Below are 57,671 nucleotides of genomic sequence, written 5' to 3' on the forward strand. Positions count from 1 at the left end.
CGGTGACACCCAGATGCACAGAGCCGGCTTTCAGCTCCTTGGCGATCTCGGAAGCGGACAGGAAGGCGATCTCGACATTGTCGATGCCCTTGAGGTGGCCGCGATAGTTGCGCAATCCGCCGGGGCGGGCCACGTCAAGACCGGCGCGGGCGAAGAAGGCGTTGGTGTTTTCCTGCAGGCGGCCCTTGGAGGGGATGGCGATGATCAGAGGGGTCTTGCTCATTGGCTCACTCCTTAGGCCCGGGCTTCTGTTTGCGTGAGACGATCGAGCCAGACGACAAAACCGATCGCCGGAACCGCTTCGACCGCATTGCCTCGTCTGGCGCGAGAGGCCAGAATGCCCAGCAGGCGATCATAGCGCCCCCCACCGGCAACCGGCTTGTCTTCACCAGCGAAATGCAGTTCGTAATTGAAGCCCGAGTAATAGTCGAGGCGACGGCCGAAATCGGCCTTGAACTGTAGTTCGGTGCCTTCCGGCACAGCAGCCTTGATCGCCTTGATGCGCTCGGCAAAGCCAACAAGGGCATCGCCCAGAATGGCGCCGACCTCATCATCGAAGGCGGCCAGATGCTCAAGACTATCATCAAGCGAACCCGAAATGGACAGATAGCGGGCGATAATCGCAATCTTGTCGGCGTCCCATCCGGCCATGGCAGCCAGCTCGGCCTTTTCCATGTAGCGTTCGGCAATGTCGCCAACAGAGCGCCCACCGACGGCTGAAAGTCCTGCGATATCGAGCATTTCCTCGACCGCCTCGCGGACATCTTCAGGGGCCTTGCCTTCGAGGATACGGGCGAGACCGGCGGAAGCACCGTGGGTCTCGGAGCCGCCCTGCTTCAGGCGGCGCAACATGCGGTCGAGTACACGGCGATCGCCGAAGGCCCCTTCAAGGCGACGCTGCCAAACGGCAGGCGTGCCCAGCCCGTTGAGCAGGGCCGAGAACAGGCCAAGATCACCGATGGTCACGATCGGGCGCTTGCCCGAGAGGCTTTCCACCATGGCAACAGCGCTGGCGACACTGGCAGCATCAAACTCGAAGCCGCCGAGCGGATCGATCTGCTCGATGCCAGCCTGATGGAACTCGCCGGGTTCATCATCTGCCCGCTGCCGGAAGACCGGGCCAAGGCAGGCATAGGTTGCCTTGCGCGTTGCTTCGCCGTGGCGCAGATGGTGAAGACATACCGGAATGGTGAACTCGGGCCGGAGGGCCATCGCCTCGCCGTTGGCACCGGGCGCAACATAGAGACGACGACGGATATCCTCGCCGATGAGATCGACAAACAGATCCGCGGAATAGAGGATCGGCAGATCGATCACTCTGGCACCTGCCGCATCAAACTGACGGGAAAGCGTGTCCCGCATGGTTTCGGTCAGATGAGTCATGGCTATCTCCTCTCGCCTTTCCGGCTGAGCGGTTATTTCGTCGCAGCGCGCACCGTTTCCCGGTCCGCAGCCTGATCAGCGAGCATCTTCTTGACGGTATCGACCATCTCGGCCAATGGCACTTCGACCTGAGCCGGACGGCTCTCTCGCCAGGTGGCGTTGTCCTCGATTTCGGCGGACAGGCGCTTGCCCTCCTCCAGATCCTTGATCTGGACGATGCCTCTTGCCTTTTCGTCCGAGCCCTGAATGATGGCCAGCGGGCAGCCGCGCTTGTCGGCATATTTGAGCTGGTTGCCAAACTTCTTCCAGTTACCCTGATAAAGCTCGGCACGGACACCAGCAGCGCGCAGATCCTGCACCATCTTCATGTAATGGCCGAGGCTATCGACATCGCCATCCATGACGGTGACCAGAACCGGCGCGACCATGCTTTCATTGCCCAGCTTGCCAAGGTTCTTCAAAGCCGTCATCAGGCGGGAAACGCCGATGGAGAAGCCGGTTGCCGGAACATCACGACCGACAAAGCGCTTGACCAGACCGTCATACCGACCGCCGCCACCGACGGAGCCGAACTGGACGACTTCGCCCTTCTCGTTGGTGACATCAAACAACAGCTCGGCCTCATAGACAGGCCCGGTGTAATATTCGAGGCCGCGAACGACGGACGGGTCGATCTTGATGCGATCCTCGCCATAGCCACAGGCGTCGAAAATGGCCTGCATGGTGGCGAGCTCGCGGGTGCCATCATTATCCATTTCGAGCGTGCCGTCGGTGAAGGCGATTACCTTCTCGACATTCTCGGGGCTGAGACCGGCGCCCTTGGTGAAGTCGCCGCTCTCGTCCTTGCGGCCTTCGCCGAGCAGCAAGCGGACGCCATCGGGTCCGAACTTGTCCAGCTTGTCGACAGCGCGCAGCACCGTGAGACGGGACTCTGCGTGCTCGTCACCACCAAAACCGATCTCTGCCATCACGCCATCGAGAACCTTGCGGTTGTTGACGCGGATGACATAGTTGCCGCGCTCGATGCCGAGGGCTTCCATGGTGTCGGCCATCATCATGCAGGCTTCGGCGTCGGTCTGGACGCCCGGAGCGCCGACGGTATCGGCATCGAACTGCATGAACTGGCGGAAGCGGCCCGGCCCCGGCTTTTCGTTGCGATAGACATAACCGACGCGATAGGTGCGATAGGGCAGCTGGATCTCGTTGATATTCTCCGCCACGTGGCGGGCCATCGGCGCCGTCAGGTCATAGCGCAGGCTCATCCACTGCTCGTCATCATCCTGAACGGAGAAGACACCGGCATTGGGGCGATCGGTATCGGGCAGGAACTTGCCCAGACAATCGGTATATTCAAAGGTCGGCGTCTCAATCGGGTCAAAGCCATGATGCTCATAGACAGCCTTGATTTTAGCGATCATGTCATCGGCGCTGCGGATGTCATCCGCAGTCCGGTCCACAAATCCGCGCGGCAGGCGGGCCTTGAGCTTGTTGGGCTTTTTATCTTTTGCCATGATTGGACGTCACTTTGATTAGAATGGATGTTGAAACAGGCGCGGCTCTTATGCACGCCTTGCGCGCTTTTCCTAGCCCATCCAGGGGAAGGCGGCAAGAGAAGAGCGCAGAATCGGGGGAAGTTGGGTGCGAAACTTCACGTAAATGACATCAAAATCGGCACACGTCTGCGCGGTGCCTGCCGATCGCTGCCAGAATCCGCATTAACTCTGGACATAACACCGATAAGGCAGACATTAGCCCCGTTCAAAACCGGCCCGTCCCGTAAGTTGCACACCGAAAAGAGCAGGCAACAAAAAGGGCGGCCAGCCAAAAGGCAAGCGGGCCGCCCTTCTGAGAATTGTCAGAAGGCTCGTCGGTGGGTATGCGCAGGAGGAGCTCAGCCTTCTCTTGCTTCCTTGCTGACGGAAATGATCTGAGTGTGGGGATAGGGAATATCGATGCCGTTGGCGTCGAAGGCATATTTGACATTCTTCAGCAGATCGCACTTGAGCTGCCACCAGTCGGACGGCTTGCACCAGACGCGCAGGGTTATGTCCACCGAGGAATCCCCGAGATTGGTCACCCCGACCCACGGGGCCGGATCGCCCAGGCTACGCTCGTCGGCGTTGACGACATCCAGAATGACGCTCATGGCCTTGTCCGGATCATTGGCGTAGTCGATGCCGAACACCAGTTCCGCCCTGCGGGTGGTGGTGTTGGTATAGTTGATGATTATCGAACCCCAGGCCTTGGAGTTGGGCATGACAATCCTGATATTGTCAGGGGCTGACAGCTCGGTGACGAACAGGTCGATGGACTTGACCGTGCCCGAGGTCCCCGCGATATCGACGAAATCTCCCAGCTTGTAGGGGCGGAAGATGATCAGCATGACGCCGGAGGCCAAGTCACTGAGGGTTCCTTGCAGCGCAAGACCAATGGCCAGAGAGGCAGCACCCAGAACGGCGACAAGACTGGTAACCTGAAAACCGAACAGCTGCAGCACCGCGATGCCGACGAAAGCCAGAATGAGCCATTTGACCACAGAGGCTGCAAAATTGCCCAGCGTGTCGTCAATTCTGGGATGGTTGACAATACGGCTGCGGATGAAGTTGGCCACCAGACCGGAGACAAAGAAGCCAAGCACGAGGAATATGATCGCCTTGGCAACATTGATGATGATCGGCGTATAGGCCCCGACTTGCGCAGTAAGTTCTTCCATTTTGTCCTCTCGGAAAACATCTGGTTCTTAGATAAATGCTGATGCTGCCGCCGGAAAAATCCGTTACCTTCCCTCTCAGGGGATCGGATTGGCTGAATGAAAACAACACATTGACCACGCGGCAAAAGCAAACATATATCTTTTTACGTATATACCGCCAAATGGCAACCACCTTGGCCCCAGAAAGGCCCGAGCCATGTTTGCGTTGGAAAACCCAGCCACAACAGCAGTTGCACATGTCATGCCGCAAGGCACAGCACGAGCCCCGGCACCAGCTTTCTCATAACAAGACGCCCGAGCGGCTGAATGGTTCCAAAATCAATCGTGCTGATTGCGCACCAAGCCATGCCCGTTCACAGGCGCTGACGCAAGGCAGCTCCCGACAGGCTCTCAGGGGCGCTCAAACTGCTGCCGCAACTGTTCGATTTCCGCCCGGCAACAGCAGCCTTCCAGATGATCATTGACCAGCCCCATCGCCTGCATGAAGGCATAGACCGTTGTTGGCCCGACAAAGGACCAGCCGCGTTTCTTGAGATCCTTTGAAATCTGAACCGACCGCTCCGTCTTGCCCAGTTGCCGCAGATCTTCAAAGCCAAAACGAGCTGGCCGTTCATCCGGCCCCGGCTCATGGGCCCAGAAATAGGCAGCAAGCGAGCCGAACTCGGCCCGCATCTCCTTGGCCCTTGCGGCATTGTTGATGGTGCTCTCGATCTTCTTGCGGTGACGCACGATGCCTTCGTCGCCAAGACAGCGTTCAATATCGGCCTCGGTGAATGCGGCAACCTTGTCGATGTCGAAGTTGGCAAAGGCGGCGCGGAAGTTCTCGCGTTTTCTCAGGATGGTGTACCAGCTGAGGCCCGACTGGAAGCCTTCAAGGCAGATCTTCTCAAACAGGGTGCGGTCATCCTTGACTGGTCGGCCCCATTCCCTGTCGTGATAGGCCAGATAATCCGGCTTGCCGCCATGCCACCAGCAGCGGACCTTGCCGTCCTCCCCGATCAGCAAGCCGTCTCTTGGCTCAGGATCAGGCCCACCTTCAGGCAGGCCATCAGCTTTGGCATCTGTTGTCATGTCTGTCATCGGTCTGCCTCCGGTCAATATGTTCCACATTTGTTCCTTACACAGTATCGTCGAGCGAGTCAAAGCAAAAGCCCGCCGCATCAATCGATGCAGACGGGCTTTGAAATCGGATGATCGTATGACAATGCTCAGTCGAACAGGGCGTCGATATCGTCCTGGCTGGCCACGCCTTCTTCGTTGGCAAGAGCCGGACCATTGAGCAAAGCGGCGTCGCCGGTCTTTTCCAGCGGGTTGACGACTTCCATCTCCTGAAACTGCTCGATGCCGCCCCAGATGTCCATCATCGCGACAATACGCTCCTCGATGAAGCGCAGGACATTGACCACCTTGGTGATGCGCTGTCCGGTCAGATCCTGAAAGTTACAGGCTTCGAACACGGAAACGACGGCGTCCTGAATTTCGTGTGTCCACTGGTCTTCCTCACCGGTGAGAACCTTGGACAGTTTGGTAGAGTTGCCGTCAATGATCTCGGCGGCTTCAAGGATCTGCTCGGTTGCCTGCTCGGTGCCGAAGACAATGGCGTCGAGTTCGTCGGTGACCCGGTTCATTTCGGCAGAATGCAGGCCGTTGACATGCAGCGTTGCGATTTCGCGCTTGGTTTCGGCAATGGCTTCGTAGATCTGGTCCATTTCCGCCTTGATCTTGACCGCTTCGCTCAGCTCTGAACGGAAGGTTTCGACCAGACTTGTGTTGAGCTCCTGAGCCGGTTCAACCAGACGACGCAAGGCCGCCAGTTCGTCCATGATCTGCTTGTGCTGATCGTTTGAGAGCGCGCTACTCACTGCCTGGGATTTCAGCGGAGCTGCATCACCCAAGATCTGTTCAATCCGAAATGGTTTCATTGCCAGCGCCATTCCAACTATACTCCCAAACTCAATTACTCTTATTATTTAAAAAGCCGGATAGCATGACAATCTATCATCGAAATGCGGTCCGAAGGCACCAAGTCGAACAGACTTATTGCGGTCACGATAGCCATCCTTCGTTAAAATTGGGTTTTTGAATGCAATTTATTTAAAGACTTTTTTCTTTAGGAACTTAGACAAATAATCATCGTAAAAATTAGGTTCATTTACTTATTCTTTTGAGAGCAGGAAATAAGATGCTTTACCTTTAGAAGAACAGGCGCACGGTTTGCACAAGGCGCATCCTTCAGGATGGTTCAGACCGTTGCCGCCGCAGCCCCGCAAAGCGCGGCAAAACGTTTTTCGGGGTGAAGCTATGAATTGACGTTGCCCGCGCAAATGGCCATTGTAAAACGACATCGGCCACGGGGGCACAGAAGGTGCTTATTGGCGATTGTCCTGCGCGTGCAGTGCCATATCGGTTTGATCATCTGTCCGGGGTGGAGTGGACACACTAAATGCTGATTTGTAGTGACTCTGTACCGTCTGCCTCGCGCAGATCGGCTGTTGTTCCCTTTGCCGGGCGGCACCGACGCGCCCTATTGTCAAGGCTTACCGGACTGTTATGCCTGTTGCTGGCTTTCCTCGTTCAGCCAGCCTCGGCCTCGCGTCTTGATGACGACGAAGTGGCCAACGGATTTTACAAGACAGTATTCGGTGCCGAAATCGAAGCCCTCAGTTGGGGGACACAATCCAAGCGGGTCAAGAAATATGTCACCCCGGTCAAGGTCTGGATCGAGAACAGGGCCAGACGAAACCGGCTGAAGACTGTCCGCAGCTTCGTCGAAAGCCTGCCCACCAGCATCCCGGGGCTGCAGGTACGGATGGCCAACAACAGCAAGGATGCCAATTTCCATATCTATGTGGTTGATCGGGATGATTATGTGCGCACCGTGCAGGAAGAGGTCTACAACGACCAGACCATGGACGTGCCGGGCCAGTGCATCGTCCGCGTCCTGTCGCGTCGATCCGGTATCTTGCGCTCGGATGCGGTGATTGTCTCCGATCAGGGGCACTCGATCTTCCGGCGCTGCATGGTCGAAGAGATCCTGCAGGGGCTGGGGCCTGTCAATGACGACAAGAGCCTTGTGCATTCCGTGTTCAATGACGAGACGACCTTTGACTATTTCACCCAGTTCGATCGCCTGATCCTCAACATGCTTTACAGCCCGGACCTGAAACCGGGCATGACACTCAAGCAGGTCAAGCCATTGACAGCCGGTCTGTTGCGCCATGCGCGACAGGCAACCGGCCTTTATTGATCCCCTGCCCGATTATCGATCAGCGCCTGCCCAGACCTGTGAAGGCCAGAGTCTTAACCTGACTCTGGACATACTGCGCCTGAGTGGTCCCCTTTGCCTCCGGCCTGCGGCCTCAGACTGCTGTTACTCCAGCCCTCCAGTCTGGCAAAATGCGCCATTATCGACCGCAAAGGAGACGTACGGAGGACATCATCAAAGCCTGAGCGGACAATTTACCCTTTTGTTAAGTATAAATCTCCTGTGCTCACGCTTTCTTAACGCTGATTCCAATTGGCTCGACAATCAAGTTTTCATTAACCTTTCCGATTGGTTTCATGGCTAGAATTTGAATGAAATACAGAAGCAACTGTTAAGTATATTTCGCCAAGGGGATTTCGCTTCTGTTTCACCTGTGGCCGGTGGCCATTTGTATCGTCGATTTCGTGTTGTGAGTTCTATCGATGAAGCATCTGCTTATTTCCGCCTGTACTGTTGCCTTGGGGCTCTCTGGCCTTGCGCATCCGGTTTCAGCCAATTCGATACGCTATGCTCCGCCACCGCCGGTGATGTTGAGCCCGGACCAGATCCAGCCCTGGGTCATGCAGTTGCGCCCCGGGCGCATGGTGGCGCGTCCGGTAGACGAACGCCCGCTGATGAACAGGGTCGCCTCTGTTCCGGCCCAGCCGACCTATGAAGCATCGAAAAAAGTTGCAGCAACCCGCGTGCGCGGTGTCGATCCTGCCTTCCTGCCAACCGTGATCACCTATAACGGCACGGAAAAGCCCGGCACGATCATCATCAACACCAACGAGCGTTATCTGTATCTTGTCAACAATGACGGAACCGCACGGCGGTACGGCGTTGGTGTTGGGCGCCCCGGTTTTGAATGGGCCGGCACCCACAGGGTTTCGCGCAAGGCCGAATGGCCGCGCTGGACACCGCCTGCTGAAATGCGCGCCCGTCAGCCGGGCCTGCCCGAATCCATGGAAGGCGGTCCGCGCAACCCGCTTGGTGCCCGCGCCCTCTATCTGGGCTCAACCCTTTATCGCATTCATGGCTCCAACGAGCCATGGTCCATCGGCCATGCCGTCAGCTCCGGCTGCATCCGCATGCGCAACGAAGACGTGATCGACCTTTACGAGCGGGTGCCTGTCGGCGCATCGGTGAAGGTCATCTGATTGACTCTGACTGGCAGCTGTACATTGGGAGGGACTTGACTGCTGCCACTCCACTTCGGTTTTTGACTTGAGAGTGATCCGGGATCGGATCCAACTGGGGCTATCTTCGAGATAGCCCTTTTTCTTTTCAGCTCTGCAAATGGGGCAGCAAAAGCTGGCACCCCCGCATACGAGCCAATCCGCCATGCGTTTGCTCAGGAGAGCTAGACGAAGGCCACAGACCGCAGACGTTTTTCGTGATACATGCGCGCATCGGCCAAGGTCATCAGCGAGGCGTAGGTCCCGTCTCCCTCGAACAGATGGACGATACCGAAGCTGAGGCCGACATCCTTGAAGCCTTCCTTGTCCAGCGTCCGCTCCACCTTGTTGATGTGAAAACGCAGCTCATCGGCATCCAGAGCGCCCGCCCGCGGGAAGACCTGTACCAGCTCGTCGCCACCAAAACGGAAGACGCGGCTGTTCTTGTCGATCTTCTGAAGACTGTCTGCCACCAGCCGCAAGGCGCGGTCACCCTCGCCGTGCCCCAGCGAGTCATTGACGCGCTTGAAGCCATCCATATCAATCAGCATGACAACCGAGTTGCGCATGGCGTGAATATCAAACAGGGTCTGGACGTCGGCCTCTTGCAGCTCGCGCTGCATTTCCTCCAGACACTCCTGCAGAAAGCTCTCAAGCGCCCGCCGGTTTCCGTGACCGGTCACTACATCGGTGTTGGCATCGGCGACAGCCTTGCGCACACGCTGCTGGGCGGAACTGACTTCGAAATACGGGCCATAGAGCACAGCCAGTTCCTTGAGCAGGGTTACCCTGTGGCTCATGTGGTGCGGTTCTTCCTCATCCGCCAGCAGGGCATAACCAACGCAGTCCTTGCGATGATTGCGCAGGCTCATGCCGACCACGTGACCGATACCCTGCGCCCGCAACTCGCTGGCGTTGACAAAGTGATCCTCAAGGCGGGACGTCAACAGCACATCATGGCTGCATGGCTTGCTGTCAGGTTGCGCCACCAGATTGGGAAAGCGGTTGGCTTCCAGATGGTCGCCATCGAAAGCCAGATCGAAAGTAACGCCGGGCAGCTCCGGATCCACCACGCCGATGGCAATCCAGCGTGAGTTCACATGCTCGCGCAGCACTTTCATGGCAGCAGAGGCAGCAGGCATGCCATCGCGAATCGCGTCGGCAAACTGGGACCGCAGAGACTTGATGCGTAGTCCCAGACGATTATCAAACTTGACGAGGACAAGCTTGTTCTGTCCGTAGGTGTGGCACTTGAAATGCCATCCTTCCAGTTGGGAACGGGAGACGAGTTTCGCTTCGCGGCTTTTCTGGCAAGCACATTCATCCACACCGATAAAGCTCATCAATCGGTTTTCCAGATGTTCCGGTAACCGCTCCATCGCCTTGTTTCGGTAAAGTTCTCTGCCAGTCGGATCGATGATCAGAATGCCGTCATTCAAGTCATCGTAGATCGGAAAAAGATCCCCCGCAGGCACAGTCGAACCAATGTCCATTCTAACTGTCCCATTCCAATACCCAAAATCACCTATAGCCCACAGATGATAAAATCTCCTTAAGAGGCTCTTTTCATTATATTACTTCTTTCGAAAGCAGTGGGTTTCAAAGGTTATGCTTAATGATAAGCTAATATCAAGGCTCGCGCTTCGCGTGTCTTCCGCAATCCGGAGCAGTGAGCCAGACACCAGGTACCAAGCGGCCACGGCATGCCCCATCCGGCGTTGAGACCCGCGCGGTAACAGGATTTTTAGAATCGCTACAATCCGTCACTTGCCAAATGTCGGCAGACCTGCAACGATCGGCCCGCGAGATCGTTCATATCTGGCAAGGCAGGATTTGCCGAGTCGGGCCGCCATCTGGAACGCATGTGTCGAATGGACCGGTTGATCAAACTGCCTTGTAGGATATTTTGCTTTTATAGACCAACAGCCATGCATGGACCTGCCAAGGATGCTGGCTGACAATACAAGAAAGGGACCGCGAGTATGAAACGTTTGGTTGCTGTTGCCAGCGTGTTTTTCCTTGCCTCCACCCTCGGAGCATTCGCTGAAGGCGATGCGGCAAAGGGTGAGAAGGTTTTCAAGAAGTGCAAGGCCTGCCATCAGGTCGGTGAAGGTGCAGAGAACAAGGTTGGCCCGTTGCTCACCGGCGTCGTCGGCCGCACAATCGGCACGGTTCCCGATTTCAAATATTCCGAAGGCTATGTTGCGCTGGGCGAACAGGGTGTCTCCTGGGACGAGGAAAAGCTGATGGCCTATCTTCTCGATCCTAAGGACTTCCTCAAAGGCGCTGGCGTCGAGTCCAAATCCAAGATGACTTTCAAGCTGAAAAAGGACGATGAGCGCGCAGACGTCATCGCCTATCTGAAGACCTTCTCCGCGCAGTAAGGCTCTTGCTATGTGGCGCATTGCGCAGCATCAAGGCGAGACGAAGGCCGGAGTTGAGCGCAGGTCACGAATTCGAACCAAGGAAGATCCCGGCCCCGCGCCGGGATTTCTGTTTGATGAGGCTGTCCTGTCGTGATGATGGTACCACAGCTGTTGCAGCCGTTGAGCTACACGGAACGGATCGTCAGCCGGGCCAGAAGTTTTGGCAGATCGCTCCAGATCCATGATTTCTCGCGATAGGCGATGCGCCCGTGATGGATTTCCACCCGCTTGCCAACTTCCTGTGCGCCGAGTTTGAGGTAGAACCGCTCCGCCCTCCGGTTGCCTCCGATCATCCAGGCCCCGACAGACTTGTAGCCCCGTCCCAGCAGCGCCTCGATGAGCGAGGAGAGCAGCATCTGCCCGTGGCCCTTTCGCTGCTCGCCAGGATGGACATACAGGGCATAAAGCTCGCCGTCAGCCTCGATTTCCCGGTCGGGGCGATCGCCGAGCCGCATCGGGCCCGCCAACCCGTAGCCGATCAGCTCTTCTCCCCTCCAAAGCAGATGGGCCAGAAGCCCGGCGTTGCCGTCCATCAGCCAGTCGCGCCAGTGCGGGGTTTCGTCGGCAGCATCAAGGCCCTCAAGGCTCGCCTCGGGCATCAGCCCCTTGTAGGCCTCGCGCCAGCAGATCACCTTGAGCGCCGCGATGGCCGCAGCATCCTCCGGTCCGGCGGCTCTGAGGGCAACCGTAGACACGGCATCGGACAAATCTGGCATGACTTTCTCTCTTGATCTGAAGTGACCGACCGACGGCGAGGACAGAGAAAGCCGAGGTGCCGTTCGCAGCTCCTCAGCTTCCCTGCCTCCTCCATTGACCTTTGCATCTCCTGCGCGCTGCCCACGATGGGAGAAACGCTGCCTGACGCCTGTTAGCGTTCAATGGTCTGTTGCAGATGGGATAATAATCCGCCCCTCTCAATGTCACCGAAACCGGGACGCAGAGGCATACTCACTCAACAATTACAGAAGGAAGCCACAGAACCAGCTGTGGCATGATGATGATTGCGATCAGGCCAACGATCTGCAACACCAGAAACAATCCCATACTTGCGGGACCATCTTTTATCTTTCCGGTCCATGACACAAGCTCTTTTTGCGCCACTTCGCCATTCTGCCGATTGAAGGTGACCAGGGCACAAAGCAGCGCCGTCGAGGCAAGGGCTGCAAGCCAGAGCCGCACGGGCAGGGAAAAAGGCACGGATATCAGCGCATTGGCACTTTCTGCCCCAGATCCTTCCGGGGTAGCCGCAGGCCAGAAAGCGGCCAGCCTTGCCCCAAAGTCGCAATGTGCAAAAACCGGCATGCAAAGGGGCAGAATGATCAGCGCCATGATCAGCCAGTCAAACAGCATGCCGAACCCGACGAGGCCGACCAGCAGGGCCAACAGCATCAGCAACGGAGACACAGGTGCGGTGCTCTCCCTGATAATGAGGAGGAGAGTGTCGATGGTCTGCGCGCCACCGAGAGCCAGAAACACCTTGTTGAAGATCAGCGCCATGATGATCATCGTATAAAGGCTGGCGGTGGCGAGGGTCGACCGGTTGAGGATTGTCATCAGCATGCCCGGTGACAGCCTGAGCTGGCATGCCGTCAGGCCAATCGCCAGCAGACAGAGAATGGCGAAAGTTGCCAGCAGAGACAATTTCCAGACCAGCAGCAGCACCGCGCCAAGAGCGAACGCCAACGGCAGGCCAAGGCAGACCATCATCTTCCCCCAGGGACGGTCAGGGGCTGACCGTGCTGAACTGAACCGGCCAGCGTCTGACGCGGGACTTTCCCCCTGCTTGAGCCCTAGCCGCCGACGCTTGTGAGCGGCCCCCCAGAGGGGAACCAGCCAGTTGGCAAGATAAAGACCGATAAGCGCCGCAGCAGGCAGCGTCAGGGCCATGGCGAGATAGTCGGGTGGCACCGCAAACTGATAGGCGACAAGGTGCATGAGAATGAGCACTGGCAGCAGCAGTGCCATGGCTGTGGAGCGCTGGCGGTTCGGCTCTCGCCTGCCTCTTGCCATGTCCTCCCGCATCATGGTGTCCCGTCGGGCAGAGCGAACGCTGGACGTCGTGCCTTCATCAGGCTCGGAGGGATAGACACTGGCGCCGAAGGTGGCTTTCACAGCCCTTGATGCGCTGACCATCTGGCCACTGGCGACCAGCAGTTCGGCAAAAAGCACGATCAGCGGCAGGGCGAGCAGTATCGGGTTGAGGATGATCTCCGAGAGGATGTCATCGGGCAACGCAGCAAACAGGGTGCCATCCATCAGGCCGGAGCCAGCCCCGGCAACCGCAAAAGCCAGCGCCACCGCGCCGGTGATGAAAGCGAACGGGTAGCCGGTCAGCATGATCAGCAGCAATGCCGCCAGCATCAGAAACGGGGCCCCTTGGCGCCAGACGGTCAGGGCGATGTCGAACCAGTCGGTCATGCGTCAACGGGCTCCTCGGGATTGGAAAGGCTCGGATCGATGTGGGTTCCGGCGCGCTTCTTGAGATAGGGCGGCCCATAGAGATAGACCAGCGAGCGCAGGATCATCGCCACAGCAGCAGCCCCCAGCAACAGGAAAGCAACCGCAAGCGTGACGGCCAGCAGCCAGCCCGGCACGGGGCCGAGAAGGATCAGGTCCGAGACGCCGGGGCCGGAAGCGGCTGGAGGCCAGTCAGACCATCGCCCAGCAACCTGCCGCCAGCCCAGCGCCACAAGCGCCCAACTCGTCGGCAGAAGCAGCAGCAGCCCACCAAGGCATTCGACCCATGCCTGCCCCTTCGGCCCCATGCGTCCACGCAGACCGACATAACGATGCTGAACGTCACGCATGTAGGCCGCAGCGATGCTGCCAAGCACCAGAAGTGCCACAAGCCAGCCGGTCGTATCGGGCGGGGTCGACGAGAAAGAGGACGGGTCGCTGCGCCAATACAGCAGGGAAAGGTCTGGCAGGATGGTCCCCCTGCAGGCGGCAAAAAGGCAATAGACCGGCAACAGAATGAGCGGAATATAGAGCAATCCGGTGAGGCGCGAGACCAGACAAAGAAGGCGACCAAGATCCTCGCTCGCCTCAAGGGCGCTCAGCCGTACACCGCCGCTTTGCCTGCGACAGCCAAGGACAAACAACAAAGCAACCACCCCTGCCGAAGCGACGGACACCAGCACCGATATAAGGAAAGAAACGGGCGTGAAGGCCGCGTTGGGCGCAAGGGTGGAAAGCGTGCGCATATCGACGCCGAACAGCCCCAACAGATGGCCCAGCCCCTGCGGCAGACAGACAAAAGCCAGCGCAAGCAGAGAGAAGACGGCAAGCAGTAGCACCGGGCGGGCCCGCCACCAACTCGCCAGCAGACCGAGCACAGCCATGCCCAGAAGGACAGGACCGACCAGGGACGGCTCCGCAAAAAAAGCATAGATCGCCGCAGCGCAGCCTAGAATGGCAACAGCAGAACCTTTCATGCACAGTCCCCTCTTTTGTGCAACTCAAGTCGGCAACGGCCCGCAAAGCACGCGATGCATCCTTCGTTTTACACTGCGTTGTCCTTTATGCAAACCGCTGGCTTTCATCATCCCCGATGATCCAGCCGTCATATCTGCCGCCGTTTCCATGCAGTATAGTCATGGGTTGACCCAACAGACCAGTCATCGAGAGGTGTTCATTCAGACTCTGTTAACGCCGATTGTAAACCGGTCAATCCGTCCCATTGGCCCCATCGGCCAAAGTCCTTGCCGTCACCGCTGCAATCTGGCAGCAAAAGCCACATGGCAGAGAGCGGGGGAAAGGGTGCGAATTGGGGGATAGCTGATTTCCGAGCCCTTGCACATCGGGGCAATAGACGCCAGACTGCCGCCAGACCATCCTTTCATCGAGAGCTTTTAAACGGTCGGGCACGGGACTTTGTAGCCCCGGAGACATGGCAGTGCCACAGGGACCGATAACAGTCGTGCCCCCCGGGCCGAAGGCTCTGCCCCGGCCAACCGAACGCATTGAAAGCGCCAGCGCCTGAAGAAGACCGAGACCAATGGACCAGATTGAAATGAATTTCGCCTCCCCTACCCCCAAGGACACGAAAGGCAAGCGGGTCGGCCTGTTCGTCACCTGTCTTGTGGACCTGTTCCGCCCGACGGTCGGCTTTGCTGCGGTCAAGCTGCTGGAAGACGCAGGCTTCGAGCTGGAAGTGCCACGGGACCAGACCTGCTGCGGCCAGCCCGCCTACAACTCGGGCGACAAGGACGATGCCAAGGCGCTGGCCAAGCAGGTGATCAAGGCCTTCGAGGGTTATGACTATATCGTCGCCCCGTCCGGCTCCTGCACCGGCATGATCCGCAAGCACTATCCATCGCTGCTCGCTGACGAGCCGGAATGGGCTGATCGTGCCGTGGCGGTCGCAGGCAAGACCTACGAGCTGGTGAGCTTTCTGGTCGATATCGCCGGTATCGAAAAGGTTTCTTCCCATTTCACCGGAACGGTCACCTATCACGACAGCTGCTCGGGCCTGAGGGAGCTCGGCATCAAGGACCAACCGCGCAAGCTGCTGGCTTCGGTCCCCGGCGTTGACCTCAAGGAAATGAAGGACAGCGATGTGTGCTGCGGCTTTGGCGGCACCTTCAGCGTCAAATATCCCGACATCTCGAATGCCATCGTCAGCAAGAAGACCAAGACCATCACCGATGCCGGGGCCGGAACGCTGCTGGCGGGCGACATGGGATGTCTGATGAACATGGCCGGCAAGCTCAAGCGCGACGGATCGGCCATTCAGGTGCGCCACATCGCCGAAGTGCTGGCCGACATGGCGGATGGCCCTGCCATCGGCGAGAAATCCGGACGCTAGGAGGGGAGCAGCATGGAAATCACATCACCCGATTTCAAGAAGAATGCCAGCGAGGCACTGGCCGACACCACCCTGCAGCGGGCCCTCAAGAATGTGGAGCTTGGCTTCATCGGCAAACGGCAGGATGCGGTCGATGCCCTGCCGGAATTCGAGGCCCTGCGCGATCTCGGACGGGACATCAAGACCCACTGCCTCAAGCATCTTGATGTCTATCTCGACGAATATGAAAAGAAGGTGACCGCCAGCGGTGGCCATGTCCATTGGGCCGAGACGGCTCAGGATGCCTGCGAGATCGTGCGCGATATCTGCCGGTCGGTTGGTGCGCGGACGATGACCAAGGGCAAGTCGATGATCTCGGAAGAAATGCAGCTCAATGCATTTCTCGAAAAGGACGGCATGGAGGTCACCGAGACCGACCTTGGCGAATATATCATCCAGTTGCGCGGCGAACATCCGAGCCACATCATCGCCCCGGCCGTGCATGTGACCAAGGAGCAGGTCGAAGCCGACTTCCGCCGCGCCCACACCCAGCTTGACCCAAACCGCAACCTTGATGATCCGGTCTCGCTGCTTGGCGAGGCCCGGGCCGTGTTGCGCGAGAAATATTTCGCCGCCGACGTCGGTATCACCGGGGCGAACTTCCTTGTCGCCGAAAGCGGCTCGTCGGTCATCGTCACCAACGAGGGCAATGGCGACCTAACCCAGACCCTCAGCCGGGTGCACATCGTGCTGGCCTCGATCGAGAAGGTCATCCCGACGCTCAACGACCTCGACGTCTTTCTCAGGCTACTGGCCCGTTCCGCCACCGGGCAGGAACAGAGCGTCTATACCACCATTTCCACCGGCCCCCGCCGGGCAGAGGATCCGGACGGACCGGAGCAGTATCATGTGGTGCTGCTGGACAATGGCCGCTCGGAAATGCTGGGCACGGACTTCGAGGAAATGCTGCGCTGCATCCGCTGTGGCGCCTGCATCAACCACTGTCCGGTCTACCACGCGGTTGGTGGCCACAGCTATGGCTGGGTCTATCCCGGCCCGATGGGGTCGGTGCTGACGCCATCGCTGATCGGGGTCGACAAGGCAGGCCATCTGCCCAATGCCTCGACGCTGTGCGGGCGCTGTGAGAGCGTCTGCCCGATGCGCATCCCGCTGCCCAAGATGCTGCGACACTGGCGCGAGCGGGAATATGAGCGCCATCTCAATCCCACCCCGCAACGCTGGGGCCTCAAGGGCTGGGCCTATTTTGCCCGTCGCCCGCGCCTCTATCACCAAACCATGCGCTTTGGCATGCGGCTGATGAAATATCTTGCGCCACAGACCGCGCTCATGCGCCGGTTGCCTGCGGCTGGCGGCTGGACCAAGCATCGCGAGTTCCCGGCCCCTGAAGGCAAGACCTTCCAGCAGCTTTGGGCCGAACGGCAGGCCAGCAACGGACAGACCAAAGGAGATGCGGCATGAGCAAGCCACACGACAACAAGGCCGCCAAATCCGCCATTCTCGGCAAGATCCGGCGCTCGCTTTCCGCAGTCGGTGCCGTTGCAGACCCGAACCGCGAAACTGCCCGAGCGGAAGTGCTGGAGCGGCTTGCGTCAAAGCCTCTGGGCATTGTGCCCAAACGGGGCGAGGTTGGGGCCTATGAGAAGGTCGCCATGTTCATGGACTATGCCGAGCGGGTCTCCTCGACCACGGCGCGCATTGCCTCCTATGACGAGCTGCCCGGTGCCATTGCGGACTATCTGCGCGCCCACAATCTGCCACAGTCGATCATCACCGGCTCAGACCCTCGGCTTGCGGCAGTCAACTGGCAGAGCGAACCGCAACTGGAGCGCAAGATCGGCCCTTCGGACGGCTCGGACCTTGTCGGGGTGAACCATGCCCTTGGTGGCGTGGCGGAAACCGGCACGGCGGTTCTGGCCTCCGGTCCGGACAACCCCACGACCATCAATTTCCTGCCGGAGAACCACATCATCGTTGTCCATGCCGACGACATTGCCGGCAATTATGAGAGCATCCATGATCGCTTGCGGGATCTTGGGGGCAAGGCCCACATGCCTCGCGCCCTCAACATGATCACCGGGCCCTCCCGTTCGGGCGACATCGAACAGAAAATCATGCTCGGCGCCCACGGCCCGCGCGCGGTACATGTCATCGTCGTCGGCTGACGCTGAAGACAAAAAAAGGCCCGCCACAGGTGGCGGGCCAAGGATAACAGGGATCTCAAGGACGACCCCTGGCTGCTTAGTCAAATGGGTGGCCGTCTGTTGGGAGCTGCCGACGGCCTGGCATTCTGATTACGCTCCCTTCGGATCACAGCAAAGCGGCGCTTGTTTTACTGCAGTCCGTTCTTCAGCCGGTTGCGGATGCTCAAGGTCCGAAGCCGGGCTGTACCAGCGCGCCAGGATGTCCAGCTCGCGGGAATGGATGCGACGGCGCGCATCGAAAGGGTCGATCAGCAACGGATCACGATAGAGCGGCTGAGCGGAAGCCGTGATCACGTCGCTTTTTGTCAAACCGATATCCGCCAACGTGCGTTCATCCAGTTCGGCAAGGGATTTCAGAGCCGCACGATTGCGTGCGATTGTTGCGCCAGCTGCCACGAGACGAGCAACGCCGGCAACTGCAGATGCAAGTGCAGAATGAAGAATGACTGTCAGCATATCTTGTCTCCTTAAGTTGTTGTCATCTGCCATGAGCTCCTGAAAGCGCCATGGAGATAGGCTGGGTCACTGGTTCCGGATGCAGCCGCATGGTCCCCGACGGACCAGACGCACACCACCTTGTTGCGCATGCATCGGACACTGTTTCTGGCGGGAAAAGGCACTTTGTTTCGGGCTTTCGCCGCTGTCTGATCAGCTGTCCTTTGCTGTTGGTGCCTTTATTCCAGAGTCTGAACAATAAATCCAACGAATGTTTTTTATAGAATTCATCTCATTTAGTGATGGATTGAAAAATGGATCAATGATACATCTGGCCCCACTGATTGACGGCCTCCGGAGCACCGGCAAGGCCGTCGTGCCGGAAGTGTGGAATTGGAGATTTCTGATGAATGCCCTTCTCGATCTTGACCAGCTCAGGACCTTTATCGCCATCGCAGAAACCGGCAGCTTTACCAGGGCTGCCGAGCAGGTCAACAAGACTCAGTCTGCGGTTTCCATGCAGATGCGACGGCTGGAAGAGCGTGTCGGCCAGACCATTTTCGTGCGGGATGGGCGTCAGAGCCGGGTGACGGACGCCGGGATGCGGCTGTTGGACTTCGCCCGCCGCATGCTTTCGCTGAATGCCGAAACCATAGCCGCCTTCTCAGCCGATGCCATGTCAGGCACTGTCAGGCTCGGCCTGCCCGACGACTATGCGCCGCGTCTGTTGCCGACGGTGCTGGCCAGTTTTGCCACGACTCACCCCAATATCGAGATCGAGGTGGTGTGCGAGCAAAGCTCTTGCATCCATCGACGCATTCAGGAAGGGCGGCTTGATCTGGGTATCGTCACCCATGGAGACCGGACGCGGGAGAAGAATGGTCGCATCATTCGCTCCGAGCCACTGCTGTGGGTCTCCTCGGCGCATCATTCCGTCCACTGCCAGTCAACGATTCCACTGGCGCTCGGCACCAAGACCTGCTCCTGGCGGGCGGCGGCTACGGCTGCGCTGTCGCGGATCGGCCGGAAATATCGCATTGCCTATGTCAGCTCCTCCGCTGCCGCCCAAACCGGTGCGGTGATGTCGGGGCTGGCGGTTTCGGTGTTGCCGGAAAGCGCACTGACGTCGGACATGCGGGTGCTTGGAGAGCGGGAAGGCTTTCCCGAATTGCATCATTGCGATATCGCACTGCTGAGATCCGACAATGCCCGGGAACGCATTCACAATGCGCTGGCGGCCCATATTGTCAACGCACTCGACAACGTTTCGGGCAGCAACTCCATAGCTGCCGAATAGGCCAGCATGCCCGGAAAAGAACGGAAGGGCGGAGCGCCCTTCTCTCCCGCTCTCAGGCGACCTCCCCTACGCAGCAGGGTCCCACGCACAGCCATATCGTCCAGAGCAATTTTTCCCGATGCCGTGCCGTTGCATAATCTCTTTAGACTTTTCATCTATTGTCACAATTACGGATAAATCTAGGAAAGAGCGAGCGCCAAGGAGCGCCGGTCTCCTCACCGGATATCAGGAGAGTGACAGATGGTGCGCAAAAGACAAACATGGCTGTCGGCCTTCGCCTTCGGGCTCGCCTTGATCGCCCAGATCAGCCCCGGTGGGCAGGCGTCGGCTGGCTATACCAATGCCACGCTCTATCTCATTAAACAGCAGATCAAGGAAGGCTGCGATGGGGGCTCGGGCAAATTCGACTTCAGAGGCGTCTATGAGGTTGATCTTGACGGCGATGGCCATCTCGATCTGGTGCTGTCGCATCAGGGGCTGAGCTGTGACAGGGAAATGCCCATGAGCAGCCTGTGCGGCGCCCAGTTCTGCTCCATCCTGATCTATTATCGTGAAGGCAAGCTGCTCAAGAAGCGCGATGAAATGCTTGGCTACATTCTGAGCTACAACCGCAAGCCCGAACCCTTGTTCGACATCGCCCAGATGGATAGGTCCGTATCCCAGTGGCGGCCGAGACAGGACCCTCAGCCACAGAAGATTGCTCAGTAAACATCCCCAAAGACTGAAGAAGAAGACCGGTCAGAGGAACGGAGCAACGCGATCAGGCACCTTTGCGCCTGCCGCCTCTCATCACCAGAATGTTGCCGGCGATGATCGAGGCAAGCCCGACAAGGCCCCACATGGTCCAATGATAATTCTCGAACAGCGTCGATAGGATCAGGGCGACGATAGGAAAGAGCACCGTCAGATAGCCAGCCTTTGCCGGTCCGATGGAATTGAGCAGGGTCATGTAGCCCCAAAAGGCAACCACAGAGGCCATGACCACCAGCCAGCCCATGGCGAGCCAATATTCGCCACTCCAGTCCATCAGGAAGGGAACATCGAGAGCAAAGGCCAGAAAGACCAGCCAGAGCGTACCATAGGTCATGCACCAGCTGTTGGCGCTGATCAGCGGGATGTTGAACTTCCGGTTTGACACCGAAAGGATGTTGCCGGTGCAGAAGAGCAAGGTACCGCACAGACCAAAGCCGAGCCCCAGAAGCACACCGTCATTGCCAGCGCTTGCCCGGATTTCCGGCCAGAAGATCAGCCCGATGCCGCAAAGCCCCAGCACAGTGCCGACCAATCCCGATCGGGAAGGTCGAACGCCCAGAAACAGCGCGCTGAGGATCATGTTGAAGAGGCTGGCAAGGGAGAAGATAACCGCCATCAGCCCCGACGCAATGTGACTGGCAGCGTAGTAGAACATCACGAAATTGCTCGAGAACATGAAGATCCCGACCAGCGCCAGACGCAAATGCACTCGCAGGGGAAAGCGCAGCGGATATTTGCCGATGATGGCCCAGAGGAAGGTGACGGCTGCGGCCAGCGCAAAGCGATAGATGCCAGTGACAATCGCAGGCACGATGGCCACCTGATGCGCCATTGCGATCCAGCTGGTACCCCAGACGATGATCATCATGGCATAGAGCCCCATGTCCTTGCCCGACATGGACGGGCCGGACGAAAGGGTGGCGGGGCGATCTGTTGGCGACAGGGTGGCAGTTTCACTCATGGGAACGATCCTGGGCAAGGCAGGCTGGCGCTAAGTGTTTGGAGACGAGCCGTTTAAAGCCGGGCCATTCGGAGCCGGGCAACGTCAAGGCCGCTGGCAATCGAAGCATAACCCTACCAGATCCGATCCATCACTTCTAATGACTATTTATTCTTGAATCATCAAGTTGCTTGATATTACGACCTGCAACTGCCGTGGCCTGCGCTTTCTTGCGACAGATGGCGACCATCTTGCCTGCCTTTGTTGCCTGCCTTTGTTGCTTGTCAGAAACCTGACGCCTTGCAAAAAATTCAACACGCAGAAGATGTTACCGGGGAAATTCAGACCAGTGTTTTCCGGATTGCTACATTCATCTACATCGACGGACAGGCGCAAAAGTGCGATAATGAGAAACAATACCGGGTAATGCGTTCAGTCGTTTAGCTAACGACCTTCACTCTTGCGACAGGAGTTACGATCATGAAACTCGTCTACACGGTCGCCGTAGCATTGATCCTTTCCGCATTTGGCTCTCTGACCTTGCCATCCGGTTCGGCCTATGCCTTCGGACCACCACCCCCGGGTTGGGGTGCTCCACCGCCACGTCCTTACTGGAGACGCCCTCCTCCAAGGAATTACTGGCGTCCACCGGTAAGGCGCTGGGCTCCACCTCCTCCTCGCCGTTGGGCTCCACCACCTCCTCGGCGCTGGGCTCCACCGCCACCTCGCACGTTCTATCGTGGCCCGGTTGGCTATTGCAACATACCGGCATGTGCTGCGAGCTACAGAAGCTTCCGGGCATGGGATTGCTCCTATCAGCCATATGGCGGCCCGCGGCGTCGGTGCAGAATGTAGCCTGATGGTATAGAACTGTGGGCTTGGCATCAACCTGACCTCGGGACGCAACGAGCGCTCAAACGCAATCGGTACGCATCTGTTACAGGTTGAATGCTGAAAGCCCAGAAATCTGACCCCGCAGCCCGCAGTTTGAGGGCCTCCGGATATCATTTCCGGGGGCCCTTTTCGCGTTCCACCCCGCGCAGGCTCAGCGTGAAGTGTCGCTGTCGTAACGCTGGCAAAATCTTGCCATGCCCACCTATGAATGAAACCAGAGACAGCAGGATCTATTTCTAATAATGTTAGCGATACCATGGTCTAATGAAGGTCGCATACAAACAAAACGGCCAATATTTTTGAACAATTTTGTTCTCGTTCCTAAAATGAGGCAATTTTCAAGTTTTTGGCTTAAAAGCAGATAGAATTGTCTATATTTTTGTCCATTTTTTCAGCACGATCGCCAATATATTGCCTGTTGATAGTGCACTTATTTCTACAATATTCTGTACAAAATTAAAAATTTGTCAGGCGACAATATTTCCCTTGACTAGATGGCATTGTCTAGCGCTAACATATACTTGCAGGGTAATCAAGAGTCGGAATTGGTCGACCAATGCACAAAGCTTACATAAGTCAAGTGGCAATAATATTGATGACACAATTGCGTTGTAACATCTGTAAGCAGAAGGCAAACCTTGAAGAATAAGCAGAAATGCCCAGGGAGGCATTGAGAGGCGCGTTCAAACAGTTTTAAGGCCCCCAAGAGTTCCAGCAGTTTTCGCGCATTCCAGCCTCAACGCCGATGTTTGGAGAAATATCCCGGCGTTATGATTGGTCTCGGGATTGTGTGTAGATCCGTTTCAAACCAGCGCACACTGTTCCGGACCGCCTGTCAGCCAGCCCTGGCGCACTATCCAAACGCGGAGCCGCTTCTGGCTTCTCACGGAATTCGCTTAAAGGGAGGTCCTGTATGCAACTCAAGGCACAAACACCCGAAGACATAACCTACCGCCCCCCATACCGGGGCAAGGTCGTTGAAAAATCACCGGCTCGCCTATCGCACGATCTCGCATGGCATGGCGGCCTGCATCCGCTCGAATCCTGGCAGTTCTCGACCAGTCTCAGAGGCGGCGGACAGCATTTCAGTTTTCGTGTCCAGCTTCTCATCATTCAGCAGCTCAACTGCGAGGCCAAGATCTCGATCAGCATGTGCCTGATGGATCAGGATACTGGCTGGATCCGCGAAGCCGAAAGTACCGTTCCGCTGAAGGATATCGAAATCGGCGGACAATCCCTGCGCTTCACGACCAGTGACCTCGACATCAAGGGCAGCGGCAGCGAGCTGACGATCACGGCCGAGCTTCCGGACGCCTCCATCGAGCTGTTCGGCATGGTCAACATGCCCATTCTGGTCAACAATGGCGAAGGTGACTTCCATTTTCTGGGAGCGCAGCAGTATAAATTTGCCTTGCCGTGTATCCAGATGTCCGGCTGTGTCACCCTGATGGGCAAACCGCAGAGTGTTACCGGCGCCATGTGGCTCAACCGCCAGTGGGGTGCCCTGCCTAGACGCTTCAGCCTCGACCGCAACGTTGAACAGCGCCAGTGGATCAATCTCTACTCACAGCTCAGCAACGGCATCCGGCTCAGCGCCTCGCAGCTATGGGATTTTGCCCGCAACAAGCAGGATACCTGCTGCACGGTGGTGCTGCCAGACGGGACCCATATTATCGAGAAGATCGCCCCGCTTGAACTCAACGACTTTATGGACAGCCGCCTGTCTGGCCGCCGCTACCCGCGCCATGTGGTGCTCTCCCACGAACCGCTTGAAACCTGCCTGCAGATCAGCCTGCCCTATCAGGAACGCGAAGTGGTGTCCAAGATCGGCAACCTGATCAAGTTTGACGGCAAGATCAATGTCAACGGCTATATCTACGGGGAAGAAGTCACCGGCGACGGCTTTGTCGAGATGGTCGGGCGCTGGCGCTAGCGCCCGCCGTCTGAATACTGTCGCACATGCCGAAAGGTGAGTACCGGGAAGAGCGCTCAGCTCTTTTCTGGGGTTGATTGCTGATGCGGAAATCTCCCTGTACCCGATCACCTCGCCAGATCCGGCCAATTGCCTTGGCATCATGGATCTGAAGCATCATGGATCTGGGTCATCATGGATCTGGCCTTTTCTTTTCCCCGCCGCCACAAGGCGACAGGCCCGGATCAAACCCAGATCAATCCTGATCAATACCAGCGTGGGCGATAAAAGACCGTGTGCTCGGGGATGGCGTCATCCTCGCTGCGGTAAACCTCATATTCCATACATTTTGGATTGTTCGCCGCGTCCACCTGCACTGCGGTGCATTCGGCCGCGAAGGTCCGGCCATCACTGAGTGTGAATTGCAGATCGTTGGCCGGAGCGTTGTCGAGCTCCGAAACCTTGCCGAAATAGGTCCGCTCATCAAGGATGACGAGGTCTTCCAGCTTGTCACCGCCGGGATAGAACAGCAGCCGGACCTTGGTTCCGTCTGGCTTCTGACCGCTGATCTTGACCGGCACGCAAGCGGTCGTCAGCAGGAGTGGCAGGATGGCAAGGGTCAATCCCATAGAGCGCTTCATATCAAATCCCCTCTGACAGGCTGCCCCATCCTAGCACAAGGAGCATGAGCCACCATCCACCGCGCGCGACTTTTGCAACGCTTCCTTGGGGTGAAGACGCTGCGATAAAGCCGGAAAGCATGTTCTCAACCGCGACGCAAAGACGGAACCGGCCAGACCTTCCACGCCCGCCCCCATACAAGCCGACTGTGGCTCGCGCGGGGCAACGGGATAAGGCGGGTTAAAGACGCAACGGAGATGGCACCGATGGTCGCCCGCGCCCGATCAGTAGGCGAAATCCTCAAAGACGCGGTTGATGTTGCCGCCCCATTCGTTGTTGTAGCGCATCAGAAGCTGGTCAGCCGGTGTCAGACCGAGCGTGACGGTTTCTTCCAGCGCGGCCAGATACTGGGTTTCATCAAAGCCGGCCCCGTTGAGGCGATCCCGCGCAGCCAGCCCCTTGCGGGACAGGGTGACAACCTGCTTGGCGATCGCCAGCACGTTGGTGTCACGGAACGGGGTCTTGAGGCCATGGGTGGCAACGCCGATGCGCAAGGCATCCCGCTCTTCAGCGGTCCAGTCCTTGACCAGATCCCAGGCGGCATCCAGAACCGGCTGATGATAAAGCAACCCGGTCCAGAGCGCTGGCAGGGCGCAGATGCGACGCCAAGGGCCACCGTCGGCGCCACGCATTTCGATGTAGCGTTTGAGGCGCACTTCAGGGAATACGGTGGTCAGATGGTCTTCCCAGTCCTGAAGGGTCGGCATCGTGTCAGGCATGCCTTCCTTGCGCTTGCCGCCCAGATACTCGCGGAAGGTCATCCCGGTCATGTCGTAATAGGTGTGATCGCGGACGATGAAATACATCGGCACATCCAGAGCCCAATCCACATACTGCTCATAGCCGAAGCCTTCCTCGAAGGCGAAGGGCAACATGCCGGTGCGGTCCTTGTCGGTATCGTGCCAGATGGCACCGCGCAGGGACTGATAGCCATTCTTGTGGCCATCAAGGAACGGTGAATTGGCAAACAGCGCCGTTGCGATCGGCTGCAAGGCCAGACCGACGCGCAGTTTCTTGACCATGTCCGCTTCGCTGGAGAAATCCAGATTGACCTGAATGGTGCAGGAGCGGAACATCATGTCGAGCCCACGGCTACCAACCTTGGGCATATATTTCATCATGATGCCATAGCGGCTCTTGGGCATCACCGGCACTTCGTTCAGGCGCCATTTCGGCGAAACGCCGAGGCCGAGAAAACCGATACCAAGCGGGTCTGCCACTTCGCGCAGCTGGGCCAGATGAATATGAACCTCACGGCAGGTCTGATGCAGATTGTCGAGCGGTGCGCCGGAGAGCTCGAACTGCCCACCCGGTTCAAGCGAAATCGCTCCGCCGTCGATGGGATCGACCAGACCGATGATCTTGCCCTTGTCTTCCACGCGCTTCCAGCCCAGAAGGCCCTCCATGCCCAGCAGCAGCCGTTCAATGCCGCGCTCGCCCTCGTAGGGCACAGGTTCGAAGTTGTCCTTGTAGAAGGTGAACTTCTCGTGTTCGGTACCGATCCGCCATTTTTCCTTCGGCTTCTCCCCCGACGAAATGGCCTCGATCAAGGCGGCGCGGTCGTTAAGGGTCAGGGTAACAGTTTCTTTCGGGGAAGCGGCCATGAGTAGGCTCCTTGCAGTGTGGCAGGCATGACAGCGGGCACGGCCCCCGTCACGTATTGCCAAATTAGGCATTCGGTTCTGGTGTTACAATGGGTCTGTGATGCTACATTGCAAATAATTGTGACGCAGCTATTAAATTTAGGCGATCTCTTCGGTGGGAAGATCAAGCCCGGCTTTGAGACGGTTCGCGCGCTGCGCCTTCTGCTCGCGATAGATGATGTAGAGCCCGGCGCCAATGGTCACCGCAATGCCCCAGGCCGCGAGACTGTTGGGCAGATCGGAAAAGATCATCCAGCCGATGAGGGTTGCAAACGGGATTTCCAGATATTGCATCGGAGCCAGTGTGGCGGAAGGGGCCAGATGAACGGCAGCCGTCATCAACAGATGGCCCAGAGAACCGATCAGCCCGGCCCCGAGCAGGAATATCCATTCATTGCCAACCGGCCACTTGAGATCAAAGGCCTCAAAGCCCTCGCCATTCAGCAGCAGGATCGGCAGGGAGACGATAGCGAGCGCCAGAAGGGCTGACAGCACCTGTACGGAAAGCGGGTCGATGCCGCGGCTTGTCTGGCGCGTCACCAGCATGAAGATCACGAAGGTGAACGCCACGCCGACCGGCCACAACGCATTTGGCCCCACTTCCATGAAGTTGGGCTGGACAACCATCAGCGTTCCGGCGAAACCGACGAGAGCGGCCACGACCCGATGTGGGCCGACTGCTTCCTTCATGACGAAATGGCCGACGAACAGCATGATGATCGGAAAGATGAAGCAGATGGCCGTGGTATCGGCCAGCGGCATATATTGCAGGCCGATATAGATGAACACGATGCCGGACATCTGCATTGCCGCCCGCCAGAACAGCCGCCACCAGATATAGGATGACAGATGGAAGAGATGGCTGACGGTTCTCTTCCGGATCAGCATGAGCGATCCCATGAAGAGAAACTGCAGGGAGAAGCGCACCACAATGACAGTAAGCACCGGAACGGTCTGTCCAAGCAGCTTGAGGCAGGCATCGCTGAAGGGAATCAGCATGCAGAAGAGCACCATCAGGAGAATGCCAAGAACGGGGTTGTCACCCTCGAAACCGGCAGAATTTTGTGTGCTGGCAGCCATGGCCCGCGCCTCGCGTCATGTGGTTGACCGGCCTTTGAAACTGAGCCGGAGCGTTGGAAGGAGCGAACCCGGGCGGTCTGTCACCATAAGGCGCAGGACGGGAGCCGTTCCCCCTTTCCCCCTACAGGAGAGTGCAGGGTGCAGCAAATCAAACTTATTGATGGATACCTGCCACTGGATTGATGGATTCCCGATTGCCCGCTGGTTCGCGGGCCTTCGGCCAGTCAAACACTCAGTCGGTGAGAGCGATCTTGGCCCCAAGCCCGATGAACAGCCCTCCGACCAGACGGTCAATCCGGCGGGCAATGGTCTTGTTGTTGCGCAGATAGGTCCCCAGAGGTGCGGCCAGCATGATGTAGCCAGCTTCCACCAGCAGGCCGGAGGCGATCACGATTGCGCCGAGGAATAGCGTATCCAGCAGGATCAGCAGGGCGCTGAGCGAACCATCATGCGGAATAAACTGCGGCAGGAAGGCCATGAAGAACAGGGCGGCTTTCGGGTTGAGCACATCAATCAGCACTCCCTGTCGATAGATCGACCATGCGGTCGCTCCCGGCTTGTGCTTGCCCTCAATCTGCAACATCCCTTCCCGCGACAGCATGGCCTTGATGCCAAGCCAGACGAGATAGGCAGCGCCGACATATTTGACGAGCATAAAGGCCGTCGCGGAAGTGGCCAGAATGGCCGACACGCCAAGGGCTGCGGCGAGCACATGCACCATCGCACCGGAACAGACCCCGAAAGAGGCGGCAAACCCCGCCTTGCGACCATGGCCAAGGGTGCGAGACAGAACAAAAATGAGATCCGGCCCCGGTGCGATGTTTAGCATCAGGCAGGCAACAAGAAAAAGGCCCCAGGCCTCGGCGGACATGACCATGATCAAACGAACTTTCTGACTATCTGAAACCGGAGGTTGGCGATCTGGCAAATTGGCCGGGCTGGCCAGTCTCTTGTCCAATCGTCCGGTACAGGCCTCCGGTGCAGGCTGGAAGGCCTCATCCTATCTGCAAGACAGGGGCGGAACAACCCCTTCGTCCTGCGGCATTTGGCGTGCGTGTTAGCGGTCGGCCCAGTCGCCCAGAACCGCCTGAACGATTGCCAGCGCGGCAACCGCCGCCGTATCGGCGCGCAGGATACGCGGACCGAGCGGTATGGGCGTGACAAACGACGACGCCCGCAGCATTTCCCGTTCCTCGGCAGAAAAGCCGCCTTCGGGTCCGATGAGCACAGCCAGCGGCGGCACCGTGTTGCCCTCGCCACGGATGGTGTCGAGGATTGCCAGCGGGTTCTTGCCCAGCTCGCCCTCGTCGCAAAAGATGATGTGCCGACCCTCGTCATTGTCTTCCCAGTCTGCAAGCAATCGGCCGATGGTCACCGGCTCAGCCACATCGGGGATGGCAAGGATGCCGCACTGCTCAGCCGCCTCGATCACATTGGCGCGCATCTTGTCGAGCTTGGGGTGGCGTTCCTGCGTGTGCTGGGTGAAGACCGGGCGCAGGCGGCTGGCACCCATCTCCACAGCTTTCTGGGCCATGTAATCGATGCGGGCAGACTTCAGCGGCGCAAACAGATAGTGCAGGTCACTGGCGTCCGGATCGGGCTGCGGTCGGGTCTGCTCAAGCGGGACGAGCGCGCATTTCTTGCGGCCCATGGGGCGCACTTCCACCCTCCACTCGCCATCGCGGCCATTGAAGACAAGCATCGGATCACCTTCTTCCATGCGCAGGACATTGAGCAGATAGTTGGCCTGAGCCCGGTCGCACGGAATGGCGATACGCTCGGCAATATCCTGCTCCACCCAGAGGCGCTGGCTCTTGAAATCATAATGGGACATGGCGGCGCTCCTCGCTCAGACGTCAGTTTTCCCCTTTTCTGCTCTGAATTTCCCCCAAGGGCAAGAGGCCATTGTGCGATCCCTCATGCTTTGACGCAAAAGCGGGGCCAGATGCTTGACCGGGCGGGCAAAGATGGGCACCAATGGACCCATTCAAACGAATCTCAACCGGGAATCATCATGGCCGACAAAGCGCCCAGCAACGCAACCGAATTCACCGTCTCGGAAATCTCCTTTGCGGTGAAATCCTCCATTGAGGATCAGTTCGGCTATGTGCGCGTGCGCGGCGAGCTGGGGCGGGTCACCCGTCCGGCGTCGGGCCATGTCTATCTCGATCTCAAGGATGACAAGTCGGTGCTCTCGGGCATCATCTGGCGTGGCGCGGCCAGCAAGCTGGCGGTCCGGCCCGAGCAGGGTCTGGAAGTGGTGGCCACCGGCAAGCTGACGACCTTTCCCGGCCAGTCCAAATATCAGATGATCATCGACCAGATGGAACCGGCCGGTGCCGGGGCGCTGATGGCGCTTCTGGAAGAGCGCAAGAAGAAGCTGGCTGCAGAAGGGCTATTCGATGCTGCCCGCAAGAAGCCCCTGCCGCATCTGCCCCATGTCATCGGCGTGGTCACTTCGCCCACTGGCGCGGTCATCCGCGATATCCTGCACCGGGTACGGGACCGTTTCCCGGTGCATGTCATCGTCTGGCCGGTGCGGGTGCAGGGGGAGAGCTGCGCCGAAGAGGTCGCTGCCGGTGTGCGCGGTTTCAACGCCCTGCCGGTTGGTGGCCCCATCCCGCGCCCGGACCTGCTGATCGTGGCGCGCGGCGGCGGCAGTCTGGAAGACCTATGGGGCTTCAACGAGGAGGCCCCTGCCCGCGCGGTTGCCGAAAGCAACATTCCGGTGATCTCCGCCGTAGGGCACGAGACCGATGTCACACTCATCGACTATGTGGCCGACCTGCGCGCACCAACCCCGACGGGAGCTGCCGAGCTCGCCCTGCCGGTGCGGGCCGAACTGGTGGCGACCCTTGGCGATCTGCATCTGAGGCAATATGGAGCGATTGCGCGCATGATGGATCGCCGCCGCTCCGACCTGCGCTCAGCGTCCCGCGCCCTGCCGCAGCCAAGGGACATTCTTGCGCTTGCACGCCAGCGCTTCGACATGGCCTCGGGGCGGCTGGAACAGGGGCTTATCAGTTTCACCCAAGTGCGCCGGTCACGGCTGGACGTAGCCGGCGGACGGCTGCGCCCGACGCTGGTAACCGAGCGGTTGAAAGTGCAGAAGGATCGCCTGTCGGACCGCAATGACCGTCTGCAAAAGAGCCTTGCCATCGCAACCCAGAGCAAGCGCGCCCAGTTCTCCGGCATCACCGTGCGCCTGCGCGGCGAGCTTATCACGGGCCGGATCTCCTTGCAGACAGAGCGCCTCATGGACCGAGGCGAGCGGCTCAATCGTGTTTCGCTGCTGACCCGCGACCAGAAGCGCAAACAACTCGATGCGGTCAGCCGTCTGCTCGAAAGCCTTTCGCACAAGGGCGTGCTCAAGCGGGGCTTTGCACTGGTGCGTGACCGCGACGGCAAGTTGATCCGCAGGGCCGAGGAAATCAATCCCGGCTCACCGCTGAGCCTGAGCTTCCTTGATGGCTCAATCACCGCCACGGCTTCGCTCATCGACAGCTATGAACCCGGACCGGTCAGCCTTGGCCGCCCTGCCGATGAGCCGGACGGAGCAGACGATATGGCGGATGGTTCTGACGCTGCTGGCGAGACATGCGAAAGCACCACAACGGGCATCATGGCTTCCGGAGCCATTTCCGCAGAAGACATCGAGGCCCATTTGCGTTCGATTGCAGGCAAACGCGCCCGCCGCCGCGTCGCCAAGGCCAAGGACATCCCGGTAGAAAGCGTACCGCAGCCACAAACGCCGGAAATCGCTGAGGCCGCAACAGCGAGCGAGGACTGTGCACCGGTCGAGAAGGCCGTCGCCAAGGTATTGAGCGAGGAGGCTTCCGCCGAGCGGCTGGAGAAGGCCACGGCCAAACTGACCGAGGCCATCGAACAGGAGATCCTTGCCCGCCTCAAGGAACAAACCAAGCCAGCCCGCAGCCGCAGCAAGAAGAGCGGCGACGACGACGCACAGGGCAGCCTGTTCTAGCGCAATGTGCTTGCCCGCCCGGCAAATCCCCCCAAACAAAAACGCCAGCAACCATCTGGTCGCTGGCGTCTTACCATCAGTGAGCCAATAAAGTGCCCCGAGGGTCTATTCGCCCTTGAGCTGGGCGATGATGCCAGCAGCACCGCTGGTGACCACTGCACCGGGATTTTCCTCAAGGTTCAGGTGGGTCACGGTTCCGTCTTCAACAACCATCGAGAAGCGCTGAAAACGGGTGCCCATGCCACCAGCAGAGGCGTCAAGGTCAAGGCCGGTCGCCTTGGCGAAGTCGGCGTTGCCGTCAGCAAGGAAAGTGATCTGGCCCTTGCCACCGCTGGCCTTGGCCCAGGCGTCCATGACGTAGACGTCGTTGGCAGCAACCACGGCAACCTCATCGACACCCAGCTCATGCAGACCGTCGATGGTGTTGATGTAGCCAGGCAGATGGTTGAGGTGGCAAGTCGGGGTGAAAGCCCCTGGAACGCCGAAAATGACGACCTTGCGCCCTGCGCAGAGATCGGAAATGGTACGCTGTTCCTTGCCATCTTCACCCATGACAATGAATGTTGCTTCTGGCAGCTTATCGCCTACCTTGATCATGAAACCCTCTCCTCTTGGTTTGAAACATCACTCTTGCAGTATTTTCGTTTCGACCACGGCGTCATCGCCATTGGTCAATGTAAAAGTCAGTCTGGCGCCTTCGGTCTTGGCGTCCTTCGGCATTCCTTCGAGGCTGAGCGAAAAAAGCTCCCGCCCGTCTACGTTGTTTTCCATATGGGAAGTCAGGGGCAAATACCAACCCTCCGGCGCTTCTACGAACAGATCTTTTTTGCCATAGCCATCGGGTATCTGTGCTGCGATGAGCAGCCGCCTGCTGCCGTCCGCCGCCGTTTCCTCGTGGATATCGTCAATGCGGAAATCTTCCCTTGGCCCTGAGGGGACAAGGGCCATGTCGCGATCAATCAGCAACTCCGTCGCCAGATCATGGGAGCCGGCACCGGGGAAGTCCAGCGTCATCTCGGCATAGAGCGGAACGCACAGCTCGGCGCAAAGACCAATCTGAGCGGCAAGGTTCAGCGTGACCGGCTGCTGGCTGTCCTTCGGGGTGACAAGGAACGGAAAGATGATCCCCTCCTTGTAGCCGAGGATCTCGGTGCCGCCAGCCTTTATGCGGTGCGGCACAGGCCACAGGGTCTCGATTTTCGCCACATTTTCCGATGCTGAATTGTCAAGATCCGGTGGCAGCCCAGTATCGCCGGGCACTTTCCAATAGGTTTTCCAGCCATCATCAAGCTCTATTTCCAACCCGGCCTTGAGCACGCCATCCTTCTGGCCAGCAGCGACCAAGCGCATACGGCCGCCTTCTGCCTCCTGCCATTCCGATACGGCAGCGGCGGCAAGAACCGGAGAAAGGAGCGCCGCAACGAGCGTGGTGAGAGCAAAAAAATTCTTAAATTTATCATTCATTTTCAGATGGTTATCTCATAAAAGCAAGAAGAAAGCAGCCCGAAACACCTAGCACGTCGGGGCCTGAAAGGGACAGTAGCCCCTCCGGTCTGACACCCAATCACCCTGTGCGACAAATCTGATCACATTGTGACAGGCTGAAAGGAAGATAGCCAATTGCGCCTTAGGCAACACACAATTTTATGTGATGAAAAAGGACCGAAGTGCACGTCATGCAATGGAAGCGCTTTACAGCTTACTATAGTCGCAGTTACCCTTAGGTCATGATTAACGGTACCGCAGAACAACGGACGAGTATGATGCCCTCCTCGCTGGAGGGGCAGTTTCTTATTGCCATGCCGAACCTCAAAGGGCCGCATTTCGAGCGGGCCGTCGTCTATCTCTGTTCCCATTCCGAAGACGGCGCCATGGGGCTGGTCATCAATCATATTTCCAGCCAGATCACCTTCCCTGACCTGCTGCGTCAGGTCGATGTCCTGCGCGAAGGCGAGGACATGATCAACCTTCCAATGCCGCTCCGACGCATGGACGTGCTCGACGGCGGACCGGTGGATCAAGGGCGGGGCTTTGTCCTGCACAGCTCTGACTACAAGCTGGAAAGCTCGACGCTTGCTGTGTCTGACGACATCTGCCTGACGGCAACGGTTGAAATTCTGCGGGCGCTGGCTGAAGGGCGAGGACCAAGCTCGGCGCTGCTGACGCTGGGTTATGCAGGGTGGTCACCGGGGCAGCTGGAAGACGAGTTGCAGAACAACAGCTGGCTGACCTGCTCTGCGGACACATCACTGCTGTTTGAATGTGCCCCTGAAAAGCGCTATGAAGCCAGCCTCAAATTGATGGGCATCGACCTGTCGATGCTCTCCAGCGAAGCCGGGCACGCCTAGAGCTTGTCGCGTTCATTTGCATTCACTTGTCTTGCTCTATCTATTTGTTTGGGCGCGCATTCCGTTAAATCGAGGTCGGTTTAACGGAATGCGCGCTAGTCTCTTTCAAGGCCATTCCAGACCTTTGCCAAGCGCTCGATCTTACCCTTGCATTGCCAAACGCAATCAGCCGCGAGACTTCTTCGTCCCGCGCATGGCTTGCTGGATGGCAGACGCAATATCCTGATCGATATTGGACAGATCCGGCATGTTGAACGGGAATTCACCCTCGTCACTATCGTCCTCGACAGCTACTACCGGCTTCTGCTGTGGCTCGGCATGGGCCGGGACGGCTGGACCAGTCGGTGTGTGGTCCGGGGCGTGGATGACCGGGCCGGTCGGCGCGGGAGCCTGCGGCTGAAGCGGAGGCAGAGACGGGCCTGATGGCTGGGCTGCTGTCGTTGTCCCCATCAATGCAGCCTTCCCGTCGCCAGGATGGGCATCATGGCGATTGCCTTCATTGGCATGGCTCTGCTGTGGCCCGCCGTTGTCGGGAGTATGGAGTCTTGGCCCCTGCGGCGGTGCCTTTCGCTCGTCCATGCCCTGCGGCGCATGAATGGTCGGCCCTGCCTGTTGAGCAGACGATTGGATGGGACGGGAAGCGGCTTCCTGTGGTCCATTCTGTGTGGCTCGCTGTGCCTCACGCGGTGCTGGCGATTGAACAGGCTGCTGCGCGGGACGCGGTTGCGTGCCCTGCGGGACCGCATGCGGTGCCCCATGAGGAGCCGGACGATGAACCGCCTGTGCAGGAGCCTGAGCAGGCACTGGACGGGGAGCCTGTGCCCCCTGTGCCCCCTGAGCCCCATACTGCACCGGCTGGGTTTGAGCCTGACGGGCAGCATCAACCCCCGGACGGTGGGCCTCTGCCAGTTTCGGCATGGGCACGGGACGCGCATCACGATGAGCCGGAACCTTGGAACCTGTCTGTGCGGCCTTTGCTTCGGCTTCTTTCTTGCTGCCTTCCGCCTTCTTGAACGGGTTGGAGAAGAGAGATTTGGCACCACTGACCTTGTCGCGCAGGGAACCGAGGGTCTCTGCTGCCTTGGCTTTGACCGCCTGAGCCTTGCCAGCGGCGGACATGTCGGTCACGGTCTTCTGAGCGGCTGATCCGACGGCTGCTTCCAGCGACTGTTCCAGTTCCAGAGAGAGGTTTCTTGCCTGCGCGGCGGGTGCTGCCGGATGCGGTTTGCCGCCGTTGTTGCGGTTTGCACTAACGGCTGTCGCCGGAGCCGCCTTGGGTTGCTGGCCATGCGCAGGCGTCTGAGATGATACTGGGGGCTGTGGCTGAGGTCTAGGAGCAGCCTTCGTCTGAAGAGCGCGTTCGGCAGCGGCTGTGATACCGGCAGCCTTCAGATGCGCATGGGCCGGTGCGGCCGCCTTGTCCTCGACAGACTTGCCTTCCGACGGCCTGCCCTGATCAGCCTTCGCCTCTTTGGATGTGTTGCCCGCAGCAGGCTGAGATGCGGTCTCGTCCCCCTCCAGATCGAAGGCGAGGCTTTCGGCCAGCATGGCCTCCAGAGACTCGTCCTCCTGGGATTTCGCTTCTTCTGCCTTTGGCTGAGGCTTGGTGGCTGGCTCGGGCTCCTTCAGGCTCTGGGCCGCGATAGCCCGGGCATGCGCCTGGGCGCGTTCCAGTTCCTCAATCTCCTTGCGACGCTGCTCTTCACGTTTCTTGCGCTCTTCCTCGGCCTTGCGGGCAGCCGCTTCCTGCGCGGCCTTCTGGCGCCGGGCCTGCATTTCAAGCTGCATCTGGCGCGCAAGCTCGATCTGCTTGCCGAGCATGACTTCCGCTTCGTCTGCCGTCAGCGGCTTGCCGAACAGATAGCCCTGCCCCAGCGGGCAGCCCATGGCGCTCAGCTGTTCAACCGAGCGTTCGCTCTCGACGCCCTCCGCCACCAGACTGAGGTCCAGATCGTGGGCCAGCCGGACGATGGACTGCAGGATGACATGTGAGGTGCCCTTGTCACTGGTGACGAAGCTCTTGTCGATCTTCAGCGTATCGAACGGGAAATGCTGCAGATAGGACAGGGACGAATAACCCGTGCCGAAATCATCAAGGGAAAGCCCGGCCCCGAGCTGGCGCAGACGCGTCAGCACCTGAGAGGCATATTCGGGGTTTTCCATCACAAGGCTCTCGGTCAACTCCAGCTTCAGGGTACCGGTGTTGAGACTTGAGCGCGACAGGATGGTTTTGACGTCATTGATCAGATCATGGCGCAGCAACTGCTGGGACGACACATTGACGCTCATGAAGAGCTGGTCCATGCCTTCCAGAGACTGCTGCCAGTGATTGAGCTGGCGGGCAGCCTGCTCCATCACGTAGAGGCCCAGCGGCAGAATGAAGCCGGTGCGTTCGGCGGCCGGAATGAACTCGGCAGGCGAGATCAGGCCACGCTGCGGGTGGTGCCAGCGGCTGAGCGCCTCGAAGCCCTTGATCATGCGGTCTTCCAGACTGACAATCGGCTGGTAGACGATCTCGAACTCCTTGCGCTCAAGGGCAAACTGCAGATCCTTGTCGAGCGGACCGCGCAACTTGCCCTGCTGGCGCAGAGACGGGCGGAACGGCTCAATGCGGTCCCCGCCCATGCGCTTGGCGTGATAGAGCGCCAGCTCGGCGTCGTTGATCACATCCGCCGCAGTGGCGTGGCTCTGGATGTCATGAATGGCAATGCCGATGGAGACAGACAGGCTCAGTTCCCGTTCACCAAAGACAATCGGCGCCCGGAGCACCTTGCGGGCGCTATCGGCGAAAACGGCAATGCGCTCTGGCTGCTGTTCGGACAACAGGATGATCGCGAACTGATCGCCATAGAAGCGGGCAATCGAATCCTGCACCTTCAACAGTCGGGTCAGGCGACGGGCAACCGTCAACAGGATGGAATCACCGACCGACAGGCCATAGTTGTCGTTGATATGGCGGAAATTGTCGATGTCAATGAGCAGGGTTGCCGGACGGGCGGCGCCTTCCGCCTTGGTGCGGTTCATGGCGGCGGTCAGACGATCCTGCAGCAGCTCGCGGTTGGCAAGCCCAGTGAGGTTGTCATGTACGGCGTCATGCAGCATCCGCTCTTCTGCGGTGCGCTGGTTGGTCGTGTCAAGCAGTGTACCGACGCAGCGGACCACCTCGCCATCAGTGCCGACAACCGGGCGGGCGCGCAACTGGAACCAGTGGTAGTGGCCATCTTCGGCGCGCAGGCGGAAGTCCATATTGACCCGGCCACGGCGCTGCTCGATGACGGCATCCAGCATCGTGGTGAACCGGTCCTTGTCCTGCGGGTGGATAAGGTCGAGCCAGTCCCGTGCTGGCCCTTCAAGGGCGCCGCGTTTGAGGCCAAGCAGTTTTTCGGCCTCGCGGGAGGTGTGCATGCGGTCGCGCGGCACGTCCCAGTCCCAGACCATGTCACCGGAGCCGACGATCGCCAGCGCCCGGCGCTCGCTGTCGGAAACGATGCCCTGCGCGAGAATGCCGCCCGAGAAGGCATGCTGCATGATGGTGAAGCAGAACAGCAACACCAGAAGAACCAAGCCGCCATTGAGCGCTGGTTGCACGAGGTCATTGTCCAGCAGACCGGCAACCGAGGCACCGGCAGCCAACAGCCAGAGCAGCAGCAGGATCCATGTGGGGATCAGCATGATGGCGCGGTCAAAGCCGGTGTAGGCCAGATAGAGGATGACGGCAAAACCGGCAACCGAGGTGATCACCATCGACAGGCGGGCAATTCCGGCACCGAGCGAGGGGTCATAAAGCGCCACCCCAAGCACGACAATGAGGAACAGCAGCCAGACGCCAGAGGCGTGCAGATAGCGCACATGCCAGCGATGCAGCGTCAGATAGGTGAACAGCAAAATGAGGATAGAGGCAGAGAAAGCCACCTCGGCCACGGCGCGCCAGATTGGCTCGTGGGCTGTTGGAATGTCGAACAGCCGGCCCATGAAGCCGAAGTCGATGGCCAGATAGGCCAGCACCGACCATGCCAGCAGGGCTGCGGCCGGGAACATGGCTGCGCCCTTGACCACGAACAGGATGGTCAGGAACAGCGCCAGAAGACCGGCGATGCCCAGCACGATACCGCGATAGAAGGTGTAGCTGTTGACATAGTCCTTGTAGGCTTCCGGCTGCCACAGGGTGAGGCTGGTGAGACTCTTGGCGCTCTGTTCGCCCACGAAGGTGACCACGTTGCCCGGGTCGAGCGTGACGCGGAAAACATCGGCCTCGGTATCGGCAATGCGTTCAGGGGCAAAGCCCTGCGAGGTGGAAATGGCGTAGACTCGGCGCGCGCCCAGATCGGGCTTCAACAGGCCGGAGCCGGACAGGCGGAAATGGGGCACGACGAGATAGCGGTCGATCTGGCGATCGGTATTGTTGGCGAGGGCGAAAACGAACCAGCCGGGCACAACGCCCTGTTGGCGGGCTCGCACTTCGATCCGGCGAACGATACCGTCTGGTCCTGGCGCTGTTGATACCTGAAGCCGATCCTGATCCCCTTCGTAAAACTCGACCACATTGTCCAGCTTGAGAACTTTTGTGTCAGCGTTGACATCAACCGCTTCCACAGCCCAGGCTGCGGACGTGGCCACCAAGCCAAGCATCATGGCCAGAAGAGATATGATCAGGACGGATACGCGATTCACCAGGGGCCCTCTCTCAATCAGCATCCATGCGGATGCAGTGCACCATAGTTAAAATTTTGCTCTTCGCCATACAAGGCGAAATTCTCAATTTCGTGCCTTTTTAAAAGGAAAAGGCTGCTTTGTCGGGCAGGCTGGCAAAGTTTCCCCGTATATGGTTGTTATTCATCTGGTCTTTCCGCCTTTGCCACGCACAAATGGCGCTCCGCAGCACCCTACGGAATCGCCTTTTGGGCTCTCATTTCATCCAGTCTTTTCAGAAACCGACAGACATCATGACATCACTGCGCAGGGCAGAGAAAAGCAGATGATCTTCCCATGCGCCATTGATGCAGAGATAGCTTCGGGCCTTGCCTTCCATCTGGAAGCCGGCCTTTCTCAACACGGCAATCGAAGCATCGTTGGTTGGCAAACAGGCTGCCTCGACACGATGGAGCCCCTGACAATCAAACAAATAGGGCAGAAGCAAGGCCAAGGCGGCGCTCATGTAGCCCTGTCCGGCATAATCGGCTCCCATCCAGTAGCCTATGGTTGCAGTCTGACAGATGCCTCGCCTTATGTTGGAAACATTGACACCACCAAGCAGCCGATTGTCTCTGGCATCGAAGATGAGATAAGGCAACGAGCGACCTGATTTGCGGTCACGCTGATATTGGTCGAGCCTCCGACGAAAGCCTCTGGGCGTCAGGTCATCGCGCGGCCAGATCGGCTCCCACGGTTTGAGAAAGTTGGCGCTGTCTGCCCGCACTCTGGTCCATTGGGCATAATCGCTTTTGGTCGGGTGGCGCAGATAGACGCGGCGTCCCATCAGCCTGGGGTGCACGGCACCGCGCAGAGAGCCCCTTCCCAGAACGGCACCGACCGCCGTCGAGAAAATGCTTTCCGTCGAAATGGACCTTCCCAACCTGAAACGGGTTACCTTATCCGGGACCATGTCCGTGCCTTTCCAACTTGCCCTCCCCCACCGGACGGCCTGAGCCAAAGCTGCACCAGCATGCGAGCCACTGGCACAGCGTCCCGCGCTCTCAAGAGCTTAGCGCACAGCAAGGAGCAAGGGAAAGACCTTCAGTGTCAAAAGCGTTACGATTCTTGCCGAAATATCCCCGATATCTGCACGCGGGGCCAACCGGCACCGGAAACATCCGGCTCCGCAGCCGTGGGGGATGCCATCTGGCGGTCAGCAAAGGCGGATCAGGTCCGTGGTTTGGTCGAGCCCAGACGGCTGGCAACCTCATCGACCCGCATCAGCTTGCGCACCGGCCCGACAGAAGACAGGGTCGGTACACTGTGGCAAAAAATCTTCTCGGCCAGTGCCTTGACATCATCAACGGAGACATCGGCCACCGTCTCTTCCATTTCTTCCAGAAGACGCGGGCGACCATAGAGCACCACCTGACGCGACAGCTGGCTGGCGCGGGAAGACGGGCTTTCAGTGCCCATCAGCAACCCTGCCTTGATCTGGGCGCGGGCGCGGTTGAGCTCTGCTGGCGTCAGGTCATCGATGACACGGGTGAGTTCATCGATCATCACCGGCATCAGCTCTTCCAGATGCTCGGCAGCGGTGGCGGCATGAATGCCGAACAGGCCGCTATCCACAAAGCCCCAGTGGAAGGTGTAGATGGAATAGCAGAGCCCCCGCTTTTCGCGGACTTCCTGAAACAGGCGCGAGGACATGCCGCCGCCCATGATGGCGGCCAGCAGCTGGGCGACATAATAATTGTCGTCGGTGAAGGGGCGTCCCTCGAAGCCGAGCACGACTTGCGCTTCCATCAGATCCTTCTGCACATCGCGGCTCTCGCCCCCCCGATAATGGGCAATTGGCAAATCCTTGGGTGGGGTCATGCTGAAGGAGGCAAAGGCCTTCTCGCCAAGTTCGACAAGGTCCTCGTGGCGAACGGCACCGGCTGCGGCCAGAATCATGTTCGGGCCGTGATAGTGGGTCGCCATGTAATTGTCGATATCAAAGGACGAGAAGCTCTGCACCGTCTCGGGGGTTCCGAGAATCGGGCGACCAAGCGGCTGATCCGGAAAGGCCTGCTCAAGGATATGGTCGAAAACCCGGTCTTCCGGCATGTCGTAGGCGGCGCCAATCTCCTGAATGATCACCTGCTTTTCGCGCTCCAGCTCCTCTTCATCAAAGGTGGAGTTGGCCAGAATGTCACCCAGAATATCCACCGCCAGTGGCAGGTCCTCTTCCAGAATGCGGACGAAATAGGACGTGTTTTCAATGCCCGTCGAAGCATTGACATCGCCACCTACAGACTCGATCTCTTCCACGATCTGCACCGCCGAGCGCGTTTCCGTGCCCTTGAAGGCCATGTGTTCGAGCAGATGGGAGATGCCGTGTTCGTTGGCTTCTTCGGAGCGCGACCCGGCGTTGACCCAGACGCCAACGGCGCTGCTCTTGAGGTGGGGCATCTGATCGGAAACGACGGTCATGCCGTTGGCAAGCCGGGTCATATTGACTGGCACGAGTGTTCTTGCTCCCTGGTCGATGTCCCCGGCGCAAGCGGGCCGAGGCCACCGGTGGCGCGCTTCCTCTTATCCCTGCCGCTCAGCCTTTGGAAAGGATCGGGACGGGTTCGGGAGCGCGCACTCTTATTGGTGATCGAGTAGTGTTTGTCCCGAACCTCAGGCGTCCTTGTCATTGGCAGCGCGGGAACGGGCAAGAATGAAGGCTTCGACATCCTCAAGCCGGTTGTCGATGACCGTCAGGCGTTCTTCGCGATCCATCAGATCGCCAAGCCAGACCGGCAGGTCCGGATACTGGCCCGATGCGGCCTCGACGGCGGCCGGGAATTTGGCCGGATGAGCGGTGGACAGCACGATCATCGGTGCCAAAGGCGTATCCTCGCCCTCGTTTGCCTCAGCCGCCTTGCTGGCAGCAGCGGCAAACTTGCGCGCCACATGAACGCCGACCGCCGAATGCGGATCAAGCAGATAGCCGCTGTCGGCCAGCACTGTCTTGATGGTTGCGGCGGTATCTTCCTCGCTCGCCCGATCAGCGGCAAAGCCCGCGCGCAGCAGGCCCAGAGGCTGCTCATCGATCGAGAAGGAGCCGGATTGCTTGAGCCCGGCCATCATGCGGTTGACTGCGTCGCTGTCCCGTTCATGGACTTCGAACAGCAGGCGCTCGAAGTTGGAGGACACCTGAATGTCCATGCTCGGCGAAACCGATGGCGTGACGCCCCTGACCTCGTAGCTGCCGCTTTCCAGCGTGCGGGCCAGAATGTCATTCTGGTTGGTGGCGATGATCAGCTTGTCGATTGGCAGGCCCATCTGCTTGGCAACGAAACCGGCAAAGATGTCGCCGAAGTTGCCCGTCGGCACGGTGAAGGACACCGCCCGGTAGGGGGCGCCCAGAGACAGGGCTGCGGAGAAATAATAGACGATCTGGGCCATGATGCGGCCCCAGTTGATCGAGTTGACGCCGGACATGGCGATGGAATCGCGGAAGCTCGTGTGGGCGAACATGTCCTTGAGCAGCCCCTGACAATCATCGAAATTGCCGTTGAGCGCGATGCAATGGACATTGTCGTCCAGCACGGATGTCATCTGGCGCTGCTGCACCGGCGAGACCTTGCCGTTCGGGAACAGGATGAAGATATCGGTGTTGGAACGGCCGCGGAACGCCTCAATGGCCGCGCCGCCCGTATCGCCGGAGGTGGCGCCAACGATGGTGGCGCGAGCACCCTTCTCGGCCAGCACGAAATCCATCAGGCGCGCCAATAGCTGCATGGCGACATCCTTGAAGGCCAGCGTCGGGCCATGGAACAGCTCAAGCACGAATTCGTTGGCTCCGGTCTGTACCAGCGGAGCAACCGCATCGTGACGGAAGGTGGCATAGGCTTCGGTGATCATGGTGCGGAAGGTCTGCTCGGCAATTTCGCCTTCGACATAAGGCCACATGACCGCAAAGGCGACATCGGCATAGCTCTTGCCTGCGAGCGAAGCGATCTCTTCATCGGTCAGCACCGGCCAAACCTTTGGCACATATAGGCCCCCATCGCTGGCAAGCCCTGCCAGAATGGCATCACAAAAGCCCAGTTCGGGCGCATTGCCCCGCGTGCTTACATATTTCACGTCAATCAAGCCCTTATTGCTCGGCGCCGCAGTCTAGGCAAATGGCGCACTCCCTTTGTCCGCGGCACCCTACATCGTCGGCATTTTGAGGGCAAGGGCCTTGAAGGCCCAGCAGGATTGCTGGTCGGATTGCTGGCTGGATTGCAATCTGATTGTCGCCAGATCGCAGCACGGGAGGGCACCCTCGACCGGCGAGAGCCGGATACAAAAAGAAAGCAGCGCGGGGGCGCTGCTTTCTCTGAAAGGCTCGTCATTCCCCCGTCATCGACAGGGGCATTGCTGCAAAATTGATCTTACTCCGCAGCGATCTGCGAACGCAGCAATCCTTTGGTAACGGGAATAGGAGGCAGGACGTGGCCGGGTTCGCCAGCAGCAGATGCAAGCGCCCGCATGGCCTCGGTCACAGACCGGGAGACTTCACTGGCTTCCATTTCTGATTCATTCATCCCGCTTTCGTCCATCGAGCTGCCTGCCAGCTTGCTCTTTTCGAGACGAAAATGCAGTTCCTGCTCTTCAAGAAGACGCAATCCGGCTTGCAGGACTTCCATGTCACTGGAAAACCGCCCGCTTGCCACCTGCTTGGAGATGAACTGCTCAAAATAGGCACCGATTTCTACCGCATTGTCTGTCTTATTCACGTCAGCTTCGCCTTTCATTTTTGGTCTTGCCATCCTCTATACCGATTCCGTTCCAGGTGATGTGCCGCATCAGAAACGCAATCAGCATCCGCCATCGACAGAAAGAACGCTTGCCCGGCAACGAATACCTGACCCCGGCAAACACGTCTTTTACTTGGAGACTTGTCGTGAAACCACGTTTGGTCCGGAGACCTCTTGCTTGTTCTCAATATCCCCGGTCTGAAGATGTCGTGGAGCTACTTTGGCAAGCCGGAAAGAATTTGGAAATGATTCTTTCACGCCCTTTTCCACTGAAGCCATCAAGCGTTTTTTAACCTATCCACAAATCCCCAGTTAACCTTTTCTTAAGCCTCTGAGAAATCTAGCAACAGGTTCTGTCAAGAATGCTGGAGGAGGTTTTTTTTAATTTTTTTCGTCCCGCTACGACCAAATTTGTTATCCCCAGACGTACTCAGTTCGTTCTCATTTATTGACCTTGGCGGATCCTTTAGGGGCCTTTTGCGCAAAAACCCATAGATTCTCCACCTGCTCCCACTTCAGAGCAGAACAAGGCCGCGTCCCCGAGGAGGCAGAGGTGGCAAAAAGGCTGTCTTACCCCCCAGATTGGGTCCTGCATTAACCACGTTTCAAGAAAGGCGCGGTCACACATAGAAATACGTATACCATTTGTTAACGGTCTTATAAGGTTCCAGGTGCGACTGCCCGTTAAAATTGATAAAATTTGATCAAAATACTTCACTGCCCGTCAAAGCCTCAGAAAGGCTTTTCAAGCAACGGCTTGTTCTGATCAAAGAGATGAACTGGTATGAGTGAAATCACACAAAGGGAAGAACGCAGACGCACCACAAGGTCTGCAGTCGCCAAGGACGGCAAGCTCTTTGTCGACAATTTCAATATTGTAATTGATTGTCAAATCGACAACGAGAGCGAAGCTGGCATGAGCCTGCTGCTTGATCGTGACGACATTCAATTATTGCCCAAACAGATCTCCCTGCTCGACAAGAAGACCGGCAGCATCGTTGATGCCGATGTCATCTGGCGGAACGGCGATAGGGCTGGTGTGCAGTTCAGGGGCAAGATGACTGCGGTTGAACATCTGCCCGGCGCCGACATTCGTCGACTGTCCATAATTGCGACCCGACGGCTCAGCAAGCCAAGTCTTTGGCACCGCACCGTGAACGGGTCTGCAAAATGATTTGAATAACTAGCACGATCTCACACATCGACCTTGAAGGCAGGCCTTGCGGCCTGCCTTTTTCTATTTGTGGGTTCGTCAACGCAGGCTTCGACCGGTCATGGGGATGAGAAAAGCCGCTGCTTGGACTGAGGCACGCCGCCTGACCGTGTGTTTTACACTGTTCCCCGCACTCCCCCAAAACCAAGAGAGACCATAAATCACTGAAATTGATTACAAAAATCTATTTACTACAAAATCGGGCCTTTTTCTTAACGTCTCGTTAATACAACCATTAGGTTTGTTCTTAAGAAACTTTAAACAAAACCGCGCTCAGTTTAATATTCAGGAAACAGCACTGAAACCTTGGCCGATTGGGCAAAGGTGGAAGTCAAAGGCAGAAGGCGTAGAAACATGGAAGAGCAACAGGAACGCAGGCAAGACCAACGTCACCGCGTCTTCAAGGGCGGCAAGCTGTTCTTTCGCGGCTTCATGGTCAGTACCGACTGCATCATTCGCAATGAGGCAGGAAGCGGCATGCAACTGGAAGTCGATCCAGAAACGATACTACCGCCAACCCTGTCACTTCTAGACCGCAAGGCCGGACTCCTCAGCAAGGTCCGCATCGTCTGGCGGAAAGGGCGGCGCATGGGCGTGGCCACTGAAGGCGCGCCCGAAGATGTGCGCACGACCACCCAGCCCCATATCAGCAATCTGATGCCGCTGCTGCGTTGTTGACGCCTGCTCCGAGGCGCAGCTGGCTCAGGATTTTTCCTTGAAGGGTGCCATGCCACGGCGGGCCAGTTCGTCCGCCCGCTCGTTGCCATCGTGTCCGGCGTGTCCCTTCACCCAATGCCAGTCGACCTTGTGACGCCGTAGTGCCTCGTCGAGCGCCTGCCACAGTTCGGCATTCTTCACCGGTTTCTTGGCTGCGGTTTTCCAGCCGTTCTTCTTCCAGCCATAGATCCAGCCGGTGATCCCGCCCTTGACATATTGACTGTCAGTAAAGAGATCCACCTCGCAAGGACGCTTCAGAGCATTAAGTGCCTCGATCGCAGCCGTCAGCTCCATGCGGTTGTTGGTGGTTTCCGCTTCGCCGCCGCAGAGCTCCTTCTCATGCTCCCCGATGGTCAGCAGGGCCCCCCAGCCGCCTGGCCCGGGATTGCCGGAACAAGCTCCGTCGGTATAAATTGTCACTTTGCCCATGCTGGCTCCTTATGCCCCTTACGGCGGCTTACTTAATGGTCTTCTCGTCCTCGCGCACATGCGCTGCGGGCGTAGAGGGCGATGGCCCGGGATTGCCGGAACAAGCTCCGTCGGTGTAAATCGCCCCTTTGCCCATGCTGGCTCCTTATGCCCCTTACGGCGGCTTACTTAATGGTCTTCTCGTCCTCGCGCACATGCGCTGCGGGCGTAGAGGGCGATGGCCCGGGATTGCCGGAACAAGCTCCGTCGGTATAAATTGCCCCTTTGCCCATGCTGGCTCCTTATGCCCCTTCCGGCGGCTTACTTAATGGTCTTCTCGTCCTCGCGCACATGCGCTGCGGGCGTAGAGGGCGATGGCCCGGGATTGCCGGAACAAGCCCCGTCGGTATAAATCGCCCCTTTGCCCATGCTGGCTCCTTATGCCCCTTCCGGCGACTTACTTAATGGTCTTCTCGTCCTCGCGCACATGCGCTGCGGGCGTAGAGGGCGATGGCCCGGGATTGCCGGAACTGGCTCCGTCGGTGTAAATCGCCCCTTTGCCCATGCTGGCTCCTTATGCCCCTTCCGACCGTGCTGCTTCGGTCTTCATGTCGTTGCGCCCTGTCTAGCCAACCCTTTGCCGTGGCGCAAGATGCTTGCCCTCACTTATGGGCCGGTGTAGAGCTATCGCCAAAGCGAACCTGCCGCACCATCTGTTGCGGGGAAGACATCTGGAAGAGGGCCATGTCCGAGATTGACCTAGACGCCTTGCAAGAGGAATACAACACAGCGCTTGAGCTGGAGAAAGCTGGCAAATTCGACGAAGCCGCCGAGCATTATCGCAAGGCGCTGGAACTCGATCCCGATGACCATGCAGGCGCCTCGGTGCGGCTCGCCTCGATGCAGCGCGGCCCTTCGCCGGAAAAGGCGCCAGTGGCCTATGTCGCCACCCTGTTCGATCAGCATGCGGCCGCCTTTGAAAAAATTCTCGTGGATGACCTTGGCTATGCCGTGCCGATGATGGTGCGCGAGATGATCGTCAAGTACCAGCCGGAGCGGCGCTTTGCCCGCATGCTGGATCTGGGTTGTGGCACCGGACTGACCGGCATTTCCATGAAGGACAAGGTGGACAACATGATCGGCGTGGACATTTCCACCGGCATGCTGGATGAAGCCTATGACAAGGAGGTCTATGACGATCTCTATGCGGGCGATGTCGTCGAGTTCCTGAGTGAAATCGAGGATGATGGCGAAGGTGAATCCCGTGGCTGGGATCTCATCGTCTCCACCGATGTTTTGCCCTATCTGGGCGAGCTGGAAGAGAAGTTCCACCATGTGGCCCGCTGTCTGGATGAAGGTGGGTTGTTTGCCTTTTCCTCGGAAACCCTGCCGGACGATGCCTTTGACGGCGCGGCCTACAAGGTTGGCCCCAAGCAGCGGTTCGCCCATTCCGAGCGTTATATCAGACAGTTGCTGGATGCCAATGACATGGATGTGAAGCATTTCGAGATGATCGTGGTGCGCTCTGACGAGGGCAAGCCGATCTACGGTCATCTGGTGCTTGCACAAAAGCGCGCCTGAAACGGCTTGCGAGCAGCGCCGGGGGAATGACACCACCGGCCCGTCGGCCACTGGCTGCCACCGGCAGAGGTTTCGCACATATTTTGTCGATGGCAGACGAACAATCGTGGTATTCCCGGCTTGACTTTACCGGGACTGCCAAGCACTTTTGACGAGCAGGAAAAACGATCGCGTTCCTGCAGACCAGACCGCCGATTGGCGGCCTGGCTTCAGGTCAGCGGGAGAGCCCCCCAGTCTTGCAAGGCAAGGCAGCAAGGGCGCCGAAGGAGCAACCGCCTCGGAAACTCTCAGGCACAAGGGACCGCCAGACCAGCGAACTCTGGAAAGCAGCCTCGAAGGCAGGTGTCATGGACCATGCCCTCCCCTCAAGGCTCACCGAAGGAAGCAGCCGTCTTCATGACGACTGGCCCAAGCCCGAACGTGTGGGCAGGCCAGCCTGAAGGAAGGCGGGAAATCTCTCAGGTTCTGTGACAGAGGAGGCACCGATGCAAGATGGACACTCCTCACGGAGCCGACCAGTCTGCACCCGTGCAACCCGTGAGCGCCGCATTTTGGCGCCCGTTACAGAAAGAGAGATGCAATGGCTGACCTGAGCGAAGCCAGGAAAACACCCCTGTTTGCCCTACACGAGGAGCTGGGCGGAAGCCTTGTCGATTTTGCAGGCTATGCCCTGCCTGTGCGCTACCCTGCCGGCATCATGGCCGAACACATCCATTGCCGCGACAGCGCTGCGCTGTTCGATGTCTCCCACATGGGGCAGGCACTGCTGGTGGGACCGGATCATGTCACCACCGCCAAGGCGCTGGAAGCCATCACCCCGTCGACCTTTAGCAAGCTGGCACCGGGCCGGATGCGCTATAGCGTGCTGCTCAATGACAAGGGCGGCATCATCGATGATTTCATCGTGACACGGCCGGAAGACCCGACCCTTGATGGCACCCTGATGCTGGTCGTCAATGGCGCCTGCAAGGAAAAGGACTATGCGTTCCTCAGCGCCAAACTACCAGAAGGCATCTCCCTCAAGCGGCTTGATGACAAGGCGCTCATTGCCCTGCAAGGCCCCAAGGCCGTCGACGCACTCAGCCGTCACGCTGCAAGGGCCGAGGGTCTTTCCTTCATGAGCCACACCCCCGATGTGATCAACGGTGTCGCCGTGGGGATTTCCCGCTGCGGCTACACCGGCGAGGACGGGTTCGAGATTTCCTGCAACGCGGGCGATGCCGAAGCGCTGGCCCGCCTGTTGCTGGCAGAACCGGAAGTGGAACCGGCCGGACTTGGTGCCCGCGACAGCCTGCGCCTTGAAAGCGGCCTCTGCCTCTATGGTCACGATCTGGACGAAGACACCGACCCGGCGGAAGCCAATCTTGGCTGGGCAATCCAGAAGAGCCGCAGAGAAGACGGAGCCTTTCCGGGCGCAGACCGCATCCTCAAGGGTCTGCAAGACGGCCCGGAACGGATTCGCGTCGGCATCCGCCTTCTGGGCAAGGCCCCGGCGCGCGAAGGCGCCGAGATTCAGGATCAGGATGGTAACGTGATCGGGCAGGTAACCTCAGGCGGCTTTGCCCCCACCCTGCAGATCCCGATTGCCATGGGATATGTCGTGCCAGCCTTCGCTGACATCGGCACCAAGATCAATCTGGTGGTCCGCAAGCGCGCGCTTGAAGCAGAAATCGCCAGCATGCCGTTTGTTCCGCAACGGTATGTTCGCAAACCCTGAGCCGACCATCGGCAAGCATTTATCGACAAAGCAACAATCAGCATCATTGCATATCGACAAGGGAACTCACACATGACCACCTATTACAGCGAAGACCATGAATGGGTTGAAGTGAACGGCAAATTTGCTACCGTCGGCATCACCGACTTTGCCCAGAAGCAGCTCGGCGACGTCGTCTTCGTGGAACTGCCCGAAGTTGGCCGCGAACTGGAAAAAGGCGAAGAAGCCGCCGTTGTGGAAAGCGTCAAGGCCGCGTCCGAAGTCTACTCACCAATCGACGGCGAAGTGACCGAAGTCAACGAGACTCTGGAAGACGAGCCAGCTTTGGTCAACAGCGACGCCGAGAGCGACGCATGGTTCTTCAAGATCAAGATCGCCGACAAGAGTCAGCTTGATGATCTGATGAACGAAGAAGACTACAAGGCCTTCGTCGCCGAGCAGGAATAGCCTTCTCGTCAAAAGGTTGACAAAAGGCGCGGCAGCCCTCTGGCTACCGCGCCTTTGTTTTTCGGTTGCCTTGTGTCGCCCCATCCGGGCTGACCCTATCGCAATCTGCCCTTGATGAGGGTCAGTTCCGGGCGGGTCGGCCCCGCAGTGGTCTCCCCCAACCCTTGCGGGGTTTGCGGGTCTTCCGCCTCCGGGGCTCTGGTGCCGCTGGCCAGATTGACACCGGACAGCATCGCCAGAATCGCCAACTTGTGCATGGGCTTTCCGAACAGGTAGCCCTGGAAAATATCACAACGCTGGGCCTGCAGGAACAGCATCTGCTTTTCCGTCTCGACCCCTTCTGCCACAACCTTCAGCCCCATGCCACGCGCCAGATTGATGACGCCGCGCACCAGCTTGCGGTCCTCTTCCTTTTCTTCGATCTGTTGCACGAAGGAGCGGTCGATCTTGAGAACATTGAGCGGCAGGCTCTTGAGATAGCCAAGGTTCGAGTAACCCGTACCGAAATCATCCATGGCGAGGGAAATCCCCTTTGCCGACAGGCGCGACAGCATGCTCGCGGCCTTGCGGGTATCCTGCACATCAACACTTTCGGTGATTTCGACGGTCAGATAGTTGGGATCGAAGCCCGTGTTGTCTAGCAGTTCCATCAGTTCCGCATCAAGATTGGAGTTGTTCAGCTGGTGAGGGCTGAGGTTGATGGACAGGTGCAGTTTGTGCCCCGCCTTGTGCCAGCTCACCAGATCGCTACAGGCCTCGCGGAAAATCCAGTCGGACAGGGTTCCAATCAGACCGGAATTTTCTGCGATCTCGATGAATTCCATGGTCGGAATCTGGCCAAGTTCGGGATGGAACCAGCGCACCAGTGCCTCCACACCGGTGATGCAGCATCGACCGTTTTCCAGATTGCGGGTCACCTGCGGCTGATAGTAGACCTCCAGTCCCTTGCCACCATGCAGCAGCGAATGCCTGAGGTCAGCTTCCAGACGCACCCGATTCTGAATGGCGACGCTCATGCCGGCTTCATAGAGCGAGTAGGTCTGACGTCCCCTGCTCTTTGCCTCATACAGCGCCAGATCGGCATCGCGCAGCAGCTCATCGGATGAACTGGACAGATCCGGATAGCGCGAAATGCCAGCAGATGAGGATATCCGAATGTCGTTGCCGGACAGATCAAACGCTGAGCTCAAGGCATTGATCGCCTTGATCACCGACCGTTCCGTTTCAGCAAAGTCTGCACACTGGAGAATGGCAAACTCGTCGCCCCCAAGGCGCACGACGATGTCATTTTCCTGTGAGAAGATATTGATCAGGCGCGCCGCAGCATTCTTCAACAGCCGGTCTCCCATGGGGTGGCCAAATGTGTCGTTGACGTCCTTGAACTTGTCCAGATCGAAGAGGACCAGGTTGAAGCCCTTGCCGGTTTCCTCCGCGATCCTGATGAACTGGTTCATTTTCTGATTGAGGAAGGAGCGGTTTCCAAGGCCGGTCAAGGGATCATGTTCGGCCAGAAAGCGCACACGAGCCTCCCGCCCTTTTATTCTCATCTCTTCCTTACGTGCTCGGTAGGCTTCGGTTCCGAACAGGGTGAGGATCAGCATCACGCCGACGGCCGAGGAAAGCAGCATCACGTTCATCGACTTCAGCGCATCGTCAAGACGATGCTGCAGCTGTGACGCCCGCTTTACCCTGGTTTGGGCGATGACGGCGGCCATGGACGAAATGTCATCCTCATAAAGGGCCAACTGCCGATCGATCCTCTGATACTTGATGAAGTCGCCCGGTTCCAGAGACTGAACGAGCTGGTCAACAGCCCGCAGGGAGATCCGCAGGCCGGACATCATCTGGTTGAAATGCTCATGCTGTTCTGGTGGGATATCAACACTGATGGTATTGATGCTAAAGGCACGGCTCCAGAGGATGTCAAACCAATTGTGGACCATCTGGTGGGAGACATCCTGTGTAGTGCCACTGCTGCCATCCGGTTTTTCATCCGATCCAGCATTGTGCGCCCCCAGATTGACGCCCAGCGCATATTTGGCAACGATACTCCTGAAGCGTCGATACTCCAGCTCAAGGCGAATGCCTTCATCGCGACCGGAAATCATCTCATAGCTCTGCGCAATCTGACCACGCAACCGGTCCACCTTCTGGAACTGGTAGAACTCCAGTACCAGCAGTGCAATGACAGAAACCAAGTAAGCGGTGGCCAGAGCCCTGGAATACAGTCTCATTTCACAATCATCTTCTCGATTTGCCAAACGGAACGGGCGGCGTATTTCGGATCAAGAAGAGATGTATCCAAATCCCGAGGATAGATGAGCCGTGTCGGGCCGCGCCGGCGGATGCTCAGATCCTCACCATTCTTGCGAATGGCGAGCAGAACATCATGGTCGTAGAAATCCTTGATGGGGATGGTGACGCTGTAACCATCAAGGGCGCGAAACTCCACCTGTTCGCCCATCGAACCGACATAGTCCAGAAGATCGCGCATCAGCACGCCATGCCACAGATGGGGAGTTGAGGAATAGATGGTACGGGTTTGAAGCTCTCGGAGGCCGATTTTTTCGATCATCGGGCGATCAAGAAGCACTGCGCCATTGGCATTGTGATTGTCGAGCCTTCCCGTCACTGTCAGGATGACGTCGCTTTGCGGCTGGCTCAGCTCATCGGCATAAACAAATGCCGAATATGCCTCCAGGCATGTGACCGTGAAGAAGATGATGCCGCAAACCAGTTTGAGGTGCAATCTTGCGAATGCACCCTCCATATTTCCCCGTCGAGCCATTGTTCACCCCTGTTTGGCCAAATCAAACCATAAGGGGCATTCACAAATAGTAAAACGCTCCCGGGTGGAGCGAGAGGAAGCCGGAATTGGTTGGAATTATAGTTTTATACTTAATTGACCGTTAAGGTGTGGTTTTGGCAGAGAGCGGCAAAAAGCTGCCGCTCAAGCCCATTCTGCAACACAAGACCGGTAGGAAGGCTGCCAGTCCAACCGGTCGCGGCGGCTGCCGCGGAGACGCTTATTTCTCGTGCCAGTTCTTCAGCGCTTCGATGGTCGCCGGAATATCGACGAGACGGCGCACAACGGTTTCCGCTCCGGCATCCATCAGATGCTCCCCATGACCGGGGTAGCTGTGGCTGGCGCCAATGAAGCCAATCACCCGCATCCCTGCCTGACAGGCAGCCTGAACCCCGTGGGTGCTGTCCTCGATGACGATGCAATCGGCCGGATCGGTTTCAAGAACCGTTGCCGCATGCAGGAAGACGTTCGGGTCTGGCTTGGGCTGCTTGGTACCTACTTCCATAGCTGAATAGACATAGGGGCGGAAGCGATCCCACAGGTCGCCACGGCGCATGTTGCTCTCCAGCCGATCCGAGGCGGTGTTGGAGCAGACACAGCGCGGGTAGTCGAGCTGATCGAGCATCTCGTGTGCGCCTTCGATGACCTTCATCGTGTCGATCTTCTGCATGGCGCGATCATCGATTCGTTCCAGAATATCGAACGGCAGGTTACGCTCGAGTTCCTCTTCAATGAGCTGGACAATCTCGGCATTGGTCATGCCGGCATAGGTGCTGTTGTAGGTTTCCAGATCCATATCAAGATCTTCTTCCTGAAACACCTCGATGGATGCCTTGGCCCAAATGATTTCCGTATCCACCAGCGTGCCATCACAATCAAAAATCACCAGCATCTTGTCCATCCTTGCTATCCGTCAGCATCAACCCGAAGCGTGCCACCTGACAGGTCTGAAACCGGCAGGACGCACGAAATCCTTCATGTGGACCTTTGGGCGAACAAGGTCAATGGGCGGGGACCAATTATTTGCCCCCAGCCGCCTGTTCCAGCTCAGACGGCTGGCTTTTGCTGCGGCTTTTCCGCAGGAAAAGCAGGAAGATGACAACCAGCGCCGCCGCCAACCCATACCAGGTGAGCGCATATTGCAAATGACTATTGCGGAAGCTGATGCGGGTTTCTCCCCCTTGCGGCAGGCTCACCCCTTCAAGGCCGGATGGCACCCCCTGCCCCTTGAGAAGATCAACCCAATAGGGAGCGGTGGTAGCCGGGGCCATGCCGAGATAGGCTGCCATTTCGCCGACCTGCCGGACGATCCAGACATTCTTCTGCATGTCCGCCTTCGGGCTCAGCCAGTTTTTCGGCTCGTCAAACCGCATGAGACCGGTGAGCGTCACGTCACCGGAGATCAATGTTTCCGGACGGCTTTGCGCCTCCTTCTGCCGCTCGGGCACAAAACCGCGATTGATGATCACCTGCCAGCCATCGGTGGTGATGAAGGGGGTCATGATGAGATAGCCGGGCCCTCTCAGCGGGCCGCCACGCGGCTCATTGAGGGCAAACCAGACATGAACCTCGTGGCTGTGGTCATAGTGACCAACAAGACGCACGGGGCGGTAGACCGCTGCATCGGGCTGAAGACCTGTCCATTGGTCCGGCCCCGGAGCACCCTCAGGGGATGCAGCGACGCGGCTGTTCACATCTGCTATCAGCTGCTCCTTCCAGGCCAGCCGTCGCACCTGCCAGTTGCCCAGCGAGACAAGGAGGATAAAAGCGGCAAGGGCACTCAGGCTGAACAGCCAGATTTTCGCTCTGGACATCACTTTTCCCACACGCTCCTCATGTCTTTGTGCTACCAGACGGGAGGCTACAGGCATTTCGGCCTTCGTGCCATCCAACATCCGCTCAAGCCCCCGTGCAAAGAGGATTTGCTGCCATGCGCTCCCAACCTGCCCGCTTTGCCCTTGTCTTCTTCTCACTCAATCTGTTCTTTCCGCTGGCAGTGCAGATCGGGGTGGCGATCATCGGCCTGTTCGAGCCAAACCTGCGCACGCTGGCGGTAGCATTGCCGGTGATCTTCCTGATCAATGTGGCCAACATCAGCCTCGCCTTCTATCACAAGGCCTGGCAGCGGGTGGCGCTGATCACCATCACGCTGTTCAACGCCATTTCCGTTTTTGCGATGGGAGGCCTGTCCTTTTTAACATCCGTTGCCGGGTGGGAAGAGATCGTGCCAGATCTGGTCAGTCTGATCCTGCATCACTGATCCGCCGACCCTGCTCGGCCTTGGTGCGGTATTGCTGAGCGATGAGCGCCCCTTTCAGCCAATAGAGGAAGGCAAGGCACAGCAGGATGGCGACCGGTGCCCAGATGATCACTTGCAGCCAGACCGGAGGTTCATAGGTGAACTCGGTATAGAGCAGTCCACCGGTGGAGATGAAGCCGACGATCATGATGACAAAGACGGCTGGTCCATCGCCGCTGTCGATGAACCCATAGTCAAGGCCGCAGACATCGCATCTGTCGGCAACCTTGAGAAAGCTCCTGTAGAGCCTGCCCTTGCCACAGCGCGGACATTTGCCCGCGAGGGCCGTGCGGGCAACGCTGCCGCCACTTTCCGCCATGATCCTTCCTTCCTGCACCGGCCGAGCGGTGCGCGGCACCGGCCTAATGGCCGATGGTGCCGCCGAAATTGCCCCAGACATAGATGGCCGTGAACAGGAACAGCCAGACCACGTCAACAAAGTGCCAGTACCAGGCAGCCGCTTCGAAGCCGAAATGCTGCTGAGGGGTGAAATGGCCCTTGTAGACCCGGATGAGACAGACAATCAGGAAAATGGTGCCGACAAACACATGAAATCCGTGGAAGCCGGTCGCCATGAAGAAGGTGGCGCCATAGATGCTTTCCTTGAAGGCAAACGGGGCGTGAACATATTCATAGACCTGGACCGCCGAGAAGACGGCGCCGAGCAGAATGGTCAGCGCCAGCCCTTTCTTGACCCCGTCCCGATCGTTCTCCAGCAGTGCATGGTGTGCCCATGTCACCGTAGTGCCGGAAGCCAGCAGCAGCAGCGTGTTGAAAAGCGGCAGGTGCCACGGGTCGATGACTTCCAGCCCCTTGGGAGGCCAGACACCACCAAGAAATTCCGTGCGCAGATATTGTTTGGCCTCATCGGCAAACAGGCTGGCATCGAAGAAAGCCCAGAACCACGCCACGAAGAACATCACTTCCGAGGCGATGAACAGGATCATGCCATAGCGCAGATGCAGCTGAACCACCGGCGTGTGGTGCCCTTCATGAGCTTCCCTGATGACATCGCGCCACCAGCCAAGCATGGTGTAAAGCACACCGACAAGGCCCGCCAGCAGAATGAGGCTGGTGCCGCCGTGGAACAGAGTGACCGCGCCGATTGCCATGACAAACGCAGACACCGAGGCGATGATCGGCCAGGGGCTGGGGTCGATGATGTGATAGTCGTGGTTCTTGCTATGAGCCTCAGCCATTGTCTGCTCCTCCCAAGCGCGTCGATGTCCTGTCGGTGGGTGCGGGGCTACCGCCCACCTTGGCCGCCTTGTCGGCGGGTTCCTTTTCCAGCGGGAAGAAGGTGTAGGACAGGGTGATGGTGTCGATGAATCTGAGATCCGGATCCTTGTCGATATCGGGATCGATAAAGAAGATCACCGGCATGTGGCTGGTCTCGCCTGCCTTGACCGTCTGTTCGGTGAAGCAGAAGCATTCCAGCTTGTTGAAATAGGCACCCGCAGCCTGCGGCGTGACGTTGAAGGTGGCGGTTCCGGCGGACGCATGCTGGCCCTGATTGACCACCTTGTAGAAGGCCTCGCCGGTCTCGCCCACCTTGAGGGTCACGGGCTTGGTCTCGGGCCGGAAGGTCCAGCTGAGCCCGCCGGATACGTTGGCGTCAAAACGCACGGTCATCTTGCGGGCAATCGGGGCCGCCGGGGCAGTGGTTGCCGCCCGCGTCGTACCGCCATAGCCGGTCACCTGACAGAAGAGCGAATAGAGTGGGACGGCGGCGTAGGCCATGCCGACCATCACGCCAACAAAGCCCAGAAGCCCATAGGCCAGACGCAGGTTGGCGCGGGCATTGTCGACCGGGCGGGTCTCGCCTTTCTCTATCGTGTTCTGTTCGCTCATCGGATCACACTTTCCTGTTGCGCCAGCCGGTTCAAAGCGGCCGGTTCATCACGCCCGGCCCCATCTTGACGATGGTGATGGCGTAGAAAATGAGAACCAGAGCGCCGAGCGCGAAAGCAATCGCCATGGAACGACGACGCTGGCGCTTCTTCTGGGTGTCGGTCAGGGTGACCCGTTCGATGATTTCAGCCATGACAATGTCCTTTCACAGGGTCATGAGGTTCCGGTTGCCGCTTGCTCAGAGGAGCGAGGGCAGCGCTGGAAGTCCCGCGAGGCGCTCGAAGAGCAGCGTCGCATAAAGCAGAAAAAGATAGAGGATGGAGAAACCGAACATCTGTCCGGCGGACTTTCTGGCCAGGCTTCCCTCGCGAATGGTATAGACCCGCAAGGCTGCCCCGATGAACAAGAGACCCAGCGCCACGGACAGGGCTCCGTAGGTGACACCGGCGAAACCGAGCAGTGCAGGCAGCACCCCGATGGGCGCCAGCAGCAGCGAATAGATGAGGATCTGCGAGCGGGTCACAGCCTCCCCCGCCACGACCGGCAGCATCGGCACCTTGGCGGCGCGATAGTCATCGCTCTTGATGAGGGCCAGCGCCCAGAAATGGGGGGGCGTCCACATGAAGATGATGAGAAACAGTACGATGGACTCTATGCTGACCGTGCCGGTAACGGCCGCCCAGCCGATCATCGGCGGGAACGCCCCGGCAGCGCCACCGATGACGATGTTCTGCGGCGTGCGGCGCTTCAGCCACATGGTGTAGACCACCGCGTAGAAGAAAATGGTGAAGGCCAAGAGCCCACCGGCCAGCCAGTTGACCAGCAGGCCGAGCATCAGCACGGAACCGACAGACAACGTCAAGCCGAAGCTGAGGGCTTCACCCGGCGTGATGCGCCCTGCCGGAATGGGCCGGTTGGCGGTGCGCTTCATCACGGCGTCGATGTCGGCGTCATACCACATGTTGAGCGCCCCGGAGGCCCCTCCGCCGATGGCGATGCAGAGAATGGCGATGAGGCTTTCCAAAGGATGCAAATGACCGGGAGCAACCATCAGGCCAACGAGGGCGGTAAAGATCACCAGAGACATCACCCGCGGCTTGAGCAGGGCGATATAGTCGCGCACCTCCGCGCCACCGAAATCCGCGCCGTAATCGGCTCGGCTCAGCGCCTTGGTGGTGGCAATGGCCGAAAGGGCCTGTTTGCGCTCGGCATGGTCCGCATGGTCCACAAGGGTCATGGTCTCTCTCCCGACAGGTTTCAGCCTGCCTCGTTGTTATCGGGTCCTTTTGTCTTTCTCTTCCATCG

At 58.5% G+C, this 57,671-nt stretch carries 49 protein-coding genes, 2 pseudogenes and 1 riboswitch (1 of these 52 cut by a window edge); of the genes and pseudogenes, 17 read left to right on the top strand and 34 right to left on the bottom strand.

Features of this window, described 5'->3' with window-relative positions:
- From hisG to DSL70_RS04930, 6 genes are all read right to left on the bottom strand, one after another.
- Positions 1-223, bottom strand: partial view of an ATP phosphoribosyltransferase gene (gene hisG / locus DSL70_RS04905; protein ID WP_119306801.1) — the 5' portion only. The gene continues 764 nt to the left of window position 1, outside the view; only the first 223 of its 987 coding nucleotides appear in the window; the start codon lies at positions 221-223; the stop codon falls past the left edge of the window.
- Between the two features lie 11 nt (positions 224-234).
- Positions 235-1,383, bottom strand: coding sequence for an ATP phosphoribosyltransferase regulatory subunit (locus DSL70_RS04910; protein WP_119306802.1), 1,149 nt, complete (start codon positions 1,381-1,383; stop codon positions 235-237).
- 32 nt (positions 1,384-1,415) lie between these two features.
- The gene (gene hisS / locus DSL70_RS04915) at positions 1,416-2,897 is read right to left on the bottom strand and encodes a histidine--tRNA ligase (protein WP_119306803.1); all 1,482 of its coding nucleotides are present in this window, start codon (positions 2,895-2,897) and stop codon (positions 1,416-1,418) included.
- A gap of 377 nt (positions 2,898-3,274) precedes the next feature.
- Entirely contained in the window at positions 3,275-4,096 is an 822-nt protein-coding gene (locus DSL70_RS04920; RefSeq protein ID WP_119306804.1) for a mechanosensitive ion channel family protein, read from the bottom strand.
- A 390-nt stretch (positions 4,097-4,486) separates the two neighbouring features.
- The gene (locus DSL70_RS04925; RefSeq protein WP_119307268.1) at positions 4,487-5,167 is read right to left on the bottom strand and encodes a DNA-3-methyladenine glycosylase I; all 681 of its coding nucleotides are present in this window, start codon (positions 5,165-5,167) and stop codon (positions 4,487-4,489) included.
- 137 nt (positions 5,168-5,304) lie between these two features.
- Positions 5,305-6,018: a protein phosphatase CheZ gene (locus tag DSL70_RS04930; RefSeq protein WP_245418096.1), complete on the bottom strand. Its 714-nt coding sequence runs from the start codon at positions 6,016-6,018 to the stop codon at positions 5,305-5,307.
- A gap of 521 nt (positions 6,019-6,539) precedes the next feature.
- On the opposite strand from DSL70_RS04930, the gene DSL70_RS04935 reads away from it, so the two are divergent.
- On the top strand, positions 6,540-7,343 hold the full coding sequence (locus DSL70_RS04935) for a DUF2927 domain-containing protein (protein ID WP_119306806.1): 804 nt from the start codon (positions 6,540-6,542) through the stop codon (positions 7,341-7,343).
- A 440-nt stretch (positions 7,344-7,783) separates the two neighbouring features.
- A complete protein-coding gene (locus tag DSL70_RS04940; RefSeq protein ID WP_119306807.1) occupies positions 7,784-8,500 on the top strand; it encodes a L,D-transpeptidase in 717 nt (238 codons plus the stop codon).
- A gap of 203 nt (positions 8,501-8,703) precedes the next feature.
- On the opposite strand, the gene DSL70_RS04945 is transcribed toward DSL70_RS04940, so the two are convergent.
- The gene (locus tag DSL70_RS04945) at positions 8,704-10,011 is read right to left on the bottom strand and encodes a GGDEF domain-containing protein (protein WP_119306808.1); all 1,308 of its coding nucleotides are present in this window, start codon (positions 10,009-10,011) and stop codon (positions 8,704-8,706) included.
- A gap of 489 nt (positions 10,012-10,500) precedes the next feature.
- Between DSL70_RS04945 and DSL70_RS04950 the strand changes: the two genes are divergently transcribed.
- Entirely contained in the window at positions 10,501-10,902 is a 402-nt protein-coding gene (locus tag DSL70_RS04950; protein WP_119306809.1) for a c-type cytochrome, read from the top strand.
- 167 nt (positions 10,903-11,069) lie between these two features.
- On the opposite strand, the gene DSL70_RS04955 is transcribed toward DSL70_RS04950, so the two are convergent.
- The 3 genes from DSL70_RS04955 to DSL70_RS04965 all read right to left on the bottom strand — a co-directional run bounded on the left by DSL70_RS04955 (position 11,070) and on the right by DSL70_RS04965 (position 14,378).
- Positions 11,070-11,660: a GNAT family N-acetyltransferase gene (locus DSL70_RS04955; RefSeq protein ID WP_119306810.1), complete on the bottom strand. Its 591-nt coding sequence runs from the start codon at positions 11,658-11,660 to the stop codon at positions 11,070-11,072.
- Positions 11,661-11,892: 232 nt separating this feature from the next.
- Complete coding sequence (locus DSL70_RS04960; RefSeq protein ID WP_119306811.1) at positions 11,893-13,362, bottom strand: hypothetical protein; 1,470 nt, start codon at positions 13,360-13,362, stop codon at positions 11,893-11,895.
- The gene (locus DSL70_RS04965; RefSeq protein WP_119306812.1) at positions 13,359-14,378 is read right to left on the bottom strand and encodes a hypothetical protein; all 1,020 of its coding nucleotides are present in this window, start codon (positions 14,376-14,378) and stop codon (positions 13,359-13,361) included. Before DSL70_RS04965 ends, DSL70_RS04960 begins: the two co-directional genes overlap by 4 nt.
- A 563-nt stretch (positions 14,379-14,941) precedes the next feature.
- Here DSL70_RS04965 and DSL70_RS04970 point away from each other — a divergent pair.
- Genes DSL70_RS04970 through DSL70_RS04980 form a run of 3 tightly spaced genes read left to right on the top strand, consistent with a single transcriptional unit; the run spans position 14,942 to position 17,913 of the window.
- The gene (locus tag DSL70_RS04970) at positions 14,942-15,751 is read left to right on the top strand and encodes a (Fe-S)-binding protein (protein ID WP_245418097.1); all 810 of its coding nucleotides are present in this window, start codon (positions 14,942-14,944) and stop codon (positions 15,749-15,751) included.
- 12 nt (positions 15,752-15,763) lie between these two features.
- Complete coding sequence (locus tag DSL70_RS04975) at positions 15,764-17,209, top strand: LutB/LldF family L-lactate oxidation iron-sulfur protein (protein ID WP_119306813.1); 1,446 nt, start codon at positions 15,764-15,766, stop codon at positions 17,207-17,209.
- A complete protein-coding gene (locus tag DSL70_RS04980; RefSeq protein ID WP_119306814.1) occupies positions 17,206-17,913 on the top strand; it encodes a LutC/YkgG family protein in 708 nt (235 codons plus the stop codon). The genes DSL70_RS04975 and DSL70_RS04980 overlap by 4 nt, the downstream gene beginning before the upstream one ends.
- Positions 17,914-18,042: 129 nt before the next feature.
- Here the strand turns inward: DSL70_RS04980 and DSL70_RS04985 are convergent, their stop codons facing one another.
- On the bottom strand, positions 18,043-18,408 hold the full coding sequence (locus DSL70_RS04985) for a DUF1127 domain-containing protein (protein WP_162916363.1): 366 nt from the start codon (positions 18,406-18,408) through the stop codon (positions 18,043-18,045).
- A 385-nt stretch (positions 18,409-18,793) separates the two neighbouring features.
- Here DSL70_RS04985 and DSL70_RS04990 point away from each other — a divergent pair, with 385 nt between their 5' ends.
- Positions 18,794-19,684: a LysR substrate-binding domain-containing protein gene (locus DSL70_RS04990; RefSeq protein WP_119307270.1), complete on the top strand. Its 891-nt coding sequence runs from the start codon at positions 18,794-18,796 to the stop codon at positions 19,682-19,684.
- Between the two features lie 240 nt (positions 19,685-19,924).
- Positions 19,925-20,392: a hypothetical protein gene (locus DSL70_RS04995; protein ID WP_162916364.1), complete on the top strand. Its 468-nt coding sequence runs from the start codon at positions 19,925-19,927 to the stop codon at positions 20,390-20,392.
- A gap of 52 nt (positions 20,393-20,444) precedes the next feature.
- Here DSL70_RS04995 and DSL70_RS05000 read toward each other — a convergent pair whose 3' ends face one another.
- Positions 20,445-21,398, bottom strand: a complete 954-nt coding sequence (locus tag DSL70_RS05000; RefSeq protein ID WP_119306817.1) for a DMT family transporter — start codon at positions 21,396-21,398, stop codon at positions 20,445-20,447.
- A 1,786-nt stretch (positions 21,399-23,184) separates the two neighbouring features.
- Between DSL70_RS05000 and DSL70_RS05010 the strand changes: the two genes are divergently transcribed.
- Positions 23,185-24,204, top strand: coding sequence for a lipocalin-like domain-containing protein (locus DSL70_RS05010; RefSeq protein WP_119306818.1), 1,020 nt, complete (start codon positions 23,185-23,187; stop codon positions 24,202-24,204).
- A 245-nt stretch (positions 24,205-24,449) separates the two neighbouring features.
- Here DSL70_RS05010 and DSL70_RS05015 read toward each other — a convergent pair whose 3' ends face one another.
- The 5 genes from DSL70_RS05015 to DSL70_RS05035 all read right to left on the bottom strand — a co-directional run bounded on the left by DSL70_RS05015 (position 24,450) and on the right by DSL70_RS05035 (position 29,421).
- A complete protein-coding gene (locus DSL70_RS05015; protein WP_162916365.1) occupies positions 24,450-24,824 on the bottom strand; it encodes a hypothetical protein in 375 nt (124 codons plus the stop codon).
- Between the two features lie 264 nt (positions 24,825-25,088).
- The gene (locus DSL70_RS05020) at positions 25,089-26,468 is read right to left on the bottom strand and encodes a glutamate--cysteine ligase (RefSeq protein ID WP_119306820.1); all 1,380 of its coding nucleotides are present in this window, start codon (positions 26,466-26,468) and stop codon (positions 25,089-25,091) included.
- A 138-nt stretch (positions 26,469-26,606) separates the two neighbouring features.
- Positions 26,607-27,587: a DMT family transporter gene (locus tag DSL70_RS05025; RefSeq protein WP_119306821.1), complete on the bottom strand. Its 981-nt coding sequence runs from the start codon at positions 27,585-27,587 to the stop codon at positions 26,607-26,609.
- A gap of 232 nt (positions 27,588-27,819) precedes the next feature.
- On the bottom strand, positions 27,820-28,464 hold the full coding sequence (locus tag DSL70_RS05030; RefSeq protein WP_205563158.1) for a LysE family translocator: 645 nt from the start codon (positions 28,462-28,464) through the stop codon (positions 27,820-27,822).
- A 180-nt stretch (positions 28,465-28,644) separates the two neighbouring features.
- Entirely contained in the window at positions 28,645-29,421 is a 777-nt protein-coding gene (locus DSL70_RS05035; RefSeq protein ID WP_119306822.1) for a 16S rRNA (uracil(1498)-N(3))-methyltransferase, read from the bottom strand.
- 180 nt (positions 29,422-29,601) lie between these two features.
- On the opposite strand from DSL70_RS05035, the pseudogene xseA reads away from it, so the two are divergent.
- Positions 29,602-31,137 (top strand): annotated as a pseudogene (gene xseA / locus DSL70_RS05040) (exodeoxyribonuclease VII large subunit); the annotation flags it as partial.
- A gap of 537 nt (positions 31,138-31,674) precedes the next feature.
- On the opposite strand, the gene DSL70_RS05045 reads toward xseA, so the two are convergent.
- Together DSL70_RS05045 and DSL70_RS05050 are read right to left on the bottom strand one after the other, a co-directional pair.
- Positions 31,675-32,166, bottom strand: coding sequence for a peroxiredoxin (locus tag DSL70_RS05045; protein WP_119306823.1), 492 nt, complete (start codon positions 32,164-32,166; stop codon positions 31,675-31,677).
- Positions 32,167-32,193: 27 nt separating this feature from the next.
- Entirely contained in the window at positions 32,194-33,033 is an 840-nt protein-coding gene (locus tag DSL70_RS05050; RefSeq protein ID WP_119306824.1) for a protein-disulfide reductase DsbD domain-containing protein, read from the bottom strand.
- Positions 33,034-33,329: 296 nt separating this feature from the next.
- On the opposite strand from DSL70_RS05050, the gene DSL70_RS05055 reads away from it, so the two are divergent.
- Positions 33,330-33,917 carry a YqgE/AlgH family protein gene (locus tag DSL70_RS05055; RefSeq protein ID WP_245418098.1) on the top strand — a complete coding sequence of 196 codons (588 nt, stop codon included), beginning with the start codon at positions 33,330-33,332 and terminating at the stop codon, positions 33,915-33,917.
- Between the two features lie 1,806 nt (positions 33,918-35,723).
- On the opposite strand, the pseudogene DSL70_RS22525 reads toward DSL70_RS05055, so the two are convergent.
- The 5 genes and pseudogenes from DSL70_RS22525 to DSL70_RS05080 form a co-directional block, all read right to left on the bottom strand.
- A pseudogene (locus DSL70_RS22525) lies at positions 35,724-38,612 on the bottom strand (EAL domain-containing protein); the annotation flags it as partial.
- Positions 38,613-38,841: 229 nt separating this feature from the next.
- A complete protein-coding gene (locus DSL70_RS05065; RefSeq protein ID WP_119307274.1) occupies positions 38,842-39,393 on the bottom strand; it encodes a GNAT family N-acetyltransferase in 552 nt (183 codons plus the stop codon).
- A 383-nt stretch (positions 39,394-39,776) separates the two neighbouring features.
- Positions 39,777-41,057, bottom strand: coding sequence for a M16 family metallopeptidase (locus DSL70_RS05070; RefSeq protein WP_162916367.1), 1,281 nt, complete (start codon positions 41,055-41,057; stop codon positions 39,777-39,779).
- 159 nt (positions 41,058-41,216) lie between these two features.
- Positions 41,217-42,668: a threonine synthase gene (gene thrC / locus DSL70_RS05075; protein ID WP_119307275.1), complete on the bottom strand. Its 1,452-nt coding sequence runs from the start codon at positions 42,666-42,668 to the stop codon at positions 41,217-41,219.
- 293 nt (positions 42,669-42,961) lie between these two features.
- Positions 42,962-43,306 carry a type II toxin-antitoxin system ParD family antitoxin gene (locus tag DSL70_RS05080; RefSeq protein WP_162916368.1) on the bottom strand — a complete coding sequence of 115 codons (345 nt, stop codon included), beginning with the start codon at positions 43,304-43,306 and terminating at the stop codon, positions 42,962-42,964.
- Between the two features lie 805 nt (positions 43,307-44,111).
- Here DSL70_RS05080 and DSL70_RS05085 point away from each other — a divergent pair.
- Positions 44,112-44,501: a PilZ domain-containing protein gene (locus DSL70_RS05085; protein ID WP_119306828.1), complete on the top strand. Its 390-nt coding sequence runs from the start codon at positions 44,112-44,114 to the stop codon at positions 44,499-44,501.
- Between the two features lie 393 nt (positions 44,502-44,894).
- Positions 44,895-45,218 carry a PilZ domain-containing protein gene (locus tag DSL70_RS05090; protein WP_119306829.1) on the top strand — a complete coding sequence of 108 codons (324 nt, stop codon included), beginning with the start codon at positions 44,895-44,897 and terminating at the stop codon, positions 45,216-45,218.
- Between the two features lie 24 nt (positions 45,219-45,242).
- Here the strand turns inward: DSL70_RS05090 and rnhA are convergent, their stop codons facing one another.
- A complete protein-coding gene (gene rnhA, locus DSL70_RS05095; protein WP_119306830.1) occupies positions 45,243-45,686 on the bottom strand; it encodes a ribonuclease HI in 444 nt (147 codons plus the stop codon).
- Between the two features lie 723 nt (positions 45,687-46,409).
- Here rnhA and DSL70_RS05100 point away from each other — a divergent pair.
- From DSL70_RS05100 to gcvH, 3 genes are all read left to right on the top strand, one after another.
- The gene (locus tag DSL70_RS05100; protein WP_119306831.1) at positions 46,410-47,246 is read left to right on the top strand and encodes a class I SAM-dependent methyltransferase; all 837 of its coding nucleotides are present in this window, start codon (positions 46,410-46,412) and stop codon (positions 47,244-47,246) included.
- Positions 47,247-47,454: 208 nt separating this feature from the next.
- A riboswitch (glycine riboswitch) is annotated at positions 47,455-47,560 on the top strand.
- A 266-nt stretch (positions 47,561-47,826) separates the two neighbouring features.
- Positions 47,827-48,963, top strand: a complete 1,137-nt coding sequence (gene gcvT / locus DSL70_RS05105) for a glycine cleavage system aminomethyltransferase GcvT (protein ID WP_119306832.1) — start codon at positions 47,827-47,829, stop codon at positions 48,961-48,963.
- 72 nt (positions 48,964-49,035) lie between these two features.
- Positions 49,036-49,410: a glycine cleavage system protein GcvH gene (gcvH, locus tag DSL70_RS05110; RefSeq protein ID WP_119306833.1), complete on the top strand. Its 375-nt coding sequence runs from the start codon at positions 49,036-49,038 to the stop codon at positions 49,408-49,410.
- A 95-nt stretch (positions 49,411-49,505) separates the two neighbouring features.
- Here gcvH and DSL70_RS05115 read toward each other — a convergent pair whose 3' ends face one another.
- The 4 genes from DSL70_RS05115 to DSL70_RS05130 form a co-directional block, all read right to left on the bottom strand.
- On the bottom strand, positions 49,506-51,644 hold the full coding sequence (locus DSL70_RS05115; protein WP_119306834.1) for a putative bifunctional diguanylate cyclase/phosphodiesterase: 2,139 nt from the start codon (positions 51,642-51,644) through the stop codon (positions 49,506-49,508).
- Entirely contained in the window at positions 51,641-52,198 is a 558-nt protein-coding gene (locus DSL70_RS05120; RefSeq protein WP_119306835.1) for a putative pterin-binding protein, read from the bottom strand. The genes DSL70_RS05115 and DSL70_RS05120 overlap by 4 nt, the downstream gene beginning before the upstream one ends.
- A gap of 238 nt (positions 52,199-52,436) precedes the next feature.
- A complete protein-coding gene (locus DSL70_RS05125) occupies positions 52,437-53,108 on the bottom strand; it encodes an HAD family hydrolase (protein WP_162916369.1) in 672 nt (223 codons plus the stop codon).
- A 127-nt stretch (positions 53,109-53,235) separates the two neighbouring features.
- Positions 53,236-54,030: an SURF1 family protein gene (locus tag DSL70_RS05130; protein WP_162916370.1), complete on the bottom strand. Its 795-nt coding sequence runs from the start codon at positions 54,028-54,030 to the stop codon at positions 53,236-53,238.
- A gap of 116 nt (positions 54,031-54,146) precedes the next feature.
- Between DSL70_RS05130 and DSL70_RS05135 the strand changes: the two genes are divergently transcribed.
- The gene (locus DSL70_RS05135) at positions 54,147-54,476 is read left to right on the top strand and encodes a hypothetical protein (RefSeq protein WP_119306838.1); all 330 of its coding nucleotides are present in this window, start codon (positions 54,147-54,149) and stop codon (positions 54,474-54,476) included.
- Here the strand turns inward: DSL70_RS05135 and DSL70_RS05140 are convergent.
- The 5 genes from DSL70_RS05140 to DSL70_RS05155 are packed head-to-tail and all read right to left on the bottom strand — an operon-like array spanning position 54,454 to position 57,603.
- Entirely contained in the window at positions 54,454-54,834 is a 381-nt protein-coding gene (locus tag DSL70_RS05140) for a DUF983 domain-containing protein (RefSeq protein WP_119306839.1), read from the bottom strand. The genes DSL70_RS05135 and DSL70_RS05140 overlap by 23 nt on opposite strands.
- 43 nt (positions 54,835-54,877) lie before the next feature.
- Positions 54,878-55,714 (bottom strand): cytochrome c oxidase subunit 3, encoded by an 837-nt coding sequence (locus DSL70_RS05145; protein WP_119306840.1) that lies wholly within the window; start codon positions 55,712-55,714, stop codon positions 54,878-54,880.
- Positions 55,707-56,366: a cytochrome c oxidase assembly protein gene (locus DSL70_RS05150; protein ID WP_119306841.1), complete on the bottom strand. Its 660-nt coding sequence runs from the start codon at positions 56,364-56,366 to the stop codon at positions 55,707-55,709. Before DSL70_RS05150 ends, DSL70_RS05145 begins: the two co-directional genes overlap by 8 nt.
- Before the next feature lie 31 nt (positions 56,367-56,397).
- Positions 56,398-56,559 carry a hypothetical protein gene (locus DSL70_RS22170; protein ID WP_162916371.1) on the bottom strand — a complete coding sequence of 54 codons (162 nt, stop codon included), beginning with the start codon at positions 56,557-56,559 and terminating at the stop codon, positions 56,398-56,400.
- A 45-nt stretch (positions 56,560-56,604) separates the two neighbouring features.
- A complete protein-coding gene (locus DSL70_RS05155; protein WP_119306842.1) occupies positions 56,605-57,603 on the bottom strand; it encodes a heme o synthase in 999 nt (332 codons plus the stop codon).
- Positions 57,604-57,671: the final 68 nt, after the last annotated feature.

The organism is Cohaesibacter haloalkalitolerans, from assembly GCF_003574655.1.
Classification (GTDB): domain Bacteria; phylum Pseudomonadota; class Alphaproteobacteria; order Rhizobiales; family Cohaesibacteraceae; genus Cohaesibacter; species Cohaesibacter haloalkalitolerans.

Bases quoted from the DNA above. Each gene is read 5' to 3' on its own strand.
- DSL70_RS04955 (WP_119306810.1), bottom strand. From the start codon at position 11,660: ATGCCAGATTTGTCCGATGCCGTGTCTACGGTTGCCCTCAGAGCCGCC.
- DSL70_RS04970 (WP_245418097.1), top strand. From the start codon at position 14,942: ATGGACCAGATTGAAATGAATTTCGCCTCCCCTACCCCCAAGGACACG.
- gcvT (WP_119306832.1), top strand. From the start codon at position 47,827: ATGGCTGACCTGAGCGAAGCCAGGAAAACACCCCTGTTTGCCCTACAC.
- DSL70_RS05140 (WP_119306839.1), bottom strand. From the start codon at position 54,834: ATGGCGGAAAGTGGCGGCAGCGTTGCCCGCACGGCCCTCGCGGGCAAA.
- DSL70_RS05030 (WP_205563158.1), bottom strand. From the start codon at position 28,464: ATGGTCATGTCCGCCGAGGCCTGGGGCCTTTTTCTTGTTGCCTGCCTG.
- DSL70_RS04930 (WP_245418096.1), bottom strand. From the start codon at position 6,018: ATGAAACCATTTCGGATTGAACAGATCTTGGGTGATGCAGCTCCGCTG.
- DSL70_RS05130 (WP_162916370.1), bottom strand. From the start codon at position 54,030: ATGTCCAGAGCGAAAATCTGGCTGTTCAGCCTGAGTGCCCTTGCCGCT.
- DSL70_RS04925 (WP_119307268.1), bottom strand. From the start codon at position 5,167: ATGACAACAGATGCCAAAGCTGATGGCCTGCCTGAAGGTGGGCCTGAT.
- DSL70_RS04980 (WP_119306814.1), top strand. From the start codon at position 17,206: ATGAGCAAGCCACACGACAACAAGGCCGCCAAATCCGCCATTCTCGGC.
- DSL70_RS04940 (WP_119306807.1), top strand. From the start codon at position 7,784: ATGAAGCATCTGCTTATTTCCGCCTGTACTGTTGCCTTGGGGCTCTCT.
- DSL70_RS05145 (WP_119306840.1), bottom strand. From the start codon at position 55,714: ATGGCTGAGGCTCATAGCAAGAACCACGACTATCACATCATCGACCCC.
- DSL70_RS05065 (WP_119307274.1), bottom strand. From the start codon at position 39,393: ATGGGACGCCGCGTCTATCTGCGCCACCCGACCAAAAGCGATTATGCC.
- DSL70_RS05155 (WP_119306842.1), bottom strand. From the start codon at position 57,603: ATGACCCTTGTGGACCATGCGGACCATGCCGAGCGCAAACAGGCCCTT.
- DSL70_RS05115 (WP_119306834.1), bottom strand. From the start codon at position 51,644: ATGAGACTGTATTCCAGGGCTCTGGCCACCGCTTACTTGGTTTCTGTC.
- DSL70_RS04965 (WP_119306812.1), bottom strand. From the start codon at position 14,378: ATGAAAGGTTCTGCTGTTGCCATTCTAGGCTGCGCTGCGGCGATCTAT.
- DSL70_RS05120 (WP_119306835.1), bottom strand. From the start codon at position 52,198: ATGGCTCGACGGGGAAATATGGAGGGTGCATTCGCAAGATTGCACCTC.
- DSL70_RS05150 (WP_119306841.1), bottom strand. From the start codon at position 56,366: ATGAGCGAACAGAACACGATAGAGAAAGGCGAGACCCGCCCGGTCGAC.
- DSL70_RS05025 (WP_119306821.1), bottom strand. From the start codon at position 27,587: ATGGCTGCCAGCACACAAAATTCTGCCGGTTTCGAGGGTGACAACCCC.
- gcvH (WP_119306833.1), top strand. From the start codon at position 49,036: ATGACCACCTATTACAGCGAAGACCATGAATGGGTTGAAGTGAACGGC.
- DSL70_RS05010 (WP_119306818.1), top strand. From the start codon at position 23,185: ATGCAACTCAAGGCACAAACACCCGAAGACATAACCTACCGCCCCCCA.
- DSL70_RS04910 (WP_119306802.1), bottom strand. From the start codon at position 1,383: ATGACTCATCTGACCGAAACCATGCGGGACACGCTTTCCCGTCAGTTT.
- DSL70_RS05085 (WP_119306828.1), top strand. From the start codon at position 44,112: ATGAGTGAAATCACACAAAGGGAAGAACGCAGACGCACCACAAGGTCT.
- DSL70_RS05100 (WP_119306831.1), top strand. From the start codon at position 46,410: ATGTCCGAGATTGACCTAGACGCCTTGCAAGAGGAATACAACACAGCG.
- DSL70_RS04975 (WP_119306813.1), top strand. From the start codon at position 15,764: ATGGAAATCACATCACCCGATTTCAAGAAGAATGCCAGCGAGGCACTG.
- DSL70_RS04960 (WP_119306811.1), bottom strand. From the start codon at position 13,362: ATGACCGACTGGTTCGACATCGCCCTGACCGTCTGGCGCCAAGGGGCC.
- DSL70_RS04995 (WP_162916364.1), top strand. From the start codon at position 19,925: ATGGTGCGCAAAAGACAAACATGGCTGTCGGCCTTCGCCTTCGGGCTC.
- DSL70_RS05125 (WP_162916369.1), bottom strand. From the start codon at position 53,108: ATGCTGGTGATTTTTGATTGTGATGGCACGCTGGTGGATACGGAAATC.
- DSL70_RS04945 (WP_119306808.1), bottom strand. From the start codon at position 10,011: ATGGACATTGGTTCGACTGTGCCTGCGGGGGATCTTTTTCCGATCTAC.
- DSL70_RS04920 (WP_119306804.1), bottom strand. From the start codon at position 4,096: ATGGAAGAACTTACTGCGCAAGTCGGGGCCTATACGCCGATCATCATC.
- DSL70_RS05090 (WP_119306829.1), top strand. From the start codon at position 44,895: ATGGAAGAGCAACAGGAACGCAGGCAAGACCAACGTCACCGCGTCTTC.
- DSL70_RS05020 (WP_119306820.1), bottom strand. From the start codon at position 26,468: ATGGCCGCTTCCCCGAAAGAAACTGTTACCCTGACCCTTAACGACCGC.
- rnhA (WP_119306830.1), bottom strand. From the start codon at position 45,686: ATGGGCAAAGTGACAATTTATACCGACGGAGCTTGTTCCGGCAATCCC.
- DSL70_RS04950 (WP_119306809.1), top strand. From the start codon at position 10,501: ATGAAACGTTTGGTTGCTGTTGCCAGCGTGTTTTTCCTTGCCTCCACC.
- DSL70_RS22170 (WP_162916371.1), bottom strand. From the start codon at position 56,559: ATGGCTGAAATCATCGAACGGGTCACCCTGACCGACACCCAGAAGAAG.
- DSL70_RS05015 (WP_162916365.1), bottom strand. From the start codon at position 24,824: ATGAAGCGCTCTATGGGATTGACCCTTGCCATCCTGCCACTCCTGCTG.
- DSL70_RS05050 (WP_119306824.1), bottom strand. From the start codon at position 33,033: ATGAATGATAAATTTAAGAATTTTTTTGCTCTCACCACGCTCGTTGCG.
- DSL70_RS05135 (WP_119306838.1), top strand. From the start codon at position 54,147: ATGCGCTCCCAACCTGCCCGCTTTGCCCTTGTCTTCTTCTCACTCAAT.
- DSL70_RS04990 (WP_119307270.1), top strand. From the start codon at position 18,794: ATGAATGCCCTTCTCGATCTTGACCAGCTCAGGACCTTTATCGCCATC.
- DSL70_RS05035 (WP_119306822.1), bottom strand. From the start codon at position 29,421: ATGTCCCATTATGATTTCAAGAGCCAGCGCCTCTGGGTGGAGCAGGAT.
- DSL70_RS05045 (WP_119306823.1), bottom strand. From the start codon at position 32,166: ATGATCAAGGTAGGCGATAAGCTGCCAGAAGCAACATTCATTGTCATG.
- DSL70_RS05055 (WP_245418098.1), top strand. From the start codon at position 33,330: ATGATGCCCTCCTCGCTGGAGGGGCAGTTTCTTATTGCCATGCCGAAC.
- DSL70_RS04985 (WP_162916363.1), bottom strand. From the start codon at position 18,408: ATGCTGACAGTCATTCTTCATTCTGCACTTGCATCTGCAGTTGCCGGC.
- DSL70_RS05000 (WP_119306817.1), bottom strand. From the start codon at position 21,398: ATGAGTGAAACTGCCACCCTGTCGCCAACAGATCGCCCCGCCACCCTT.
- DSL70_RS04935 (WP_119306806.1), top strand. From the start codon at position 6,540: ATGCTGATTTGTAGTGACTCTGTACCGTCTGCCTCGCGCAGATCGGCT.